Source organism: Shinella yambaruensis (genome assembly GCF_050859155.1).
GTDB classification, from domain to species: Bacteria; Pseudomonadota; Alphaproteobacteria; order Rhizobiales; family Rhizobiaceae; genus Shinella; species Shinella yambaruensis.
Genome location: NZ_CP150638.1, coordinates 3,719,431 through 3,776,462 on the forward strand (window position 1 = coordinate 3,719,431; position 57,032 = coordinate 3,776,462).

Below are 57,032 nucleotides of genomic sequence, written 5' to 3' on the forward strand. Positions count from 1 at the left end.
TCATCACGACATTGCTCCGCGACGGGCGCCAGGCGACGAGGAAGAGGATGGCCGCGCCGAAGACGACGTGCAGCAGGTGGAAGCCGGTGACGAGGAAATAGAGTTCGGCAAGCGTGCCTGCCCCGCCGATGCCGGAGTGGACCTCCATCCCGTATTCGGCGAGTTTCACCGCCGCGAAGGCAAGACCGAGAAGACCGGCAAGGACGAGCGAGCGGCGAACGCCCGAAAGATCCGCCCCGCGGCGGACCGCCAGCGCCGCCTGCCAGCCGCTGAGGACGAGAAGGACCGTGTTGAGCGCGGCAAGTCCGGGATGGAGATGCGCGCGCAGGAAGGATGCATTTCCGACGTCCACCAGCGTCATCACCATGAAGGCGACGAGCAGCGCGCCGAAGGCCAAAAGTTCGCTCCACACCAGGATCCAGAGAAGAAGGCAATCGCCCTCCCCGCTCTCCGCCTTCGCAACCGCCGTGCGCATATCGTCCATCGTCGCCATGGCCCAGCCCTAGCCCATGAAGCCGCGGGCTTCTTTGCGCCGGCGCAAAGAGCGGCGATGCCCAACGCGGCATGATGGCGGCAACGGAAAGGACCTTCCCATGACGGATGCACAGTTCGGTCTCCTCATCGCCGCTCCGGTTATCGCCGGTTTCGCCCTGATGCTCTACCGCATGGGTGTGCTGCAGGGCGCGGGAACGCTGTCCGCCGTCAGCGCCTCGGTGGTCATCGCCGCCGTGCTCTTCTTCGGCCAGTAGGAGGCGGCGATGGACGATGCGAGCCTTAACGCCGCCGATATCGACCGGCTGGAAACGCTTCACCAGGCCCTGCTCGATCTCTGCCTGCGCCTCGAGGAGACGGCGAGCGAGCCGGGCACCGCCGGCGAGCTGCGCGCGCTCGCCGACGCTATTCCGCCCGCCCTCAAGGCGGTGCACGAGCTGGAGGAGCGCCTGCTCTTCCCGGATTTCGACCGGCACGCCGGCTCCTGCTTCGCCGCCCTGGCAATCGAGCGCCTGAAGGCGGAGCACCGCTGCGACCGGCTCGCCGCCGAGGAGCTCTCGCTGACGCTGAAGGCCGTTGCCGACGGTCGCTGCGGGCTTTCGCCCGAGACGGTGTCGCGCATGATAAGCGGCTTCCAGGAAAGCCTGCGCCGTCATGTCTTTTCCGAGCAGATGATCCTGGAGACGCTCATCGCCGCCAAGGCGGAGGCGCGCGACGTCTTCGCCTGATCGCCCTCAGTCCCGTCCCATCGCCGCGTTTCGCCCGCGCGACACCCAGGCCGCGCCCTCCTGCCGGTGCAGGAAACCGTTGGAGAAGCGCACGCCGGGATAGACCTTCACCAGGTCCGCGATCGCCTCCTCGCCGTCGATCCTGCCGTCGAGCACCGCGCGGTAGAGGCTTGCCACCTTCACCATGTCGCAATCCTGCGGCGAGAGCCGCACGCGCGACAGGCCCGCTTCAACGAGCGGCGCAAGGTCATCGACGAGCACGACGCAGCTGTTCGACAGGGTCTGCACACCGTTCAGCACGAGGAAGGACTGGCGGTCGAGCGTGCGCAGCGGCAGGCCGTCGGGCTCCTCGCCGCAGACGAACTGGCAATTGTCCTTCGTCAGCCCCTTGGAGCGCGCATGGGCGCAGCGCGCGGAAATGGCGAGCGGCATGCGGCCGAAGGCGAAGACCTCGAAGGAGAAATCCGGCATGGCCTCCAGCATCTGCCGGATGGAGCCGGCCGGCAGCTCCGGCGGCAGACAGATGTTCTCGGCACCGCGGGCGGCAAGCGTGCGGGCCGTCGCCGCATTGTAGACATTGACCAGCGGGCCGATCGAATGCGGCCGGCCCTTGAGGAGGCCGAGCGCGGAGAGGTCGTTCGCCTCCACCGTATGCAGGCTGCCGGCGATCAGGTCGCGCACATGCCGGCTTTCGCGCGGGAGCGTGACCATGGCGAGCGTGGAGAGCGTCACGCGCTTGCCCGCCGCCTCCAGCCGCTCGACGACCTCGGCGACATGCGGCTCGCTGAAATGCTGGCGCTTGGAACAGACCGTTTCCCCGAGCGTGACATGCTCGACCGCCGCCTCGTCGGCGATGCGGAAATAGAAGTCCCGCCATTTCGGCCCGTCCCAGAGGAAATAGATCGGGCCGAGGCTCAGCGCCGGTTTGCCTGTCGTCGCCATCACCGTCTCCTATCGCCAGCGTTTGTCATAGGCACCCGTCGTCGTGCGCTGACCCTCGCTCATCGCGCGCAGCCGGGCGACGAGTGCCGCGCGCTCGCCGGGCGAGGCGACGAGCGCCTTCTTGAGCGACGACACCACCTCGGCGACATAGGCCTTGCCGCGCTGGCGCCCCTCGATCTTCAGCGCCGAGACGCCGGCCGCGCGCAACGCGTCGATCTCGTCGATGACGTCGAGCGAGACGGGGTCCTCGAAGGCATAAGCCTCGACGTCGCCGATCTCGAAGCGCCCCTTGCAGAGCGTCGGATAGCCGGAGGCCTCGCCGGGGCCGAAGCGGTTGATGGTGTAGGCGCCGAGCTCGGAGACGAGGTCCGCGCCGTCCTGCCGGTAGCGCACATGGCTCGCCGGCGAGCAGACGCCGTTCATGTTGGGCGACTTGCCCGTCGCATAGGAGGAGAGCGAGCAGCGCCCCTCCGCCATGACGCAGAGCCCGCCGAAGGCGAAGACCTCGACCTCGCAGTCGATCTGTCGCGTCAGCCGGGCGATGTCCTGCACCGTCAGCACGCGCGGCAGCACGACGCGTCTTGCCCCGAACGCCTCGACGAGGAAGCGGATCGCCTCCGGGTTCGAGGCGGAGGCCTGGACGGAGACATGCAGCCGCTGCTGCGGGAATTTTTCCGCAACATAGGCCATCAGGCCGAAATCGGCGAGGATCAGCGCATCGGCGCCCATCGCCACCGCGTCGTCGGCGGCCGAATACCACAGCGCCTCGTCGCCCGCCCGCATGAAGGTGTTGAGCGCGACGAAGGTCTGCACCTTCTTGCGGCGGGCAAGCACGATCGACTGGCGCAGTTCCTCACGGCTGAAGTTGAGGCCCGGGAAGTTGCGGGCATTGGTCTCATCGCGAAAGCCGCAGTAGACGGCATCGGCACCGGCCTCCACCGCCTCGCGGAAGGCAGCGGGCGTGCCGGCGGGGCAGATCAGTTCCATGTCGCATCCCTTCCTTCGAGCGCCTTGCCGCGGATGTAGCGCGCCGTGCCGGCGACGAGCGGCGAGAGCGGGCCGGCCAGCGCGCCGAGCTCGCGCGGCAGGTCGATGGCGCTGTCGTCGAGCGCGTTGCGCAGCGCCAGCATCGCCTCCATGTCGCCGGTGACCGAGAGGTCGCGCGAGAAGAACAGCGCATCGGCATCGCAGCGGCCTTCGAGCAGGCCGAGAAGCAGCACCAGCGGCCCCTCGATTCTCGCATCGACCGGCGGCGCCGTGCCGCGCGAGACGCTGAGCGTCTTTATGGCCGGCACGACGGTGAAATGCAGCGGCAGATCGACGGGCGAGAAACCGTAGCGGGTGCGGCGATAATCGCCGAGCCGCTCAAAAAGCTCGGGATGGGCCTTCAGCACGCCGGAAAAGAGGGTGCGCGCCACCCGCTCCACCAGCCAAAGGGGCGCGAGATCGACCGGTTTTGCAAGGAGCGGGGGAAGCATGCGGCTGGCCTTCGGCAGAAACGAATACCCGGACCCTAGGGAGCCTTGCACCGCGGGAATTTGCGCCAGGTCAAAGACCACAACATTTTTCCCCTGCAAGGGTGCCGCATGAAAGCCGATACCCCCGTTCCGCCCCGTTTCGAGAGCCTTCAGGATTTCGTCGCCCTGCTGGAGCGGCGGGAAAGGCTGGTGCGCATCCGCGAGCCAGTCTCGCTCGTCCACGAGGTGACGGAAATCCACCGCCGCGTGCTGGCCGAGGGCGGACCGGCGCTGATCTTCGAACGGCCGGTGGATGCCGCGGGCCGTGTCCAGCCCATCCCGCTTCTCACCAATCTCTTCGGCACGCGCGAGCGCATCGAATGGGGTTTCGGCCTTGAGGCCGGCGGCCTGCCGCGCCTTGCCGCCTTCCTCGCGGACCTGCGCGACCCGCAGCCGCCGCGCTCCCTGCGCGATGCCTGGCAGAAGCTGCCCCACCTGAAGGCCGCCCTGTCGATGAACCCGCGCACGGTCCGCCGCGCCCCCTGCCAGGCGATCGTCTGGCAGGGCGAGGAGGCCGATCTCGACCGCCTGCCGATCCAGACCTGCTGGCCGGGCGAGCCCGCCCCGCTCGTCACCTGGCCGCTCGTCATCACCCGGGCGCCGGACGATCCGGCGGACATCAATGTCGGCATCTACCGCATGCAGAAACTCGGCAAGGACCGGCTCATCATGCGCTGGCTCGCCCATCGCGGCGGGGCGCGCCACCATCGCCTCTGGCAGGCGGCCGGGCGCGACATGCCCGTCGCGGTCGTCATCGGTGCCGATCCCGCGACGATCCTTGCCGCCGTCATGCCGCTGCCCGACGGCATGAGCGAACTCAGCTTTGCCGGCGTGCTGAACGGCCGGCGACAGGAGACGGCCTGTGGCCTCACCGTGCCGCTGCCCATCCCCGCCAGCGCGGAAATCGTGCTGGAAGGCACGGTCTCGGCCAGCGAGACGGCGGACGAAGGCCCCTATGGCGACCACACCGGCTATTACAATGCCGTCGAGCCCTTCCCGGTCATGACACTCTCGGCGATCACCCTGCGCAAGAACCCGCTCTACCTCTCCACCTATACCGGCCGGCCGCCGGACGAGCCGTCGAGGCTGGGCGAGGCGATGAACGAACTCTTCGTGCCGCTGGTGAAGCGCCAGTTCCCGGAGATCCTCGACCTGTGGCTGCCGCCCGAAGCCTGCTCCTACCGTGCCATGGTGGTTTCCATCGACAAGCGCTATCCCGGCCAGGCGCGGCGGGTGATGATGGGCCTCTGGTCCATGCTGCCGCAGTTCAGCTACACCAAGCTGATCATCGCCGTCGATGGCGACATCGATGTGAAAAGCTGGCCGGACGTGATCTGGGCGCTCTCCACCCGCTTCGATGCCAGCCGCGACCTGATGCTCGTGGAAAACACGCCGATCGACTATCTCGACTTCGCTTCCCCGAAATCCGGCCTTGGCGGCAAGCTCGGGCTGGATGCGACACGGAAGATCGGCACGGAGAGCGAGCGGGAATGGGGACGGGTCCTCGCCATGGCACCCGACGTCGTCGCCAAGGTGGATGGCCTCTGGGCCTTTCTCGGCCTTTCGGAGCCGGTCGCATGAGCCCCGAACGGGTGATCGTCGGCATCACGGGCGCTTCCGGCGCGGCGCTGGCCGTGCGTATCGTCGAGCGCCTTGCCGCGCTCGGCGATATCGAGATCCATCTCGTGGTCTCCGATGCCGCGCGCCGCACGCTGGACCTCGAATGCGGCGCGGACGCGCTGGAACGCCTGTTGCCGCTCGTCCATCGCCATCATCCGACAGGCGATATCGGCGCATCGATCGCCAGCGGCTCGTTCCCCGTCCGCGGCATGATTGTCGCCCCCTGCTCCATGCAGACGCTGTCGGCCATCGCCACCGGCCGGACCGACACGCTGATCGGCCGCGCCGCCGATGTGCAACTGAAGGAACGCCGCCGGCTTATCCTTCTGGCGCGCGAGACACCGCTCCATCTCGGCCATCTGCGCAACATGTGTGCCGTGACGGAAATGGGCGCGATCGTCATGCCCCCGGTGCCGGCCTTCTACCATCGCCCGCAATCCGTGGCCGACATCGTCGACCACCTCGCCGCCCGCGCGATAGACCTGCTGGCGATGCCGCACCCGTCCCTTGCCAAGCCCTGGGAGGGGGCCGGATAGCTGGAAAACGAAAACGGGCCGCTCGAAGGAGCGGCCCGGATTTCGAGGATGCCTTAGCCGATGCTCATCAGGCTGGCATTGCCGCCGGCAGCGGCCGTGTTGATGGAGGTTGAGACCTCTTCGAGCAGCCAGTTGAGGCAATAGGCATCCGCCCCCGCCCGGATTTCCGCCGTGCTGGCGGCCTGCGTCAGGACGAGCGGGCCGGGCAGCGCGGCGATGCGGCGGGCGGCCTCGACCACCCTGTCCCCGTCCCCTTCGACGAGCGCCCCCGCATAGGGACCATCCGCCGCCCAGTCGGAGGACCAGGAGACTAGCGCCGCAAGGCTCGCCGGAAGGCCGGCAAGCGCGGGCTGGAGACCGGAGGCGGCGTCGATCACCGCCCTGTTGCCGGTGGCGAACACCGCGCCGAGCTGGGCGAGCAGCCCCTCTTCCGTCGCCGGCGCGAGGAGGATCCGGCCGCGCGGATGGAGCGCATAGAGGTTCTTTTCGCCGACGGGGCCGGGAAGCTCGAGGTCCAGCCCGAGCGCCGAATTGCTGCCGAGATCGCGGACCTGATCAGAAAGCCCGACCTTACCCTTGCCACGCAGCCACTGGGCGAAATCGAGCACCGCCGGCTGAATATGCACGGAGCTGTGCTGCGGGGGAACCGGCGGCACCTGCACGAGGCGGCCGATATAGAGCGGACCGCCGGCCTTGGGCCCGGTGCCCGAGAGCCCCCGGCCGCCGAACGGCTGCACGCCGACGATGGCGCCGATGATGTTGCGATTGACGTAGATATTGCCCGCCTTCACGCGGCTGGTGACATGGGCGATTGTCTCGTCGAGGCGCGTGTGCAGGCCGAAGGTGAGGCCATAGCCCGTCGCATTGATATCGTCGATCAGGCGGTCGACATCCTCGCGCTTGTAGCGGATGACATGCAGGACCGGACCGAACACTTCGCGCTCCAGGTCGGCAAGCGACTGCAGCTCGATGATGGTGGGCGAAACGAAGGTGCCGCGGGCAGCTTCCGCGGGCAGCGCCACCTGCTCGATCTTGCGGCCACGCGCGCGCATCTTCTCGATATGCGCCTCGATCGTCTGCTTCGCCTCCGCGGTGATGACCGGGCCGGTGTCGACATTGAGCTTGTCGGTGCGGCCGATCGTGAGTTCGGCAAGCGCGCCCTTCAGCATGGTGAGCGTGCGGTCGGCGACGTCCTCCTGCAGGCAAAGCACGCGCAGCGCCGAGCAGCGCTGGCCGGCGCTGTCGAAGGCGGACGCGATGACATCGAACACCACCTGTTCGGCAAGCGCCGAGGAATCGACGATCATCGCATTCTGCCCGCCGGTCTCGGCGATCAGCGGGATCGGCTTGCCGGCCGGCGAGAGACGGCCGGAGAGTTCCTTCTGGATGAGGCGTGCGACCTCCGTCGAGCCGGTGAACATGACGCCCGCCGTTTCCGGCGCACCGACAAGGGCAGCGCCGACGCGGCCGTCGCCGGGCAGCAGTTGCAGCGCGCCGGCCGGAATGCCGGCTTCATGCAGGATGCGCACGGCCTCGGCGGCGATCAGCGGCGTTTCCTCCGCCGGCTTTGCCAGCACCGGGTTGCCGGCGACGAGCGCGGCCGCGATCTGGCCGGTGAAGATCGCCAGCGGGAAGTTCCACGGGCTGATGCAGACGATCGGACCGAGCGGCGCATGGCCGGCGCCGAGCGTGCGCCGCGCCTGTTCGGCATAGTAGCGCAGGAAGTCGATCGCCTCGCGCACCTCGGCAATGGCGTTGGCGGCGGATTTGCCCGCCTCGCGGATGGCAAGGCCGATCAGCGTCGCGATCTCGGCCTGCATCAGGTCGGCGGCGCGGTCGAGCCGGTCGCCGCGCTCGCGCGGCGGCACGGCGGCCCAGGCCGGGGCCGCTTCGAGCGCAAGCCTCGCAGCCTTCGCGACGCCCGCATCCGTCGTCTCGACGACGGTGCCGACCATGTCCCTGTGGTCAGCCGGATTGAGCACCGGCCGCCGCTCGCCCTCGCTGGAGCCGTCGGCGATCTTGGGCGCGGCCTGCCATTCGACGGCCGCGGTCTTCGCAAGGTCCTGCGCCAGCTTCGCCAGCACCGCCTCGTTGGAAAGGTCGAGGCCGGCGGAGTTCAGGCGGCCCTTGCCGTAAAGTTCCGCGGGAAGCGCGATCTTGTCATGCTTGCCGCCCGGCACCGGCATGGCGCGCACCACGGCGACCGGATCGGCAATGAGCTCGTCGACCGAGATAGCGGGATCGGCGATGCGGTTGACGAAGGAGGAGTTCGCACCGTTTTCAAGCAGGCGGCGGACGAGATAGGCCAGCAGCGTCTCATGCGTGCCGACCGGCGCATAGATGCGGCACGGGCGGTTCAGCTTCTCTTCTCCGACGACCTCGTCGTAGAGCGGCTCGCCCATGCCGTGCAGGCACTGGAACTCGTAGTCGCCGACGCGGAAATCCGGACCGGCGAGCTGGTAGATCGTGGCAAGCGACTGGGCGTTGTGCGTGGCGAACTGCGGGAAGACCACATCCTTCGCCGCCAGCAGTTTCCGGGCGCAGGCGATGTAGGAGACGTCCGTGTGGATCTTGCGCGTGAAGACCGGGAATTCCTCCAGCCCGTCGAGCTGCGCGCGCTTGATCTCGGCGTCCCAATAGGCGCCCTTGACGAGTCGCACCATGATGCGCCGGTTGGAGCGGCGGGCAAGGTCGATGATGAAATCGAGCACGAACGGGCAGCGCTTGCCATAGGCCTGCACCACGAAGCCGACGCCGTCCCAGCCCGCAAGGGCCGGATCGTGGCAAAGCTCTTCCAGAAGATCGAGCGACAGTTCCAGCCGGTCGGCCTCCTCGGCATCGATGTTGAGGCCGATATTGTAGGACTTCGCGATGGCGGCGAGCGCCTTCACCTTCGGCAGCAGCTCGCCCATCACCCGTTCGGCCTGGGCGCGCACGTAGCGCGGATGCAGCGCGGACAGCTTGATCGAGATGCCGGGACCTTCATAGATGCCGCGGCCGGCCGAGGCCTTGCCGATGGCGTGGATGGCGTTCTCGTAGTCGCGATAATAGCGCTCCGCATCCGCGGCCGTCGTCGCCGCCTCGCCGAGCATGTCGTAGGAATAGCGGAAGCCCTTGCGCTCCAGGGCGCGCGAATTGCGCAGCGCCTCGTCGATCGTCTCGCCGGTGACGAACTGCTCGCCCATCATGCGCATGGCCATGTCGACGCCGCGGCGGATGACCGGCTCGCCGCAGCGGGCGATGAGACGCGTGAGGGCGGCGGAAAGGCCGCGGTCGTTGACGGTGGAGGTCAGCTTGCCCGTGACCACGAGGCCCCAGGTGGCGGCATTGACGAAGAGCGAGCGGCCGCCCCCCATATGCGACTTCCAGTCGCCTTCCGAAATCTTGTCGCGGATCAGCGCGTCGCGCGTGGCATTGTCTGGAATGCGCAGCAGCGCCTCGGCAAGGCACATCAGCGCGACGCCCTCCTGGCTGGAGAGCGAATATTCATGCACCAGCCCCTCGACGCCCGAGCCCTTGTGCTTGGCGCGCAGCGCGACGATCAGCGTGCGTGCCGTCTCGCGGATGCGCGCGGCGACATCGGCCGGCAGTGTGGCCTTTTCGAGCAGCGGCCGGACCGCGTCCTCTTCCGGCGTGCGGTAGGCGGCGGTGATGCGCTGGCGCAATTCGCCCTGCGGCCGGATCGGCGGCGCGAAGTCAGCGAAAGCGGAGATTTGTTGTTCGTTTGCAGACTGGACCATTTCCATCACCATCTCGGGTTCGGCCACTGGATGCGAGGAGAGGATACACCGCTTGCCGATGCATTCCAGCCTCATGGCGCTGGCGCGGAACATAGTCGATTGCCGTGCGACTTTCTCACCATTATATGCGTATAGACAGGAGCTATCTCCATATATTGGCGCTTTAGGTGAGACAAATGTCCAAGGCAAAGCTGTTTCCTGGCGAAATCGACGCTATCGACCGCAAGATCCTTGATCTTCTCGTTGAAAATGCTCGGATTTCCATCACCGAAATGTCCGAAATCGTCGGGCTTTCGAAGACGCCCTGCACGCTGCGCCTGCAGCGCCTGATCAGCGACGGCTATATCGACGGCTTCCGCGCCGTGCTCAACCCGAAGAAGCTCGGGCTCGACCATGTCGCCTTCGCCGAGGTGAAGCTTTCGGACACCAAGGAAGCGGCGCTCAACGCTTTCAACAGCGCGGTGCGCAAGATCAAGGAGGTCGAAGAGTGCCACATGATCGCCGGCCGCTTCGACTACCTGATCAAGATCCGCACCGCCGATATCCGCCGCTACCGGGAGGTTCTGGGCGAGAAGATCTCCAGCCTGCCGAACGTCGCCAGCACCTCGACCTCCGTCGCCATGGAATCCATCAAGGAAGGCGGGCGCTGAGCCCGGTCAGCCGTTGCGGCGGAAGCCTTCGCTGGCGGTGAGCAGGCTGCGCGTATAGTCCTGCGTCACCCGGTGTGCCGCAAGGTCCGTGGAGGCGAGCTGTTCCACCGCCTGCCCGTGCTGCATCACCATCAGCCGGTCGCACATATGGGTGACGACGGCAAGGTCATGGCTGACCATGACGAAGGTGAGCTTGCGCGCCGCGCGCACCTGTTCGAGCAGGTTCAGCACCTCGGCCTGCACCGAGGCATCGAGCGCGGAGGTCGGCTCGTCGAGCAGCAGGATGGAGGGTTCGAGGATCAGCGCCCGGGCGATCGCCACGCGCTGGCGCTGGCCGCCGGAGAGCTGGTGCGAATAGCGGAAGCGGAAGCTCGCGCCGAGCCCCACCTCATCCAGCGCCCGCACGATGCGGCTTTCCGAATCGTCGAAGCCGTGAATGGCGAGCGGTTCCAGCAGCAGCCGGTCGACCGTCTGGCGCGGGTGCAGCGATCCATAGGGATCCTGGAACACCATCTGCACCTGCCGATAGAAGGCCTTGTCGCGCTTGTCGCCGAGCATCTTGCCGTCAACGACAATCGTGCCGGCGGAAACCGGGGCGAGCCCGGCGACCGCCCGCAGCAGCGTCGACTTGCCGGAACCGGATTCCCCGACGAGCCCGAAGGATTCGCCGGGCGCCACCGTGAGGCTGATATCCTGGAGCGCGACGAAATCGTCGAAGACGACGCTGAGGCCGTCGATGGCGAGAGCCGCCGTCATAGCGCCCACTCCGGCTTGCGGTCGAGGACGGGCAGGGGATGCCGGTCGACCCCGATCTTCGGCATGCAGTTGAGCAGGCCCCGCGTATAGGGATGCTCGGCCTCGGAAAGCCGGGAGGCCGGCAGTTCCTCGACGATGCGCCCGGCATACATGACGATGACCCGGTCGCAGAAGGACGACACGAGCCTGAGGTCGTGCGAGATGAAGATCAGCCCCATGCCGCGGTCGGCCACCAGCCGATGGAGGATGCCGAGCACGTCGAGCTGCACGGTCACGTCGAGCGCCGAGGTCGGCTCGTCGGCGATCAACAGTTCCGGGCCGGCCACCAGCATCATGGCGATCATGGCGCGCTGGCCCATGCCGCCCGAGACCTCGTGCGGATAGAGGTCGAAGACGCGCTCCGGGTCGCGGATCTGCACGGCGGCCAGCATGTCGAGCGCCCGCCTGCGCGCCTCCGCCCTGCCGACCGGCTCGTGCGTGCGCAGCGTCTCGATGATCTGGCGGCCGATGCTCATGACCGGGTTGAGCGAATATTTCGGATCCTGCAGGATCATGGCGATGCGCTTGCCGCGCAAGGCGCGCCGCTCGGCCTTCGACGCCCCGGTGAGGTCGATGCCGTTGAACTCCAGCTTTTCCGCCGAGATGCGGCCATGCTCCGGCGTCAGGCCCATGATGGCGCGGCCGGTCTGCGACTTGCCCGAGCCGCTTTCGCCGACGATGCCCAGCCGCTCGCGGCCGAGCGTGAAGGAAACGCCGCGCACCGCCTCCACCATGCCGGTGCGGGTGGGGAAGGAGACGCGCAGGTCCCTGACGTCGAGAAGTGCGCTCATTGGCTGCTCCCGCGCGGATCCAGCGCATCGCGCAGGCCATCGCCCAGAAGGTTGAAGCCGAGGCTGACGACGAGGATGGCGAAACCCGGCATGGCGGCCACCCACCACTGGTCGAGGATGAAGCGGCGGCCGGAGGCGATCATCGCGCCCCATTCCGGCAGTGGCGGCTGCGCGCCGAGGCCGAGGAAGCCAAGGCCGGCCGCTGTCAGGATGATGCCCGCCATGTCGAGCGTCACGCGCACGATGAGCGAGGAGATACAGAGCGGCATGATATGGCGCAGCACGATGCGCCAGGGCGAGGCGCCCATCAGCCGCACGGCCGAGATATAGTCGGAATTGCGCACCGTCAGCGTCTCGGCGCGGGCAATGCGCGCATAGGGCGGCCAGGAGGTGATGGCGATGGCGATGATGGCATTGCCGATGCCGGGCCCGAGCGCCGCGACGAAGGCGAGCGCCAGCACGAGCTTCGGGAAGGCGAGGAAGATGTCGGTGATGCGCATCAGCACCGCATCCACCCAGCCGCCGGCATAACCGGCGACCGTGCCGACCAAAAGGCCGAGCGGCGCGGCGATGATGGCGACCAGCACCACGACCTGGAGCGTCAGGCGCGAGCCGTAGATGAGACGCGAGAGGATGTCGCGGCCCTGGTCGTCCGTGCCGAGCCAATGGGCAGCATCCGGCGGCAGCAGGCGGGATTTGGCGAGATCGCCGACATAGGGCGAGTACGGCGCCAGCAGCGGCGCGAAGATCGCGAGCACGATCAGCCCGAGGATGATCAGCATGCCGATGACGGCGAGCCGGTTGGCGGCAAACCGCCGCCAGGTGACATAGGCGCGGCCGAGCCGGGCCTGCAGGCGCGATTGCGGCCGGTCGGTCAGAAGCCATTCGCGGCGGGTCATGGCGGTTTCGCTCATCGTGTCCTCGTCCGCGGGTCGAGCATGCGGTAAAGCACGTCGGATAACAGGTTGATGGCGATGAAGACGGAACCGATGACGATGGTGCCGCCGAGAACCGCGTTCATGTCGGCATTCTGCAGCGAATTGGTGATGTAGAGGCCAAGGCCCGGCCAGGCGAAGACGGTCTCCGTCAACACCGAACCTTCCAGCAGGCCGGCATAGGAGAGCGCGATCACCGTGACGAGCGGCACGGCCGCATTGCGCAGCGCATGGCCCCAGATGATGCGGGTTTCCGACAGGCCCTTGGCGCGCGCCGCGACGATATATTCCTGGCCGAGCTCGTTCAGCATGAAGGACCGCGTCATACGGCTGATATAGGCGAGCGAGAAATAGCCGAGCAGCGAGCCCGGCAGCACGATGTGCGAGACGATGTCGCGGAAGGCCGCCCAGTCGCGATTGAGGATCGCGTCGAGCAGGAAAAAGCCGGTGATCGGCGTGAAGGTATATTCGAACACCACGTCGATGCGGCCGGGACCGGACGTCCAGCCGAGGCGGGCATAGAACACCAGAAGGGCGAGGAGGCCGAGCCAGAAGATCGGCACCGAATAGCCGACGAGGCCGACGATGCGCACGATCTGGTCGGCAAGGCTGCCGCGCCGGACGGCCGCGAGCACCCCGAGCGGGATGCCGAAGGCGGCGCCGATGACAGTGCCGACGGTGGCAAGCTCCATGGTCGCCGGAAAGACGCGGCGGATATCGGTCATCACCGGATTGGTGGTGAGCACCGATGTGCCGAAATCGCCCTGCAGCACGCCTTTCACATAGAGGAAGAACTGCTGGTAATAGGGCAGGTTGAAGCCCATTTCCTGCCGCACGCGCTCGACGACATGGGACGGCGCGCGGTCGCCGACGATCGCCAGAACCGGATCGATCGGCACGACGCGACCGATGAAGAAGGTCACGGCGAGAAGACCGAGATAGGTGGTGGCGACGACCACGACGAAGCCGGCGATCGCTTTGAGGGTCGCGAAGGCGCGCCTGTTGGCGCGCCTTGCCGGCATCCGTCTTTCAGCAGTGCTCAAGGGACCGGTCCTTCAGACTTAGTCCTTGGTCACGGGCGCAAGGAAGTTCGTATCGAAGTTCGGTCCGAGCTTGTAGTTCTTGACGTTGCCGCGCATGCCCGCCACTTCGGTCTGCTGGAAGATCATGACGAAAGGGCTCGTGTCCAGCGCCTGCTGCTGCAGCTTCTTGTACATCTCGGCGCGCTTGTCGTTGTCACGCTCCAGAAGCGCCGCTTTCACCTCTCCCGTCAGCTCGGGGATGTCCCAGGCATTGCGCCAGGCCAGGGTCTTGACCGAGGCCTCGTCGCCATTGTCGGGGTTCGAGGTGAAGGCTTCCGCGTTCGAGTTCGGATCCCAGTAGTCCATGCCCCACTGTCCGATATACATATCGTGGTTGCGGGCGCGGTACTTGGTCAGCGTCTGCTTACCATCGCCGGGAATGATCTCGACCTTGACGCCGGCCTGGCCGGCGGTCTGCTGGAAGGATTCGGCAATCCCGGTCACGGGCTGCGTGTTGCGCACGTCGAAGGTGACGGAGAAGCCGTCCTTCAGGCCCGCCTTTTCCAGCAGCTCCTTCGCCTTGGCGACGTCGAACGTATAGGGGCTCGCATCGAGCGCGCCGAGCACGCCCTTGGCCTGGTAGGTCTGGCGGATCTCGCCGATGCCCTTGATCAGCGTGGCGCCGATCGCGTCGTAGTCGACGAGATATTTGAGCGCCTCGCGCACTTCCGGCTTGGCAAGGTTCTCGTTCTTCTGGTTGAGGCTGATGTAATAGACCGTGCCCTTCGCCGCGCTGGTGGTGGCGAGATCGGCGTTCTTGGCAACCGCCTCGAAATCACCCGGCTCGAGATTGCGCGCGACGTCGATGTCGCCGGCCTCGAGCATCAGGCGCTGCGTCGCGCTTTCCTTGACATGGCGGTAAATGACGCGGGTGAGCGCCGGCTTCTCGCCGTAATAGTTGTCGTTGCGCTCCATCACGAGGATTTCGTTGGCGCGCCAGTCGCGGATCTTGAACGGGCCGGAGCCGGCATAGTTGGTCTTCATCCACCCATAGCCGAAATCCGTGTCGTACTTGTATTCGTCGCTCGGCGTCCTGGCTTCGGCGTGCTCCATGACGAGCTTCTTGTCGAGCACGGCGCCCACGGTCGCGGTAAGGCAGTTGAGCACGAAGCTCGGCGCATAGGCCTTGTCGACGGTGAAGACGAACGTACCCTCGTCCACGGCCTTGGCCTTTTCGGTGACATTGTCGCCGTTAAGGCCGAACTGGGTGAGGATGAAGGCCGGGCTCTTGTCGAGCTTGACGACGCGCTCGAAGGACCAGGCGACGTCCTCGGCGGTGACGGGGTTGCCGGAAGCGAACTTGATGCCCGGCTTCAGCTTGAACGTATAGGTCAGGCCGTCCTCGGACACTTCCCAGCTCTCGGCGATGCCGCCCTTGACCTTGGTCGTGTCGTCGATATCGAGACGCACCAGCATGTCGTAGCCGTTGCCGAGGAATTCGGCCGGGCTCAGCTCGAAGGATTCGGCCGGGTCGAGCGTGATCGTGTCGTCGATCGCCCAGGCCTGCACCAGCGTGTCGGCCGGCGTCTCGGCAAAGGCCGGCGCCATGCCGCCGGCTGCAAGCAACAAAGAGAAGGCCGCGCCGACCAGCAGCGGACGAACGCGTACGGTGATGGTTTCCCTGTTCATTCCAGTTCCCCGTTTTGCACGATTTTCCTTCGGTATCCGATGCACACGCGTGCACCGAATGCCATTCCTAAAATTCAATCACGATATCGACGGCAAAGACAATCCCCCTTCGGGGCCATACAGCAGAAAACAGCGGCGCCACTCCGGCGGGAGCGGCCGGAACGACGATTGCCGAGCAATATGAAAGCCTTTGCTAACGGACGCGACCTGGCATCGCCGGCATCAAGCTGCCGAGAGGCGCAACCATTCCGCGCATCCCTGAAGCGCCGTGCGATCGTCGAGAAGCAGGTGGACGGGAAAGCTTTCCATGAAATCCGCCTGGCGGCCCTTGGCGCGGAAGGCGTCGAGGAACGTGGGGTCCTTGGAGAGGGAACGCGCAAAGGCGCGCGAGACACCGCCGGAAAGATAGACGCCGGAAAAGGGCAGATAGGCGAGCGCCAGATCGCCGCACACCCGCCCGAGCAGGCGCATGAACATGTGCCCGGCCTGCTCGCAATCCCTGTCCGCCCGCGTGACCGCAAGGCGCGACACGTCCGCAGCCGTCGCAACGCTGGGCGCCCGGCCGGCCTCGGCGCATTGCCATTGATAGATCTCGAAGAGGCCGCGGCCCGACAGGGCGCGTTCCACCGACGCCCGTCCGCGCCCCGCCGAAAGCGCACCCTGCAACGAGAATTCCGTCTCGCCGGCGAGCGGCAGCGTCATGTGCCCGCATTCCGCCGCCATGACATGGGGCGCCCCGCCGAAGCGGGAGGGACACCAGGCCGAGGCGTTGAAGCCCGTGCCCGCGCCGAGCACCAGCCGCGGCCCCGGCCGGCCATGCGCCCTGCCCGGCGTCAGGCACCGCGTCTTGAGCTTTTCTACCTGCCCCATCGCATAGCCGAGCGCCTCGAAATCGTTGATGAAATCGACCCTGCCCGCACCGGAGGCCGTCGCCACGCGGTCGCGGGCGATGGTCCAGTCCCGGTTCGTCAGCGTGGCGCCTTCGGCCGTCGCCACGGCCGCAAGGGCGATGCAGACGCTGTCGACGCGCTGCGTGCCGCGCTCGTGCAGGAACGTCGCGGCCACGGCATAGAAATCCTCGAAATCGTCATTGGAATAGCTGCCCGTGCTCCCGGAGAGCAGGATACCGTCGCGGACAAGGCCGAGGCGGGTATTGGTTCCGCCGATGTCGCAGGCCAGTGCAAGCATGGAAATCCACCTATCGCGCAATCGGCTGGGCGGCACCGGCGGCGGCGGCCCGATAGGCTGCATCGATCATCGCGAACGCCCTTTGGCCGTCCTCCAGGGTAACCGGCATCGGGCCGCCCTTCTTCAGCGCATCGACGAAGGCCCAGGCGACATGTTCGTGAAACACCCCCGTCTTGAACGCGGGCACGACCGGCAGCGCGGACCATCCCCCCTCCTCGCCGCGCCGGAAGACGCGCAAAAAATCCGCCTCGCGCGCCGGGCGCGAGGCAATGTCCACGCCGGAAAGCAGGATCGAACCCTCCGTCCCGTAGATCTCGATCGACGTGTCCGCGCCAGCAAAGCACCAGCTCGTCGTCACCTCGGCGATCATACCGTCCGCGTAGCGGAAGGTGGCGACCGCGGTGTCCTCCACCGGCAGGCCGAGCGTGGAGGAGAGCGTGGCATAGGCGGTTTCCGGCTCGCCGAACATCCAGCGCAGGAAATCGGCGGCGTGCACGCCCTCGTCGAGCAGCGTGCCGCCGCCCGAGCGCGCCGGATCGACGAACCAGGCGGAGCGGAAGTCTTCCGTCAGGCCATGGCTGTGGCCGTGCCGCACGCGGCACAGCGTCACGCGGCCGAGCGCCTTTTCCTTCAGGAGACGCACGATCTCGTGGTTGGCGGGGTCGAAACGCTTCGGGAAGCTCTGCATGAAGCGGATGCCGGTGCGCGCCACCACATCGGCGATGGCATCGCACTGGGCGCGGTCGATACCGAGCGGCTTTTCGCAGAGCACCGGCCGGCCAGCGGCGGCGGCCGCCTCCACCAGCGCCAGATGATCGCTCGTCGCCGAGCAGATGGCGACCGCGTGGCTCTTGCGGATGAGGCCCGAGAGGTCGGGCGCCACATCGACGCCATGGCGGGCGGCAAAATTCGCCGCCACGGCCCCGGACGCATCCCAGACGCCGACGACCTGCACCTCGGGCCGCTCCAGAAAGGCACGGGTCCAGAAATTGGCGTGGTAGTGTTCGACGCCGAGTATCGCGATCTTCAGGCGCATCCGGCCTTCTCCCCTTGCCCGCCGACCGGCATCCGCGTGCCGGCCCGCGCTGCTGCATAAAGCGTTTCGGCCACCTCGACCGAGCGCAGCCCGGCAGCGGCCGTATCGTCGGCCGGCGCTTCGCCGCGCACGACGGACAGCCAGTGACGATGATGGGCCGCGCCGAGCGGCTCCTCCGGCAGGTCGGGCGTCACCCAGCCCGCCGCGCCAGTGACGGACGGCGCGTGGATGGCCGCCGCGCCGCGCTCCGTGCGCAGCCAGACCGTGCCGCGCTCCGCATAAAGTTCCAGGCGGAACCGGTCGCATCCGGCAAGCTCGGTATAGCTCATCTCGTGGCTTACCCGCGCGCCGCCGGCCAGCCGGTAGGTGGCGAGCACATTGTCCTCCAGCTCCGTCCGCACCGTTCGCCCATCGGCAAGGCGGCGCTCCGGCTTGGCCGTCGTCATGTCGGCGGCGACGGTTTCAATCGGGCCGAGGAGGTGCTGCACGAGATCGATGCCGTGCACGCCGAGCTGCATGATGACGCCGCCCGAAACGTTGCCGGGCTTGAAGAACCAGTCGTTCCAGTCCGCCCCGGGCGTCGCGTTGCGAAGGCGCACCGAATGGATCGCCCCGAGCGCGCCGGCCGCGATCTGATTGCGCAGCCAGCGCACCTCCGGGAAATAGCGGTGCATGAAACTGACGGTGAGGCGCCGCCCCGCCCGTTCATCCGCGGCGAGGATGGCGCGGCACTGGGCGCTGTCCAACGCCATTGGCTTTTGCAGCAAAACGGACTTTCCCGCCTCCAGCGCGTCGATGGCGATGCGCTCATGCGTATCGTCGGGCGTTGCGATGACCACGGCGTCGATGGCGCTGTCGTCGAGCACGCGGCGATAGTCGGTCTCGGCCCGGCCGATGCCGAGCGCCGCGGCCCGCGCCCGCGTCGCCTCCGCCCGCCGGCCGACCAGCGCGGCGACATCCGCCCCGCCGGCGGCGCGAAGGCCGTTGATGTGGTAATCGGCGATGAAGCCGGCGCCGATGACGGCGACGGCGATCCGGTCGGCAGCCGAACGGGACATGGTGATCAATCCGCTTTGATGGCAAGGGGGCGCCCGCTGCGGCAGGCGCCCGGTTTTTTCAGGGCGCCCACTGGCCCTCAACCGACACGGCCGCGGCATTCACCGCCTTCAGCGGGGCGGTATAGGTATAGGTGAGCACGTCCTTCGCCTCGCCCGGAATGCGGTTCGTCGCCTTGAGGTAATCGACGATCGCCGCCATGTCCTCGACATAGGACTGGTCGACATCCGGCGTGAACGTGTAATCGCCGAGGAGCGCGGCATTCATCTCCACCGGCTGCTTCTGGAAGTCGGAGAAGATCTTCAGGACCTCGTCCTTGTTGGCGGGATCGGCCACGTAGGCCTGCGCCTTGGCGAGCACATTCACCAGCGCCTCCGTCGCGACGGGATGGGCGCGCACCCAGTCCTGCGAGGCGACCCAGACCGTGCGGTTGTTGGAGACGGCGACGTCCTCGCCATTGTTCTTGGCGAAGAAGCTCTTCGTGCCTGTATGCACGATCTTGGCGCCCTGCTCCTGCACCGCGCGATAGGGGAAGGGCTCCCAGAAGACGATGCCCTGGATCTCGTTGTTGGCCATGGCGGCCATCGCCTCCGGCGGTGCAAGGTTCACCGTCTGGAGCTTCGTGGCGTCGAGGCCGTAGTGTTTCGCGACATTGGCGAGCAGCGCGCCGGAGGTGGAGGAGACCAAGAGGCCGAGCTTCACCTTGGTGAGGTCTTCCGGGGTCTCGACACCGGCATCCTGGCGCACCACGATCTTCTCCAGCCCGTGGCTGACGGCATTCGTGCCGAGGATCACCACGGGCACGCCGTTATGCGCCATCGAGACCGGCGGCAGGTTGCCGGGCGTCCAGAGCTGGATCTCGTCAGCGAGCAGCGCCTCGCCGGCGAGATTGCCGGAGGCGAAGGTCTTGAACTCGACGTTCTTGAAGCCGGCCTCGTCGAACCAGCCCTTCTCCTTGGCGACGATATGGACAAGGAACGGCAGGTCCGGGCCGATACTGATGGACAGCGTGTCGGTCTCCACCTCGGCGGCGGCGGACGGGCCGGCCGCAAGCAGCATGCCGGCCATGGCGGCGGATATCAGGGATTTCAGGACGATGCGCATGTGGTTCTCCCTCTTGTTATCTCTCAGGCGCCGTGCCAGCGCCCGATCCAGCGTTTGATCGCGGCGCCGATGGCCGCGTCGGTGATGAGGTTGAGCGCGCCGATGAGCAGGATGCCGACGACGATGACGCCGACGGAACCGCCGGTGTTGCGCTCGTTGATGATCATGTAGCCGAGCCCCCTGTCGGCCGCGATCAGCTCGGCGGCGACCAGCACGCCGAAGCTCAGCCCCCAGCCGATGCGCACGCCCGTCGCAAGATCGGGCGCGGCGGCCGGCACGGCGACGCGCAGGAGCAGCGGCACGCCGCTGAGCCCGAAGGTCTGCGCCGCCTTCAGCAGCATCGGATCGATGCTGCGCATGCCCTGATAGGCCGCCGTGACGACGGGAAAGAAGGCGCCGAGGAAGATGATGAAGAATTTCGACGGCTCGCCGAGGCCGAACCAGATGATCGCAAGCGGGATCCAGGCGAGTGGCGGGATCGGCCGCAGAAGCTCGATCAGCGGCCGCGCCAGCGCCCCGAAGCCGCGATACCAGCCCGCCGCGATGCCGACCGCCGCGCCCGCGAGCGCCCCCAGCAGGAAGCCGGAAAAGACGCGCAGCAGGCTCCAGAACAGGTTGTCCGCGACGGTCTCGGCCGTCAGGCGCTCGGCCGCCGCGCGGATGGCGAGCGACGGGCTCGGGAAGATCGCCGGATCGACCAGCCCGGTGCGGGCGCTGATTTCCCAGGCGGCGACGGCGAGGATTGCGCCGATGAGGCCGAGGGTGAGGTCGCTGGCGGCGGAAAGGCGGGAAAGCGGCTTCATCGGCGCACCCGGTCGAGATTGCCCGCCCAGGGCAGCATGGCGCGCTCCAGCGCCATCAGACCGGCGGAGATGGTGAAGCCGATGAGGCCGATGACCAGCATGCCGATGATGGTGATCTCGCTGCGGTAGAAGGTGCGCGCCTCCATGATGAGCGCGCCCAGCCCCTCGATGGTGCCGATCATCTCGGCGCCGACGATGACCATGAAGCCGACGCCGAGCGCCATGCGCGCGCCGGCGAAGATGCGCGGCAGGGCGGCCGGCAGCACGACGCTGCGATAGAGCTCCAGCCCCTTCAGGCCGAAGGTGCGCGCGGCCCTGACGAGCGTCGGATCGACATAGCGCACGCCGGCGATCACATTGGACAGCATGACCCAGAAGCAGCCGTAGCCGATGAGGAAGACCTTGGTCAGCTCACCCGCGCCGAACCAGACGATGACGAGCGGCAGGAGGCTGAGCGTGGCGACCGAGCGGCAGAAGACGATGAGCGGCGCGGTCAGCTTGTCCACCACCGGCAGCGCGCCGATGACGAGGCCGAGCGGGATCGCCAGCGCCAGCGCCGCACCATAGCCTTGGAGGACACGCAGGATGGTGGTCAGCGCATGCGACCAGATCGACACGCCCGTCGGAAAACCCGTCGTCGACAGTTCGACGAAGCCGCGCGCGATGCGGCTGACCGGCGGGAACTGGTAGGGCTTGAGAAAGCCGTAGCGCACCTCCGCCTCCCAGAGGAGGAGAAGCACCGTGAAGGCGGCGAGCGGCGGCAGGGCCTGGAGGAACCTGCGCGTCATGTCGAAAGCTCGTTCCAGATGGCTTGGTAGAGCGCATTGAAGCCCGGATCGGTGCGCAGGCGCGGGCGCGGCAGGTCGACCGGGAAGATGCGCTTGATGCGGCCGGGATCAGGCGCCAAGAGCACGATCCGGTCCGACAGCATCAGGGCCTCGCTGATCGAATGGGTGACGAAGACGATCGTCTTGCGGCGCGCCTCCCAGATGCGCAGCAGCTCCTGCTGCAATTCGATGCGCGTCAATTCGTCGAGCGCACCGAAGGGTTCGTCCATCAGGAGGATCTGCGGATCGAGCGCCAGCGCGCGGGCAATGGAGACGCGCTGCTGCATGCCGCCGGACATTTCGCGCGGATAGCGCCCCGCCGCAGCTTCCAGGCCGACGAGCGCCAGGAGATCCAGGGCGCGCCGGCGGCGCTCGGCCTTGGCAAGGCCCGACTTGCGGAAGCCGAAGGCGACGTTGTCCACCGCCGTCAGCCAGGGAAACAGCGCATGCTGCTGGAAGACGACGCCCTGCCCCTGCCCCGGCCCGGTGACGACCTTGCCGGCAATAACGATCCGGCCGGCCGAGACGTCCTCCAGCCCGGCGATCATGTTGAGAAGGGTCGTCTTGCCGCAGCCGCTGCGGCCGATGAACGAGACGAATTCATTCTCCGCAATGGCGAGATCGACATTGTCGAGCACCGGCACGGCACCGCCGCTGCGCTGCGTGAACACCTTGCGCGCACCGTCGATGCGGATGAAGGCCGTTTCGGCAGGCCTGCGGCCTTCCACGCCGGCATCCGGGCTGCGTCGTTCCATGACAGGGCTCTGCGACACGACGGACTCCCCTTCCGATCGCTGCGGTGGATGGCTTTTGCCATTCCGGGATCAAGCGTATACGTGAAAATCAAATTGTAAAGTGCAATTTGTATTCGCTATAATACAATCAGGCGCGAACATGGGGCCCATCTCCCCGGCCAATCGGCCGACGAGGCGGGATTGCCGGGGCGGGATTCAAAATGTATCCGGTTAGAAGCAACAAGAAGCAGACACGAATCGACGATCGGGGCAGACCTTTGCGCGCAGCCTCCTCCCATGCGGTCCTTACATCCCTGCGGGACCAGATTGCCCGGCTCGACGACGGCGCGCGGCTGCCGACGGTGCGCGAGCTGATGCGCAGCCACCAGGTCAGCCAGGCGACCGTGCAGGAGGCGCTGACGCGCCTGCGCGAGGAAGGGCTCCTCACTTCGCAGGTCGGCCGCGGGACCTATGTCGTCAAGGACGGCGATGCCGTCGTAAACGGTGGGACGGACACCGCAAGGCACCTCGACAGCCTGCTGATCCTGTCGAATGCCAGCCTCAACGAACGCTGCATGCTGGTGCAGAACCACATCGTCGGGCACCTGTCGCGCACGGGCAGCAAGGTGGTGCAGATCTCCTATCACAATACCGGCCACCTCTTGGACATCCTGACATCCGTCCCGGATTTCGACGCGGCGATCCTGCAATCCCATTACGAGAACATCCCGATCCGGCTGCTCCATCTCCTCCAGGGCAAGACGCGCGCCCTGGTCGTCGACGGCAATTCCGTCGCGGGCGTCGATATCGACCGGGTCGGCACCGACTGGGAAGAGGCGCTGGATCTCGCGCTGGAGCATCTTTCGGAGCTGGGACACCGCTCGATCGCGCTGGTTTCGCTGGATTCGATGGCCCAGCCGATCCTCTCCGTCCGGCGCGCCTTCGACCGGCTCGGCCGCCGCCACAAGGCAGGCTGGGAGCACACCGAAAGCATCGCGCTCGGCGGCGTGCTGCATCCCACCCAGCGGGTCGGCGACGCCCTGAAGACGGCGCTCGGCGCATTGGTCGACCGGCACGGACGGCTTCCCTTCACGGCGATGGCGACGCTCGGCATTTCCGATAGCCTCGGCATCCGGCAGTGCCTCACCGAAATGGGCATTGCCTGCCCGCGGGACCTCAGCCTCGTCGTGCTCGGCCACCACGACGTTCCGACCGAGCATTTCGGCTTCATGAGCATGGCCGGCAGCTCGTATCTGGCCGCTGCCAGGAGCCTGATCGAGGTCATCCACAAGCGCATCGCGGCGCCGCGCGAGGCGCCGCAGATCGTCTATCTCGATTGCCTCGCCGAGTTCCGCGACAGCACCGGCGCGCCGTCCCGCTGAAGGACATGCGCCGGCCGGACGACGGCACGCACCTCTTCCCAAAAAACACGCTTGCATCGAGGGATGCATCTGCTACGGTACAATACATATTGTATCAGGCGAGTTCGCCCGGGGCATGGCGCTTCCCGGCCATTCGCAGTGGGAGGGGTGCAGTATGTTGGGTGAGCGTCTGCCGGAACGGCTACAGCCCCTTGCCGCACGCTTTGGCGTCCGGCCCTATTACGGCGACATTCACAACCACTGCGACATTTCCTATGGCCATGGCAGCCTCGAACAGGCGCTGCGCCGGGCGCGGCGCCAGCTGGATTTCGTCTCCGTCACCGGGCATGCCTATTGGCCGGACATGCCGGTCGACGACCCGCGCGTCGCCCATATCGTCGATTTCCACGTCAAGGGCTTCGCCAGGCTCGAAAAGCTGTGGGACGCCCATTTCGATACGCTGGCGGCGGCGGACGAGCCGGGCGTCTTCACCGTCTTCCCGGGCTATGAGATCCATTCCTTCGCCCATGGCGACTATACGATCGTCTATCGCGACATCGCCCGCCAGGAGGTGATCAAGGCCGATACGCCGGCGGACCTGCATGCCAGGCTGCGCGCCGCCTATGGCGACGGCGTCTTCGCCTTCCCGCACCATATCGGCTACCGCCTCGGCGCGCGGGGGGTGAACTGGGATACGGTCGTGGAAGACCTCTCGCCGGTGATGGAGATCGTCTCCATGCATGGCTGTTCCGAGACGTCGGTCATGGACCGGCCGTTCCTGCATTCCATGGGCCCGAGCGACGGCCGGTCCACCGCCCGCCACGGCCTCAACCGCGGCATCCGCTTCGGCTTTCTCGGCAATACCGACCATCACAGCGGCTATCCCGGCTCCTATGGCCACGGCCGCTCGGCCGTCTATGCGCCGGAGAATTCCCGCGCAGCGCTCTGGGACGGCATCCACCGGCGCCGCACCAATGCGCTGACCGGAGATGCGAGCCATCTTTTCTTCGCGATCGGCGATACCATGCAGGGCGGCAGCGTGGCCGCCGGCGGACATGACATGCTGGAGCTTGAAGCGGTCGCGGGCGGTGCCATCGACTATATCGACCTCATCCGCAACGGCGACGTGGTCGGCCGGGTGACACCGGACCTGCAAAGAAGCCCTATCGACACCGCCGACGGCAGCATGGAAACGCTGCTCGTGCTGGAGCTCGGCTGGGGCGCGCGCGGAAAATCCCACGACTGGCAGGGCTCGCTGGCGCTTTCCGGCGGCGACATCCTCTCCGTCGAGCCGCGCCTGCGCGGTTCCGAAGTGGTCTCGCCGCTGGAGGGCGGCGGCGACGCGAAGGACGAGAACGACATCCGCCTTTGCGGCAACCGCATCGACTTCACGATCCGCTCCATCGCCAACCCCAACAACACCACCGCCGCCATGCAGGCGATCGCCGCCCGCATCCGCATCACGCCGGATGCGAATATCCGGCTGGTGCTCGACGGCCAGACCTTCGAGGCGAGCGCCGAACGGCTGCTGGAGGGCGCGCTGTCGGGCAATCTCGGCCCGATCGACAGCCCCGCCTTCCGCCTGCATCCGCTGCCGCGCCCGCATCAATGGCAGTGGCGCGGCCGGCTCGCCATCGAGCCGCTGCGCAAGGGCGACTGGATCTATGCCCGCATGCGCCAGGCCAATGGCCAGTGGAACTGGGCAAGCCCGATTTTCTGCGAATAGGAGAACGGGGGCAAAGCGAATGCGGCGTCAAAGCCGCGGCGAGCACCCGTTTTCTTGGATGCCGAGACCAAGCAGTGAACAATCATGAGGCAATGGGAGACTCATCGATGACCTTTACGACCCGCATTCCAAGACGCAACGTCCTCAAGGGCATGGGCATGGCGGCCACCGCCAGCCTCGTTCCCGGCGCATTCCGGCCGCTTTACGCCGCCAGCGTCGCACCGATCACCATCGTGATCAACCAGTCACCCTGGTTCGAAAGCTTCCGCAGGACGGTGGAGGCCTACGAGGCCGAGACCGGCAACAAGGTGGAACTCGACGTCAACCCCTTCGCCGGCTCGCTCGAGAAGCAGCGCAACTCCGTGCGAGCGAGCGCGGGCCAGTACGACATCCTGATCATGAACTCCGGCTGGTTCGCGGAAATGTATGGCGGCGGCTTCGTCGAGGCCATCACCGACATCGACCCCGGCTTCCAGCTCGACCCGGAGATCTACACGCTCGGCGACACGATCTACTACGATGCCGCCAACAAGACGATGACAAAGGCCGGCAAGCTGATGTCGATGCCGGTCTCGCCGCTGATCCCGATGCTCTACTATCGCGGCGACCTCTACCAGGAGGCGGGCCTTTCGGCACCGAAGACCTTCGCGGAACTCGAAGCCAACGCCAAGAAGTTCCACAACCCGCCGGGCATGTACGGCATCGTGCAGCGCGGCGCGCGCGGGCCGCACACCGTCGCCTACGACTTCTATCCCTATCTCTACGGCTTCGGCGGCGGCATCTTCAAGGACCAGTCGACGGGCGACTACTCCGTCACGCTGAACTCCGACCAGGGCCGCGAAGCACTCGACTACTATGTGCGCCTCGCCAAGGAAGCCGGCCATCCGAAGACGGCGGCCTCCGACCAGGCCGAGGTCATCCAGGCGATGGTCACCGGCCATACGGCGCATATCATGATGGTCATCGCTGCCTGGTCGCAGATGGACGATCCGAACAAATCGGCCATCGTCGACAAGGTCGAATGGGCGCCGACGCCCTCCGTGGAGGGCTTGACCACCTCGCCCGGCCTCGGCCACTGGCTGGCCGGCATTTCCAGGAACGTGCCCGACGACCGCAAGCGGGCCGCCGTGGAGTTCCTGCGCTGGTTCCAGACGAAGGCCGCGCAGCTCGAAACGGCCAAGGCCGGCGGCATCCCCGTCAACGCGGCGGTCTACAAGGAACCGATCGCCGACGAGCGCCGCTACCGCTGGATGAAGCCGCTTGCCGAGGCCTTGCCGCATGCGGTGAACATCTACCAGTTCCCGGAGGCGAGCGAGGTTATCTCGGTGCTGGAGCTCGGGCTCAACCGGGCAGTCGCCGGCGAGATCACGACCGTCGACGCGCTGAACGGCATGTCCGACGAGATCGAGAAGATCATGGCCGGCCATTCCTACAAGACCGGCAAGCTCGATCCGCTGAAGTAAGGACCGGACCATGGCCGCCGCGCAAGCACAGACCCTATCGTCCCCGCGGCGACCAGCAAAGGTCTCCGAAGACCGCGGCCAGCGTCTCTGGCGCTGGCTGACCTTCGGTCCGGCCCTCGCCATGATGCTCGCCCTCAGCGTCCTGCCCATCGCCAACCTGTTTCTCACCAGCTTCCAGAACATCACCTGGGCGGACGGGCAGCAGGTGCGCACCTGGGTAGGCTTCACCCATTACCAAGCGCTGTTTTCCGACAGCCTTTTCGGCGCCGGTATTTCCAACACGCTCATCTTCGCCTTCGGCGCCGTCGCCGGCCAGATGGTCCTCGGCTTCGCCATGGCGCTGCTCTGCACCAAGATCGTGCGCGGCCGCGTGCTCTACCGGGCGATCTTCATCCTGCCGATCCTCATTCCCGGCATCGTCATCGGCGCCATCTGGAAGCTGATGCTCAATTTCGACTTCGGCCTCGTCAACAAGGCCCTCGGCCTCGTCGGCATCCTGCCGCACGACTGGCTGGGCAGTCCCGAAACCGCCCTCCTCTCCGTCATCGCCGTCGATATCTGGCACTGGACGCCGTTCTGCTTCCTCCTGTTCCTCGCAGGCCTCGAATCCCTGCCGCAGGATGTCTTCGAGGCCGCCCGGATGGACGGCGCCAGCGCCTGGCAGGAGCTCGTCTACGTGACGCTGCCGCTGATGATCCCGACGATCATCGTCACTTTCGCCTTCCGCCTCGTGCTGGCCTTCAAGGTCTTCGACGAGGTCTATCTCCTCACCAGCGGCGGCCCCGGCACCTCGACCGAGGTGATCAGCTTCACGCTCTACCAACGCTTCTTCACCGAGGACAAGGCGGGCTACGGCTCGGCCATGTCGGTCACCGTCATCTTCCTCGTCTCGCTGCTCCTCGTCCTTGCGCTTTCGGCGCGCCGCCGCACGGGAGCCGCCTCATGAGCCGGCGCACGGGTTCCGTCCTTCCGGTCCATATCACACTGGCGGCCGGCGCCGCGCTCGTCCTCGTGCCGGTCATCTGGACCGTCGCCGCCGGCTTCCGCACGCAGATCTCGCTTCTGATGGGCGACGTACTCTTCACGCCCATCGGCAGCAACTTCGCCGAGGTGCTCTGGTCGAAGACCTCCGACTTCCTGCTCAACTACCGCAACTCGATCATCGTCGGCATCGTCAGCACCGTGCTATGCGTCGTCATCGCGACGCTCGCCGCCTTCTCGCTCAACCGGATGCGCTGGCCCGCCTGGACCGTGCATCTCTTCCTCGCCTGGACGATGATCTTCCACATGATCCCGCCGGTGGCGCTGGCGAGCGCCTGGTTCACCATGGCGCGGGCGGTGGGGCTGGAAAACACCTTCACCGGCCTGATCCTCGCCCATGCGACGCTCAACCTGCCGATGGCGATCTGGCTGATGGCGGTCTTCGTGCGCGACGTACCGAAGGAGCTGGAGGAGGCCGCGATCATGGACGGGGCGGATACGCCGCATATCCTGTGGCATGTCATCCTGCCGCTGATCACGCCGGGTCTTGCCGCGACCTCGATCCTCACCTTCATCTTCTCCTGGAACGAATTTGCCGTCGCCCTGACGCTGACGATGAAGCAGACGGCCACCGTGCCCGTCGCCATCGCCAAATTCGCCCAGGATTTCGAGATCCAGTACACCCAGATGGCCGCCAGCGCCGCGCTGGCAATGGTCCCGGCCATCCTCGTGCTGCTCGTCGCGCAGCGCTACATCGTCAAGGGGCTCACGCAAGGAGCGGTGAAATAGCATGAAGGCGGTTTTTGTTCTTTTCGATTCCCTCAACCGGCACCTGCTCGGGCCCTACGGCGGAACGCGCATCCCGACGCCGAACTTCGACCGGCTCGCCGCCCGCAGCGTGACCTTCGACAAGCACTATGTCGGCAGCCTGCCCTGCATGCCGGCACGGCGCGACATGCTGACCGGCCGCCTCACCTTCCTGCACCGGAGCTGGGGACCGCTGGAGCCCTTCGACAATGCCTTCCCGGAGATCCTGCACCGGGAGCGCGGCACCTACAGCCACCTGGTGACCGACCACTTCCACTATTGGGAGGACGGCGGGGCGACCTATCACAACCGCTACGATTCCTACGAATTCGTGCGCGGCCAGGAGGGCGACCGCTGGAAGGCCATGGTGCAGCCGCACTGGGAGCGCCTGCGCGAGAAATACCATGCCCGCCAGTTCAGCGACCAGCGCCGCTCCTATTTCGGCCAGAACATCATCAACCGCGAATTCATCAAGGAAGAGAAGGACTTCCCCTCCGTGCGATGCTTCGCCGAGGGCTTCGACTTCCTCGATCGCAACCGCGAGGCCGACAACTGGCTGCTGCAGATCGAGACCTTCGACCCGCACGAGCCCTTCACGGCGCCGGAGCGCTTCAAGGCTAAGTTCGACACGGGCTGGGAAGGCCCGATCCGCGACTGGCCGCGCTACGGCCGCGTCGACGAGCTGCCCGAGGAATGCGAGGAGCTGCGCGCCAACTACTATGCCGTGGTGGCGATGTGCGACCACCTGCTCGGCGAGCTCCTCGACTATTTCGACCGGCATGACCTGTGGAAGGACACCGCCCTCGTCGTCACCACCGATCACGGTTTCCTGCTCGGCGAGCACGATTTCTGGGCGAAGAACCGCATGAACCTCTATGAGGAAGTGGCGCATATCCCGCTCTTCCTGCATGACCCGCGCCATGCGGCGCGCGCCGGAAGCCGCTCGGACGCCCTCACCCAGTCGATCGACCTTGCCGCGACCTTCCTCGACCTCTTCGGCGCCACGCCGCCGGCCGAGAACGAGGGCGTTTCGCTCTGCGCCGCGGCCGCCGGCCCGTCGCCGCGCGAGGGGGCCTTGTTCGGCTATTTCGGCGGGGCGGTGAACGTCGCCGACGGCCGCTATACCTATCACCGCTTCCCGGAGGACCTGTCGCAGCAGGAACTTTACCAGTACACGCTGATGCCGACGCATATCTTCTCGCCGTTCACCCCGGAGGAACTTGCCTCGGCCGAACTCTCGCCGCCGCTCGATTTCACCAAGGGCGCAACGTTGCTGAAGGTGCCGGTGATCGAGCGTTCGCCGATGTACAACAACTACGGCCCCGGCGCGCTGCTCGAATCCGAAACGCGGCTCTACGATCTTGCAAGCGATCCCGGCCAGGAAAGGCCGCTCGCCGACCCCGGCGAGGAACGGCGCCTTGCCGACCTGATGACCCGGCTGATGCGGGCGAACGGTGCGCCGCCGGAAGCCTTCTCGCGCCTTGCCTTCGGCACGGCCTCGGGAGGCGACCATGGCTGAGGTCCAGATCCGGGAGGCCCGCAAGTCCTATGGAAGCGTCGAGGTGCTGCGCGGCGTCGACGTCGAGGTCAGGGACGGCGAATTCGTCGCGCTGGTCGGCCCGTCCGGCTGCGGCAAGTCCACCCTCCTGCGCATGATCGCCGGGCTGGAAGGCATTTCCGGCGGCGAGATCCGCATCGGCGCGCGCGTCGTCAACGACATCCCGCCGAAACAGCGCGACGTCGCGATGGTCTTCCAGAACTACGCGCTCTATCCGCACATGACCGTCGCCAGGAACATGGGCTTCTCGCTGAAGCTCGCCGGCAAGCCGAAGGAGGAGATCGACAGGCGCGTTGCGGCCGCCGCCGAAATCCTCGACCTCTCCGCCCTGCTCGACCGCCTGCCGCGCCAGCTTTCGGGCGGGCAACGCCAGCGTGTGGCGATGGGCCGTGCCATCGTACGCGATCCGCGCGTCTTCCTGTTCGACGAGCCGCTGTCCAACCTCGACGCCAAGCTGCGCGTGCAGATGCGCGCGGAAATCAAGGCGCTGCACCAGCGCCTCGGCACCACGACGGTCTATGTCACCCATGACCAGGTCGAGGCGATGACCATGGCGGACAAGATCGTCGTCATGCGGGCCGGCGTGGTGGAGCAGGTGGGCTCTCCGCTCGATCTCTACGACCATCCCGCCAACATGTTCGTCGCCGGTTTCATCGGCTCGCCGGCGATGAATTTCATCGAGGGTCGCGTCGAGAGGGGGCAGTTCATCGCCGGCTGCGGCCTGTCGGTCGCGACGGGGACGATCGCCGACACCGCCCGGACCGTGCTCGGCATCCGACCGGAGCACCTGACGCTCGATCCCGCGGGCACGGCCGCGACCGTCGTGGTCGTCGAGCAGACCGGGTCTGAAACCCTGCTGCTGCTCGACATGGCCGGGCAGAAGCTCACCTATCTCGGTCGCGACCGCCTGCACATCCGGCCCGGCGAAACCGTCCATATCCTTCCCGACGCCGCGCGCCTCCACCTCTTCGACCCGCAAAGCGGCTGCCGGATGGGTGACGGGCCGGGCACCGCCGCACGGATCTGAGCTTTCAGTCATCCGACCTGCACGGGCTTCGACCGTGCACGCCAGCCCGGTTCGCCATTCCGCATGCAACCGCCAGAACGGCGCGCCAAAAGCCTACACCTCCCATATCCCGGGAGGCGTTGCCTTTTGGCGCGGCTCGCTTCGACGTCGGGACGGCTTGGTGGGGAGACCGGATTCAACCGGCCTGGCCGTCACCCCGGCCCGTCGGCCGATGACCTATTCCGGCACGGCGGGTAGCCGATTGTTTACCTTTCGCGGAGTCGAATGGTGCATACAATCAAAAGTAGGTAGGCCCCTGCGAATGGCTGGGTAAACGTGAGCCCGCTCCATGACGGAGCCGATTCGAGGTGCCTTTCATGCCCATGCAGACCCTTCACCGTCTGACCAACGACCCCACACCCGCCCAGCGTCTTGCCCGTGCCATCAAGGACATCGACAGGCGGCTGGACTGGGTCCACCGACACAACCAGCCCGTCCCCCTGAACGCCTACCGTGCCCGACGCATCCTGCACGAGGCGCTTGCCCGTTGCCGCGAGCGCAACACCATTCTCCCGCCGGTTCGCTGACGGGAGACACTGCGCCCGCGGATGCGATGCCCAAGCCGCGCCGCTCGCGCAGGGACCCGGTCGAGCGATACGAGGCGCTCCCGGGTCTTCCTTCTTCAAACGGACCCGACATCCGAAGCGGGGCAGGCAGGAAGCGGGTGGCGCCACCTAATCGCTATGTGCAATATTGACGCCGGTGCTCGATCCGAACTGCGAGAACGAGACCTCCATCGCCCCCTTCTTCCAATAGGCTGTTGCACCGGAACCGGATTTATCAAGGGTGTCGGGAGTCCCCAGGTGCTCGGTCAGGGCGTCCAGGAGCGCGGAGGGGCCGGCAAGGGAATAGGAGCATGCCCTGTGGCTGTTCGCCCCCTTCGCTATCCAGAAAGACAATAGGCCGGCACCCTCGTTTTCTCCCCGCCGCCAGCCTATCACGTCCACCGATCCGCCATTGTAAGCCAGGAAACTCGTGCGCCACGCCGCGGTTTCCTGATCTCTCATCCGGTCCCATCCGAGCGCGCTTCCCTTCGCCGCCGCTTCCGAAACCGTGGACGACAGGCAGATGTCCAGAAGCTGCGCTACAGTCGGGGTCGGTGGCATGGCGACAGCCGCTTCAGAAATCGGAAGGACCATGAGCACTGCCGCCACTGCTATCCGGATCATGCGAAAATCCTTGCTGCCGCCGGAAAAATCCCGGCACGATTCCAGACAATAGCCGGCGGCGGCATCATTTTCCATGGCACGGCCTGCGGGAACAAGATCGCTGAAAATCGACGTGATATGCGGCCGAAAACCAGCTAATACGGCTTGTGCGGCACCCGTCGGGCAGGTGAACGAAACATCCTCATACCCGGCAACGCCGCCCGCAAAAGCAGGACCGATCTAAAATCCATCATCTGCGGGGACTTGGATGCTCCGCTGTGACGTACAGGGAAGCGCAGAAGGAGAGACGGATGGCAAACCCACCCGACATGACGAAACATCGCGGCTTCCCGTCCGGCATGCCAGGCACAGGCGTCCAGTTCACCATCAGGCGCGCCAATCCAAGAGGCGTGACCCCGATCAAGGCCCTGCCGCGCCGGGCCCGCCCGGGCACGGCCGAACACCGTATCGACGCCGCCTTCCTCCACGCCCTCTGGCATCATTTCGGTGCGGAACCATTCGAACGCGGCAACCTCGACGCCGCGCGCCTCAACCTTCTCTTCGGCCGCGAGGTCCTGCCCGCCGGGAAGGACTTCGATCCGCTCTCCTACGAGGCGCTCCTCGTCATCAATGAAAAAACCGCCCGCCAGACGTTTCCCGAATCCTTCGACGAGGTCTTCGAAGTCTGACGGCGCTGCGTCAGGTGAGACATAACTCTTGCGGGAGAGCATCGATGAGGATTGTCGAAGCGTCGATTGGTGAACTGCGCGAAGCGCTTCGAACCGGTCGGGCAACCAGCGTCGGCCTGGTGGCGGCCTATCTGAACCGCATTGCGCGTTACGACCGGCACGGCATTGCCCTCAACGCCGTGCCGGTGCTCAACCCCGATATGTTCGCCGAAGCGCACGCTTCGGACCTCAGGCGCGCGCGCGGCGAAAGCCTCGGCCCGCTCGACGGCATTCCCTACACCGCCAAGGACAGCTACAAGGTGAAGGGGCTGAGCGTCGCCTCCGGTTCGCCCGCCTTCGCCGATCTGATCGCGACCGAGGATGCCTTTGCGATTTCGCGCCTGCGGGCCGCGGGCGCCGTGCTGATCGGGCTGACCAACATGCCGCCGATGGCCAATGGCGGAATGCAGCGCGGCGTCTATGGGCGCGCGGAATCCCCCTACAATGCCGACTGGCTGACGGCCGCCTTCGGCTCGGGCTCCTCGAACGGATCGGGGACCGCGACCGCCGCGAGTTTCGCGGCCTTCGGGCTTGGCGAGGAAACCTGGTCGAGCGGGCGCGCGCCGGCCGCCAACAACGGGCTCTGCGCCTATACGCCGAGCCGGGGCGTCATCTCCGTGCGCGGCAACTGGCCGCTCGTGCCGACCATGGACGTCGTGGTGCCGCACAGCCGTTCGATGGCGGACATGCTGGAGCTGCTCGACGTCATCGTCGCCGACGATCCCGAAAACCGCGGCGATTTCTGGCGTCGCCAGACCTGGGTCGCGATCCCGAAAGCCTCCGATATCCGGCCCCGGTCCTATGTCGGGATCGCCCGAACGGCGAGCCTTTCGGGCAAACGGTTCGGGCTGCCGGCAATGTATATCAATGCCGATCCGGCGGCGGGAACCGGCGAGAAGGTGGGGATCGGCGGCCCGACCGGCCAGCGCATCGAGACGCGCGCCTCGATGATCGCGCTCTGCCTTGCCGCGCGGGCGGCGCTCGAAGCGGCCGGGGCCGAGGTCGTGGTGACGGATTTCCCAGTCGTCAGCAACTACGAGGGAGACCGCCCCGGCGCGCCGACCATCGCGACACGCGGCCTCGTCAGCCCGGATTACCTACGCCGCGAAATCATGGACCTGTCCGCCTGGGCCTGGGATGATTTTCTGGCGGCCAATGCCGACCCCGCCCTGCAGCGGCTTGCCGATGTCGACGGCAGGCGCATCTTCCCCGCGCCGGAAGGCAGCCTGCCCGACCGTTACCACGGCTTCGACGATCGCATCGCCGACTATCCCACCCATCTGCGCGAGCATCCCATCGCCGTATTCGACGATATCCCGGGCCTTGCCGAAGGGCTCCGGGGGCTTGAGGAGACCCGGCGCATCGACCTTGAAGCCTGGATGGACCGGCTGGAACTCGACGCGGTGATCTTCCCGGCCGTTGCCGATATCGGCCCGGCGGATGCCGACGTGAACCCCGCCTCGGCCGATCTTGCCTGGCGGAACGGCACCTGGGTGGCCAACGGCAACCTGGCGATCCGCCATCTGGGCATTCCGACGGTGACCGTTCCGATGGGAATGCTTGCCGACATCGGCATGCCGGCGGGGCTGACCTTCGCCGGCCGGGCCTTCGACGACACGGCGCTGCTCGCCTATGCCTGCGCCTTCGAAAGGACCGGCGCCTATCGCCAAGCGCCGCCGCGGACGCCCGAGCTTCCGGAACTGCCCGGCGTCGCGGAAACGGAACCGCCGGACATGGCCGGACTGCGACTGACCGCCTCGATTACGCCCGACGGTTCGGGACGCCAGCGTCTGTCGATACAGGCGCAAAGCCCGACACCACTGCTCTGGCTGACGGTGAACGGCGAGCCGGTTTCGTTCCGGCAGGACGGCATGCAAATCAGCGCAAGCCTCGTCGTGGACAGGAACACCCATGTCCATAGCGAATGGCGCAATCCCTACGGCCATGTGGTGATCGCCTGCGCGCAGGGTACGGCCGCCTATGCCGTCGTCGGCGGCACCGCCTGAGCCGATAGATCGACCGCATCGGGAACAGACCAAGCCGGCATCTGCGACCCGGTGCATGTACTCCCCGTGGCTTCCCGCCGGACAAGGGCCGCGGCTTGAAATCCTCCCATGGATGCCACCGGCCCGGCGGCAGATCCTTTCCCGAGAAGGAACGCGGGCATTTATTTCAAGCGGCGGCCGAAGAAAGCCGGACCTTGAAACGTAACCCCGGAGCAATATGTTGCCCTTGGCTGCTCTTCCAGGCGGCCAAGGAATTTGATCCCGTTTCGACGCAACCCGCCAGAACAGGACCGTCCCGCCGCATGCCCCACCCGACCGCCGCCGTTCAGCGCCCCCCTGCCGAAATCGCCTATCGAGAAGAACTGGAAGCCCTGCGCCGCAGCGACAGGGACCCCCGGCCGCCTGGCTGGGCACTGTCCCTGAGGGCGGTCAAGGCCTTCGTTCTCGGCGGTGACGGAGCGAGCGCAAAGCTCGTTGTGTCCCCCTCCCTCATCGAGCGCGCCATGGTCACGCTCGCGACGTCCCGCGCGCTGATCCTCATCGGCGAGCCGGGCACGGCCAAGAGCCTGCTTTCCGAATTGCTCGCAGCCGCCATCAGCGGGGATTCGACGCTCACCATCCAGGGCGGTGCGTCGCTGAACGAGGATCAGATCAAGTACGGCTGGAACTATGCGCTGCTCGTCGCGGAAGGGCCGACCCGGCGCGCGCTCGTCCCCGCGCCTCTCCACCACGGCATGTCGGACGGCAAGATCGTGCGTTTCGAGGAAATCACGCGCTGCCCGCTGGAAGTGCAGGATTGCCTGCTGTCGATCCTGTCCGACAGGGTCATGGCCGTGCCGGAACTGCCCGGCGAGGACGGCATGGTCTTCGCCCGCGACGGCTTCAACGTCATTGCCACCGCCAACACCCGCGACCGCGGCGTCAACGAAATGTCGGCGGCGCTCAAGCGGCGCTTCAATTTTGAGACGGTCTTTCCCATCCGCGATGCCGACGAGGAACTGGCGCTGGTCAGGCGCGAGGCGGCGAAGCTGCTGGCCCGTTCCGGCGTGCCGGCCGCACCCGACGACGACGTGCTGGAGGTGCTAGTCACCTGCTTTCGCGACCTGCGCGACGGCCTTTCGGCGGAAGGCGGCGTGGAACGGCTGAGTTCGGTGATGAGCACCGCCGAAGCGGTCAGCGTCGCCCATGCGGTCGGCGTGCGCGGCCACTACATGCGCGGCGACCGGGGACGGCCGGAAGACATCGTCGAATGCCTTGCCGGCACCGCTGCCAAGGACAATGCGGACGATCTGGCAAAGCTCCGTCGCTACCTGGAGCAGAAGGCGGCGAAGCGGTCCGGCGAAGCCTGGAAGGCATTCTATGCGGCTCGGCATCTTCTCACGCCCTGAGCGCCAGCCGGCGGCTGCGGACGAAAGGCTCGTCGTCATCGGCGTACGCCACCATTCGCCGGCCTGCGCCCATCTGGTGCGTCGCACCGTCAAGCGGCACCGTCCGGCTTTCGTGCTGATCGAGGGACCGGCGGATTTCAATCCGCATCTTGGCGACCTGAGGCTCGACCATCAGCTTCCGCTCGCCATCTTCAGCTATCATGCGACGCGGCACCGCAGCTTCGCCTCCTATTCGCCCTTCTGCGCCTATTCGCCGGAATGGCAGGCCCTGCAGGCGGCGTGGGAGGCGGGCGCGACGCCGCTCTTCTGCGACCTTCCGGCATGGCACCCCGATTTTGGCGCGCGGGCAAACCGCTATGCCGATCCGCACGGTCGGCACGCCGCTGCCGCCGAGGCGGCCGTCGCCCGTGCGCTCGGCGAGGATGGCCGCGATGCGGTCTGGGATACGCTGGCCGAACAGGCACCGCCGGACGAACTGGACCATCGCCTCGAGCGCTATTTCGACCTGCTGCGGCCAGGCGGGGACGAGGATCCGCTCGAAAGTGCGCGCGAGCAGTTCATGGCGCGCCATGCCGCCTGGGCCCTGCGGGAGGCCGGAAGCCGCAAGGTCGTCCTGGTTTGCGGCGGCTGGCATGCCGAAGCGATCCGGCGGCTGGCGTGGGCGGCGGACGGGGCGCGGCCCGACGTGCCCGCTCCCGCTAACGACGAGCACGCCGGCAGCTACCTCGTGCCCTACGACTATCGCCGGCTCGACCGCTTCACCGGCTATGCCTCCGGCATGCCCTCCCCGGCCTATTACGAACAGGTTCATGCACGCGGGCTGGAAGCGGCGGCAAACTGGGCTGAAAATGCAATCGCACAGGCGATGCGCGCAGCCGGGCAGGTCGTCTCCACGGCCGACCGTGTTGCATGGCACGCCCATGGACAGGCGCTCGCGCTTACGCGCGGCCACCGCACGGTATTGCGCACGGATCTGCTCGACGCCGCCCTCGCGACGCTGGTGAAGGACGGGCTCGACCAGCCCGCCGCCTGGACCCGCGAGGGTGCCGTCCGGGCCGGCACCCATCCCGCGCTCGTCGCCATGCTGAAGGCGCTGACGGGCGAACGGCAGGGGCGGCTGGCGCCCGGCGCGCGCCGGCCACCGCTGGTCATCGATATCGAGGAGAGGCTTGAGCATGCCGGGCTCACGCCCGGGCACAGCGCGCGGCGGATCGAACTGGACTGGCGCGCGCCGGCCGACAGGGAGCAGGCTCATATCCTCAACGCCTTGCGCGTCCTCGGCATGCCCGGCCTTGAGCGGCTCGAAGGACCGTCGGCGCCGCGCCCTGCCGCACCACAGGAAAGCTTCCGGTTGATACGGCATCGCGATGCGGAGGGCATGCTGATCGAGGCCTCCCGCTGGGGCGGCACGCTGCCTATGGCCGCGACCGCCCTGCTGGCGGACCGGGTGGCGGAGGCGCGAAGCGACCTCAAGGCGCTTTCGGCCTGCCTTGCCGATGCGCTGTTCGCCGGCCTGCTGGCCCTTGAAAACGACCTGACGGCGCAGCTCGCACACGGCATCGGGCTTTCGCACGACATGGGCGCCGTCGGCGCAGCGGGCCGCATGGCCATGGGCCTCTACCGCTTCGGCGAGATTTTCGGTGCGGCGGCGCACCGGGCGCTGGGCGAACTCTGCGAAGCAGCTTTTAGCCGCGTCCTGCAGGCCGCCGAAGCAATCCGGAACGACGAGGAAGGCCTGCGCGCCATCCCGGCATTCGTTGCCTGCCGCGACATGCTGCGCGACGGCCCCGACCTAGCCATCGAACGCGGCGCCTTTCTGGCCATGCTCGGCCGCTGCCTCGCGAATGCGCAGACCGCCCCGGCCGTGGCTGGCGCGGCGCTCGGCACGCTCGTCGCCTGCGGTGAAAGCAGCGGCCACGACATCGCCGGGCACATGCGCCGCTTCAGCCGGCCCGATCAGCTCGGCGACTTCCTCTCCGGGCTTTTCGCGCTGGCGCGGGAAGAGATCGCAGCCGACAACGCGTTGATCGATGCCGTGCGCACGCTCGTCGACGACTGGCCGGACGACGCGTTCCTGATCGCGCTCCCGGCGCTGCGGCAAGCCTTTGCCTTCTTCCCGCCGCGCGAGCGGGAACGGTTGTCGCGCGTCATCCTGCGCGCGGCGGGGATAGGCGAGGCGCAGGCCGAAATCCGGGCGCTCGAATGGATGCGCCAGCCGGCGGATGTCGCCGATCAGGCGGCGGCGCTGGCGCTCGAAGCAATCGTCGCCCGGCGCCTTGCCAATGCCGGGCTGGTTTGATGGAAGATGAGGAAGGACCGCATGGAACGCTATGAACTCGTCGAAGGAAAATCGTCCAAGTTCTGGGAGGCCGCCGTCGAAGGAAACCGGCTGACGGTGCGGTTCGGGCGGATCGGCACACAGGGCCAGACGAAGGAGAAGGATTTCGACAGCGCCGAGGACGCCGAGAAGGAAAAGAAGAAGCTCGTCAAGGAAAAGACCGGCAAGGGCTATGTGCCGGCGATGAATGGCGCAGCCGCTCCTGCCGCATCCGCACCGCCAAAGCCGCAGGAGGCCGGGGTACGGCCGGAAATGGCGCGGGAACCCGCGCCAGCCGCAGCAGAGGACGAAGCATCGGCCGCCATGGTGTCCGACGGTGACGTGCCGCAGGACGCATCCCCCGAATTCCGTCCGGACGAGGCACAGCTCGATGCCCTGATCGGCAAACCCCTCGCCACCCGCTCGCGCCCGCACGGCTCTCTCGACGCGGCGAGCGCCTGGGCGCATCTCCTTGCGGACCTGCGCAGCATCAAGCCGGCCGTAAAGAAGGAAGGCAGCGACGCCTTCGCCTGGCTGGAGGAGAATGTCGGCGAGACCGGCCCGAAGGGGTCCGTCTCCGGCTGGTTGAAAACCACGCTCACCGGCAAGGCACCGGCCGCCCCGGACGCCGCCGAGGCACAGAAATGGATCGCACGCATCCTGCTTGCGAGTGGCGGCCTGGTCATGCACAAGGACGGCGAAGAGGGGCGGCCGGCAGGCATTTACTGCCTGCGCGCCTTCCTGTTCTGGCTGTCCGCGACCGGCGGCGTGGAGCGGGTGATCGAGGCGGCAGCGCCCTTCATCGGCGTCAACCATGACAAGCACCGCGCTTATGATTCCTCGTCCTGGAGCAAACCGTTCGACCTTGCCTTGCGCGATGTGCTGACGAGCCTGCCGCAGGAGGACTACGAGCGGGCGATCGGCCTCCTGACGCCGGCCTACCATGCCGAACAGGACTGGCCACGCAAAGCCGCCTATTCCTTCATCCTGGCCGATGACCGGCCGGTCGAGCACGACCTCAAGCCGCTTGCCGTCATCCACGAGGCGGCCGCCGCCGGCCAGGATATCGGAGCCTCGCTCCCGATGGTGCCGCTGCTCGTCGATGCGCCGGCCGCCACCACGGGAAAGTGGCGCACGCGACGATCCTACTTCATGTATTACGGCTATTTCGACGTCCCGCTCGCCGATATCGCGGCCAGCGTCATCGCCAATGCGCGCCATCATGGCGAGCCCGCCGTTCCCCTCCTCGACTGGCTGCTCCACTACGGCTACGACGCCCAGCGAACGCAGCTCGCCCGCGTCATCCTGGCAACCGGCGAAGACAACGCGCTGGCGCAACTCCTGCCGTACCTGCATGAAAAATGGATCCGCGCCGCCCTCGACGAGGCCATGGCCGCCAATCCGGCGCTCGGCTTGCGCCAGCATCTGGCAGTCCTCGCCGGCGGGCGGAACGAGCCGGTGGTGCGCGCCCGCGTCATGGACCTCGTCAAGCAATATCCCGCCGGAACCCTGCGGGCATGGGCCGGCGAGGGGCGCCCGCTCGCACAGCTCGAAAAGCTGCTCGAAGCCGGCAACGTTCCTCTCGCTCCGCCCGAGAAGGTGCCGATGGTCCTGCGTGACCCGCCCTGGCGCAAGAAGGCCGTCAAGAGCGAGGACAGGGTGCTCGACCTCGCGCCGATCGCCACGCCATTCCGCTATCATCGCGAAGGTCCGCTGCCCGAGGACAACAGGTGGCGCCTGTCCCGCGTCCGTACCGTCAAGACGACCGAAAAGTTGATCGAGGCGATCCGCGAATTCGAATCGAAAGCGCTTCCCGCCTGGTACAACGTCCCGCGCGCGACGAACCTGCCCCAGCGGGGCGACGACGAGGAAAAGGTCCTCGGCTTCGTCTCGCAGCGCGTGAATGAAATCATCCATGCCCGCTCCTACGGGCTCAACGCGAGCGGCTGGAATACGCTGATCGACGGCCTCGAAAGCCAGCCCGACGGGCTCGCGCTGACGCTTTGGGGCTGCCCCGGCGCTGTGGCCAGCTATTTCATGGGCGATATCTATCCGCGCATGATGGAGCGCTTCGGGGAAAGGGCCCTGCCCGGCCTCCTCAGGCAGGTCGAAAACGACCCGGTCGGCATGCTCGACAAGGTGCGGGACACCGATGCGGCGGAGATCGCCCCGCTGGCCGCCCGCGCCCTCCTCAAGCTCAAGAAGGCGCGGCTTCCCGCGATGCAGTGGCTGCGGAACCATCGCCCGACCGCCATCACCCGGCTCATCCCCGACGCGGTCGGCAGGAAGGGTGCGGCGCGCGATGCCGCCGAGCACACGCTGCGCTGGCTGGCCGCCGATGGCACGGAGGCGCGCACCGAGATCGAGACGATAGCCCGGGCCTATGAGGCGCAGTCTCCCGATGTGCACGAGGCGCTCGCGGAAGTGCTCGACCGCGATCCGCTCGGCCGGTATCCGGCACGGATCGGCAAACTGCCTGCCTGGTTCAAGCCCGCCAGCCTGACGCGGCCCGTCCTGAAGGACGGTGGCGCGCTGGCGGACGAGACGATGACGGCACTTGCCGAGATGATCTCCTTTTCGACGCCCGAGGCCATCTATGCCGGCATCGACATCACGAAGGAGGCGGCAACGGCCGACAGCCTTGCCCGCTTCTCGTGGGACCTGTTCTCCGCCTGGCTGGCCGAGGGCGCACCGGGCAAGGACGGCTGGGCGCTCCGCGCCATCGGGTGGCTGGGCGATGACGAATGTGCCCGCCAGCTGACGCGGCTTATCAGGAAATGGCCGGGCGAATCCGCCCACCAGCGCGCGGTGACCGGGCTCGACGTGCTTGCCGATATCGGCACGGACGTCGCGTTGATGAACCTCAACGGCATCGCCGAGAAGCTGAAGTTCAAGGGCCTTCAGGAGCGGGCGCGCGAGAAGATCGCCGCCCTTGCCGAGGCGCGAGACCTGACGCCGGAAGAGCTGGCCGACCGGCTCGCACCCGACCTCGACCTCGATGAGCACGGCGGCCTGGAGCTCGATTTCGGGCCACGCCGTTTCCGCGTCGGCTTCGACGAATTCCTGAAACCCTGGGTGAAGGACGAGACCGGAAAGCGGCTCAAGGACCTGCCGAAACCGCTGAGGTCGGACGATGCCGAACGTTCTGCCGCCGCGGTGAAGAAATGGTCTGCGCTGAAGAAGGATGCGCGCGCCGTGGCCAGCCTGCAGATCGCGCGGCTGGAAAACATGCTCTCCACGTCGCGGCGTGTGGCACCGGCGGTGTTCTGGACCTTCTTCGCCAGCCATCCGCTGATCCGCCACCTTTCTCAGCGCCTCGTCTGGGGCGTTTATGACGACCGTGATCCGCGCACCACGCCGACGACAATCTTCCGTGTCTCGGACGACCTGTCCGTGACGGATGCGGCGGACGACACGCTCGATCTCGATTTTTCCGTCGACGCGCCGGGAGCCATCGGGCTTGTCCACCCGCTGCACCTGCCGGAAGGCGGGCTCGACGCCTGGGGCGCGCTCTTCGGCGACTATGAGATCTCGCAGCCCTTTCCGCAGCTCGGCCGCGAAATCCATATGCTGGACGAGGCCGAGAAGTCCGCCCACGAGATCGGCCGCTTCGAAAACCTCAAGGTGGAATCCGCCCGCATCCGCGGCATGGCGGCCCGCGGCTGGCAGCTCGGCGCACCGCAGGACAGCGGCTGCATCTGGTGGCTGGAGCGGCCCGTGCGCTTCGCCGACGGCACAACGAAGGACGCCATGTTCTATTTCGGCGACGGCCTTTTCGCCGGCGCGGCGGACCTGGAGGACAAGCACCAGACTCTCGGAAAACTTTCGCTGGAATCGCTCTATGGCAAGAAAGGCGCCACGCGCACGTTCGGCGACCTCGATCCTGTAACGGCGAGCGAGATGCTGCGTGGGCTCGCGCTTCTGGCGGAAACGGCGGTGAAATGACACGGCCTGCCCTCGACGCCTTGACGCGCTGGCGCCTCGTCCTCGGCGAGGCGGCGGACGGAGCATGCCGCTCTGCCGGCTGCAGCCTTTCGGGCGAGGCGATCGCCATGGATGCCGCGCTCGACTGGCTTTACGGCCGTGAGGAGGAAGACGGCACCCGCAACATCGCGCGCCAGGGCGGCCGGGGACCGTCCGCGCTCACCACGCCGCAATGGATCAACGACATCCACCGGCTTTTCCCGAAGGAAACCATCGAGCGGCTGGAACGCGACGCCATCGAGCGTTACGACATCGACGACGTCGTGACGAATCCCGAGGTTCTGGCGCGCGCCGAGCCGAACGAGACGCTGCTGAAGGCGGTGCTGCGCACCAAGCACCTGATGTCGCCCGATATCCTCGTGCTCGCCCGCAAGCTGGTGCAGGAGGTCGTGCGCCAGCTGATGGAAAAGCTCAGCCGCGAATTGGCGCTCGCCTTTTCCGGCGTAATCGACCGGCGGCGACACAGCCGCTTCCGCATCGCCAGCGACCTCGATTTCCGGCGCGTGCTGAAGGACAACCTCAAGCACTACGATCCCAAGACGCGCCGGCTGACCGTCGAGAAGCTGCATTTCTTCGCGCGCAACCAGCGGCACATGAAGACATGGCAGATCATTCTGCTTGTCGACCAGAGCGGCTCGATGCTGGATTCCGTCATTCACTCGGCGGTGACGGCCGCCTGCCTCTGGGGCCTGCCGGGCGTGCGCACGCACCTCGTCGCCTTCGACACCAATGTCGTCGACCTGACGCGGGATGTTGACGATCCATGCGAGCTTCTGATGAAGGTGCAGCTCGGCGGCGGCACCGACATCCAGGGCGCCGTCGCCTATGCGGCAAGCCTCATCGAACAGCCCGAACGGGCGATCGTCGTGCTCATCTCGGATTTCTTCGAGGGGGCAAGCGAGGCCATGCTGGAGCAGCGCGTGGCCGCGCTCACCGCCCAGCGCACGCTGGTGCTGGGCCTTGCCGCGCTCGATTCGGACGCGGCGCCCGCCTATGACCGGGACATGGCGCGCCGCCTCCTCGCCGCCGGCGCGGACGTCGGAGCCATGACGCCGGGCGAGCTTGCCGGCTGGCTCGCCGAAAAGATCGGGCGCTAGGCGATGGCGCGGCCTGATCTCATCGCGCTGACCGACGAAGGATTGATCCAGCTTTCCAATGCGGGGCTTGTCAAGCGGGCGGTTCGCGAACTGGCGGCCGGCACCGGCCCCGCGATCGCGGAAACGGCAGAGGGGGTGATCGAAGCCCGTTTTGCCGACGGCACGCTGACCCGTCTTGCCCCCGGCCAGGGCCTTGCCGATGCAAGCTGCACCTGCCCCTCCTCCGGTGTCTGCCGCCACCGCATCATGCTGGCGGTCGCCTATCGGGCGGAAAGGGCAGAGGCGGCAGGCGGCACCACGCCGGACAGGGAGGCCTGGAGCCCGGCGTCGCTCGATCCCGAGATCTTCGAGGCGACGCTCGCACCATCGACGCGGGCGGAACTGACCCGTCTTCTGGCATCGCGCCATACGATCCGCCTCGACTACGGGCAGACCCCCACGGCGCATCTCCCGATGGCAAGCGTGCGCTTCCTCGTGCCCGGCGACCTGTCCTATGCCCGCTGCGACTGCGCCCAGGGACAGCATTGCGCGCATGTCGCCCTGGCCATCCGCGGCTTTCACGCAGCGGCTGGCGGCAGGGAAACGACCCTGGGCGGCGGCGATGCTGCCGCAGACGGCGGGGATCGGGAGGAGCTGCGCGCGGCGTGCGATGCCGTCATCACCCGTCTCGTCGAGGCCGGTATCGTCGCAGGACCCGCCGCCTACGAGCAGCCGCTGGCAGCGGCCCTCCGGCATGCACACGACTGCGGCGCGGCGCAGATCCTCCTCGTCCTCGGCGCGCTTTCCGAACAGGTCGAGGCCTACGAGGCCCGCAGCGCCCGCTACGACGAGCGGGCCGTGCTCAAGCTCGCGGCCGAGCTTTTCGCCCGTACGCGGGCCGGGGACGCGGCCACCGCCCTCGGCATTGGCGAGCCTTTCGAAACCGCCATGGGCAAATCGCGCCTGGTCTCGCTCGGCGCCCGGCTCCGGCAGGAGGGTGCCGATATCCGCGCGTCCGTTTTGCTCGCCGATAGCGACATGGGCGCAACCATGCTCATCGAGAAGCTGTTCTCGCCGCTCCCGGCGGAGAAGCACGCCTTCCATGCCACCGTGCGCCGCCGGCAGATGGCGCCGGGACTGCCGGTCGCCGGTGTCGGCCGCGGGCAGATCCTCACCAGCGTCGCACGGCGCCGGGCCGATGGGCTGCTCAGCCTCGGCAGCGGTTCGGGCGGACGCACGCAGGTCATGCCGCGCGACGCCGCCTTTTCCTTTCCGGCGCCGCTTGCGGCCGCCAGCCTTACGCCGATCGCCACGGCTCTGCGCAGCCGGCCGATCTCGCTGCTGCGCCCGCGCAGGCTGTGCGACACCGTGCATGTCTTCGATATCGACGCGGTTCTCGGCCAATCCTGGGCACCCGGTCGCCAGATATGGGAAGGAGCGGTGCGCCTGTGCAACGATGGCGGCACCCTTCATCTCGAACGCGAATTCGATGCCGCCGCACCCGGTGCTACCGGGATTCTCGCCGCCGCGCTATCGGAAAGCTGGGGACTGGTACGCCATGTCGCAGGACCGGTGAGAATGGAAGGCGGCGCGCTCGTCTGCACGCCGTGGTCGCTTTCTGCCGACCGCTTCATCGTGCCCGACCTCGACGCCGACGACGACAGCACGCATGCGGTCACTCCCGCGCTCCGGGATATGCCGAATGACCTGCTCGAGGAAACGGAAATCCTCCTCGGCGGCGTGCTGCACGGCGGAATGCGCGCGCGGAACGCCGCAGGAGCGACGGGCAACGCGCTGGCAATGCGTCTCGACAATGCCGGCTACCGCACGATGGCCGAAAGGCTCGCAGGCTGGATCAGCACCCCCGCCCCGGACATCATCACCCCGTTCTGCAACGCCGCGATCTGGCTGCTGACCCTGCACGAAAGCCGAGAGGCCGCCGCACCTCTTGCCATGGATGCAGACCGGGACCCTCCTGCCTGACCCAGATCGCCGCCGCAAAGCCCGCCGGCCCGGACGATCGCGACATCAAACTCCACGCTGTTGCGATCGTCGACCCCTCGCAGCCGGGTCGCGGAAAATCGGACCGAATGTAAATACCGGTCAAGCGCCTATGAGAACCTCGACCAGCCGTTCCCGCGTCAGCGGCAGGTCGCGCAGCCTCAGGCCAAGCGCCCGGGACGCGGCGTTTCCGATGGCCGCGGCCACCGGCCCCTGCGCGGCCTCGCCCGCACCGAGGGGCGAGCGCGCCGGATCGACGATGAACCGCGTCTCGATCTCGGGAATTTCCGAGAACGTCAGGATCGGATAGGCACTCCAGTCGAAGGCCGGCACCCGGTCGCCCTCGACCTTCACCTCCTCCTTGAGGGTCCAGCTCGCCGCCTGGATGGCGCCTCCCTCGATCTGGCTTCGCGCGCCTTGCGGGTTGACGACAAGGCCCACATCGGCGCAAAGCCATAGCCGTTCCAGCCTGATCTCCTCGTCCACCGAGACTTCCGCGACGGCGGCAAGCCAGGCACCCTTGTTCTTGTAGCGGGCAGCAGCGATCCCGAGCGCCCGCCCTTCGCCCGCCCGGTGGCTGCCGGGCCAGCCGCTCATCTCCGCCGCCCCTTCGAGAACGGCGCGGCAGCGCTCGTCGCTGAGATGACGCAGCCGGAAGTCGAGCGGATCGGCGCCGGCAAGATCCGCCAGCTCGTCCATCGCGGACTCGATGGCAAAGACATTGAGATGGGCGCCCAGGGAGCGCAGCGAGGAGGTGCGGATGCGGCTGCGCGTATCGAGCCGGACGGTCACTTGCTGGCCCGGGAAATCGTAGATCGCCACGGCATTTCGCGCGGCACCGCCGCCGGCGGCAGCGGGAAGGTCCTCGACCTTTCCCGGCAGACGTGCGCTGTCGAGCGCTTCGGCCGAGCTGAGATTGACATGTCCCCCGAAGCCCGGGCGCTGGGCATGCGGCTCGCTCACGACCGACAGGCGCCACGATGCCACCCTGCCGGCAGCGTCGATCTCCGCCACGACCCCGGCCGACATGGCGGCCCCCAGCGGGCCGCGGCTCAGCTCGTCCTCGCGCGACCACAGTACGCGCACCGGCTGGCCCGGCAGTTCCAGCGCGACAATGGCCGCGTCGAGCGCGGCATCGTCAGCACCGTTGTGGCCGTAGCAGCCGGAACCATGCGCATGGATGACCCGTACCGCCGGCGGCTCCAGCCCGAGGCACCCGGCAATCTGCGCGCGAAGCGGGAAAATACCCTGCGAATGGCTCCACACCGTCAACCGGCCGGCATCGAGCCAGGCCAGTGCGCAGGACGGTCCGATCGATGCGTGCGCCACATGCGCCCGCGAATATCGCACGTCTATGCCTGCCGCCCCGGGAGAAGACGGAACCGTTCCGGGCCGGATGACCGTCTCGCCGGCCGTCTCCGCCGGACGCCAGCGGCCGGGCGCCTCTTCCCATGCGGTGAATTTGTCCGCTTCGGCATGTGCGGCATGGACACCGTATTCATCGGGTCCGACGAGGGCGAGGAAATCGTTCTTCCGCAGGACCATGATACCGGGATGGCGACGCTGTAGCCGCGCGTCATCGACATTGGCCAGACGCGCCAGCCGGAACGGTTGCCGGACGACCCTGGCATGCAGCAGCCCCGGCAGGGAAAGATCGTGGATAAAACCGCTGCCGCCGCGCTTCGGCGCCATGTCGATGCGCGGATGGCTCTCCCCCACGGCGCGATAGGCCCCGACGGGCTGCACGGGCACGTCGCCGCTGACATGCTGTTGCCAATCGACCTCGGGCGCGAGAGACCAGAAATCGAGCCCCGTCGGTGCGCCATCGAGAAAGATGTCCCCGTCCCAACAGGACAGGCCGGCACGATCGGCGCCGAGGCGGGCCGCGGCAACATCGATCAAGGCCGCACGCGCCTGCGCCATGGCGATGCGGATGGATGCCCCCGAGACCTCGACGGACTGGCTGCCGGCGGTGATGCCCTCATCCGGCGACCGATCCGTGTCGCAGGGAACGAGCGCGACCAGTCCTGGATCGAGGAGCAGTTCGTCCGCGGCGATCTGGGCAAGGGCCGTGAGGATGCCTTGGCCGAGTTCGACCTTGCCCGATCGGATGCCGACAATGCCCGGCTCGTCGAAGGAAACCCAGCAGCCCAGCTCGGGATTGTCCTGGAGGCTTTTGGGGAGCGCATTGTCCACCATCATGCTCCCCCGCCGAGACGGGCCGCGGCGCGCTCGACGGCCCGCAGGATGCTGCCATGCGCGCCGCACCGGCACAGATGCCTGTCGAGCGCGGCGACCACCGCCTCGCGGCTCGGCCGGCATTGCGCCTTGAGCAGCGCGTGGACACGCATCAGGATGCCGGAGATGCAATAGCCGCACTGGCCGGCCTGCTCTGCCTCGAACGCTTCGAGCAGCGCCAGCCCGACGGGGTCGCCACCCAGCCCCTCGGGGGTCGTCACATTGGCTCCGGCCAGCGCGGACACCGGCAGCGTGCAGGAGTAGCGCGCCTGCCCGTCGATGCTGACCACGCATGCGCCGCACTGCTCCAGGCCACAGCCGAAATGGGTCGCCTTGAGGTCGAGCCGGTTCCGCAGCACGAAGAGAAGGGGCTCGTCGCCAGCCTCATCCACCCGCACCATTGATCCGTTGAGCTGGAATGAGATGCAAGAGCTCATGGTTTGCGCCTCGCGGCACTCTCGAGAGAGGTCGGGACCGAACGCCGGGTACCCGCCTGCGGCGAGAAGGGTCGCTCGGGCGAGGCGGCGAGGTTTTCCTTGACCCATTTCAGCCGGTAGGCGCTCGGCGTCATTCCCGCCGAACTCTTGAACGCCCGGAGGAAATACTTCTCGTCGTTGTAGCCGACGCGGTAGGCGATCTGGCCGATCGTATCGTCGGTCAGAACCAGGCGCTCCCGCGCGTCCTCGATCCGCATTTCGCGGATCAGCACCTGAAAGCTGGTGCCGGTATACTGGCGGATCAGGGCACATAGCCGGCTCTTGGAAAGGCGCGCCGCCGCAGCCGCTTCATCGAGGCTCGGGCCGCGCGTATAGTTTTCACCAATGAACTCGGCGATGCGGCGCATGTGCCCGCTGTCGCGGCCGACCACCGGCAGGGTCCTCGACAGTTCCGCGAATTCGGCCTCGTAGTCCTGGCACAGGGTGGCCAGCATCAGCGTCAGCTCGGCGCGAACGATCTCCATCGCGCCGATACGCTCGGACCGGTGCTGCTCGATCATCGAAGCGACCGCGCGCTCCGTTCGTTCGCTCTGCGCGGCGTCGAGATCGAAACTCACATGGTTCTGCCAGGCGAAGGGCGTCAGTTCCGGCGCCAGCCGCACCAGCTCCGCCATGGGGTAGGACCGCGTGATGTTGGGGCGAAGGAAGTCGAGATCGAAATAGGCGACGATGCAGTGCGTCGCATAGTCGAACCGGATCTGGTGCGGCACCATCGGTGCAATGAAGTAGATGGAGCCGGCCTTGGGCTTGTGCGAGGTCAGGCCGATCCGCATCGCCGGAGCATCCGAGAGGAAGTAGAGGATCTGGAAATAATCATGCTTGTGGGCTGGGTAGAGCCGCTGGGTGTTCTCCACCAGCCGGATGTGGAAACGCGGGCTGCCGGACCTGTCGAGCGCGTAGGAGCGAAAGGGGACGGCATCGGTCCGATCTTCCGGATTCTCGTCCGGATCCGAATGCGGCGGCACCGTCTTCCTGCCCCTTCCCTTGGCCATGTTCGCTCCTGTCCTGCGGTCGTTTGGCGAGACGTGGTTCCCGATCACCTAGGCTTTTGCGCCTTCGGCAACCGCTGCATGAAATTCCGGCACGGCTTCGAACAGATCGGCGACCAGACCATAGTCGGCGACCTGGAAGATCGGTGCATCGGGATCCTTGTTGATCGCGACGATCACCCTGGAATCCTTCATGCCCGCGAGATGCTGGATCGCACCGGAAATGCCGCAGGCGATGTAGAGGTCGGGCGCAATGATCTTGCCCGTCTGGCCGACCTGGAGATCGTTCGAGACATAACCGGCATCGACGGCCGCGCGGCTCGCGCCGATCGCCGCACCCAGCGTATCGGCCAGCGGTGCCAGCACGGTCTCGAAGTTTTCGGCGGAGGCCAGCGCCCGCCCGCCCGACACGACGATCCGCGCGCCCGCCAGTTCCGGACGCTCGGAACGCGAAAGCTCGCTCCGGACGAACGACGACCGGCCGGGGTTTTCCGGGATGGAAACGGCTTCGACCGGCACTGCCGCCGCCGCGACGGACGCGGCGGGGAAGGAGGATACGCGGACGGTCAGCACCTTTTTCGCGTCCGTGGACCGCACGGTCTGGATCACGTTGCCCGCATAGATCGGGCGCTGGAACAGGTCCGGCCCGTCGATCGCGACGACATCGGATATCTGCATCACGTCGAGCAGCGCGGCGACGCGGGGCAGGATGTTCCTGCCGCTGGTGGTCGAGGGTGCAAGGACGGCGTCGTAGCCGCCCGCAAGGTGGACGACCAGGGCCGCCACCGGCTCCGCGAGCCGGTTCGACAGGGAGGGGTCGTCCGCGAGGAGGACCCGGGCGACGCCCGCAAGGCCCGCCGCCGCTTCGGCCGCCGCCTGGCAGCCGGACCCCGCGACAAGGACGTGGATCGCGCCGCCGATCCGCCCTGCGGCGGAGACCGCCTTGGCGGTGGCGTCGTCAAGCTGCGTATCCTGATGCTCTGCCAGAACGAGAATGGTCATCGGAGAACTCCTGCTTCCATGCGCAACCGCTCTACAAGTTCGCCCACCGAGCCGACCTTGATGCCGGCCTTGCGGGTTGCCGGCTCGTGCACCCGCACGACCGTCAGGCGCGGCTCGACGGCCACGCCGTAGTCGGCGGGCGTCCGTTCATCGATCGGCTTCTTCTTTGCTTTCATGATGTTGGGCAGCGAGGCGTATCGCGGCTCGTTCAGCCTGAGATCGGCGGTGACCAGCGCCGGAAGCGGCAGGCCGACCGTCTGCAGGCCGCCGTCGACCTCGCGGGTGACCTCGATCGCCTTGTCGCCGACGACGAGCTTCGAGGCAAACGTCCCCTGCCCCCACCCCAGCAACGCCGACAGCATCTGGCCGGTCTGGTTGGCGTCGTCGTCGATCGCCTGCTTGCCGGTGATGATGATGTCGGGCCTTTCCGCCTCGGCGACGGCCTTCATGATCTTGGCGACGGCAAGCGGCTCGACAATCGCATCCGTGCGGACCAGCAGGCCGCGATCCGCTCCCATCGCGAGGGCCGTGCGCAGGGTTTCGGCCGATTTTTCCGGGCCGATCGACACGACGACGATCTCATTCGTCCACCCGACCTCCTTCAGGCGGACGGCCTCCTCGACAGCGATCTCGTCGAACGGGTTCATCGTCATCTTGATGTTCGCAAGATCGACGCCCGAACCGTCCGCCAGGGCACGCACCTTGACATTGGGATCGGCAACCCGCTTCACCGCAACCAGTATCTTCATCTGTGTTCCTCCCTTGACCGGGACAGGCGGTAGGGTCCTCCGGCCCTGCCGTCCGCCCGCCCGCTTCGCTTCAGGTTTCCGGGCCGGCATATTTGCCGGCGGTGGCGGGGAACATGTTCTTGATGATCTTCATGCGGCTGACATCGACCGTCGCATCCATGTGCAGGAAGATCGCCGCATCGCGGAACAGCTTCTCGATGCCGAATTCGAGCATCGCACCGTTGCCGCCGTGAAGCTCCAGCGCGTGGGTGGCGACCTTCATGATCTCCTCCGACGCGTAGACCTTGGCCATGTTGCACAGGACGTCTGCGTCGGGATGCGCTTCGTCCACCGCCTTCGACGCCCGCTCGACCAACGAGCGCACGGCCTCGATGCGCGTCGCCATGTCGGCGAGCCGCAGCGCCACGGCCTGGTGCTTGATGAGAATGCGCCCGCCCTGGACATAGTTCTGGACATAGTCGGCGGTGCGCTCGAAACAGGCGACGCCGACACCGAGGTTCTTGGCCGCCTGGATGATCTTGCCGGCGCGGAAATACTGGCCGGCGGAGGCCAGCGCCGTGCTCTTGACGAGCAGGTGGTCGGCCGGGATGCGGCAATCCTCGAAGACCAGCTCGCCGTTGTTCATGAAGCGGCAGCCCATCGTCTCGTTGCACTTGGTGATGGTCAGGCCCGGCGTTTCGCGGGGAACCAGGAAGCTCGACGTGCCCTGCAGCATGCCGACGGAAGGATCGGTATTGGCATAGACGACATAGAGGCTGGCGTCGAAACCGTTCGAGATGAACTGCTTGCGGCCGTTGATGACCCAGTGGTCGCCGTCCGGCACCGCCCTGGTGTGCATGGAGGCTTCCGGGACGTTATAGGGCAGCCAGCGGTCGGAGGCGCCCCTCGGCTCGGTGAGGCAGTGCGCCAGGAGGAACTTCGGGTCCTCCAGCAGGCGCGGGAACCACTTTTCCTGCAGGTGTTTCGCCGCGAACTGGCGGATGACGATCGAGACCTTCCAGTTCTGTACCAGCTTGTCGGCAAGGCCCGAGTCGCCACGGGCGATCTCCTCGGCGATCAGGGCGAAGGTGCGCACCTCGGTCTCCCGCTCGAGATCGATCCCGCCGAATTCCTCCGGCACGCCGAGGGTGCGGATGCCGATCGCCTCGGCGCCTTCGAGGATCGAGCCCGGCAACCGTTCGCCCGGGCTCATGTCCCATTCGCGCTGCCAGTTCGACCGGATGAACGGCGTCACCACATCGTCGACAAACGATCGGCAGCTGTCACGCATCAGGCGTTGTTCCTGGGACAATATCCCGTCATCGGCGTGAATCATCTTCGCTCCCCTTGAGTGCAAAGCAGTCGGCTGCTTGGCCTTCCGCTGTGCCGCAATTGGTATCAGCACCCGGGATATCGGATCAGGCGCCGGCGTCCGCTTGTGGTGGACAATCGTCCAGTTTCGAGTGGACTTTTCCTGTTTCACACCAGCCCGAACGATCTGCCATCCGGCTCCATTGCCCCGCTGCGCTACGCCTTCAACCGTTCCGCCAGCCAGTCGGCGACGAGCGGCCGGTACATCCAGGGAATGTTGTTGCAGACGTGGTTTCCGGTGGGAAAGACATGCAGTTCCGCACCGGCCCTGCACGTATCGGCGCATTTCTGCGCGTCCGACGGCGGAAAGATCCTGTCGCGGCCGCCATGCAGGACGAGCGCCGGCACCGCCGGCCCCTCGATATCCGCCAGGGTGAAACGACGGGCGCTTTCGACGACGTCGTCACCACCCAGCGCGAAGGACATGTTGTCCTGATAGACCTTCGGCAAGATCGGCCAGAGCGCCCCTAGATCGTAAAAGCCGTTGATGGAGACGACGGCGGCGAGCCCTTCCAGCGCCGCCGCCGCCCGGAGCGCCAGGAAACCACCGAATGCCATGCCGACCAGGCCGACGGCGCCCGTAAGGTCGGGCCGGCCCTCGACCGCCTTTATCGCCGCGGCGATGGCCGGCGCGACATCGGCCCGCAGGTGGCCGTGCGACCGGCCCTCGCCCTGTCCCGGACCGTCGAGCGACAGCGTCGCCATGCCGCGCAGGAGAAAATGCCGCTCGAACGCCGGAAACTCCTCCTTGGTGGAATCCGAGCCGGGGATGATGAGCGCCAGCGGATGCGGCCCCTGCCCCGCCGGCCGGCGGAGATAGCCGCGCAGCACGCCGCCTTCGAACGGCACCTCGACCGGTTCGCCGGGCTGCTCCAGCAGCGGCGCGGCCTTGCGGAACGCTGCCACCTTCAGCGCCGCGACGCCCTCCTTCGCGTCAAGGTCGTCGAAAGCCATGAACTGGCCGAAGTGGTAGAACAGGCTGGCACGGGCGAATGCCTCGCCGGCGGTGACCCTGCGGCCGCGCGCAAGGGCCGCCTCACCCATCCCGGCATGGCGGTCGCCTTCGGCGCTCCAGGCCGCAAGCCAGTTCTCCCAGACACCGGCACTGTGGATCACGGCCTTCGCCGTCGCCGAAGGGATGCCGGCGACCTCCATGCGCGGCAGCCAGTGCTCCACCACGCTCAGCAACCTGTTTTCCGTCTCGCTCATTCTCTTGCCCTTCCAGCGGCGCCGGATATGTCCCATCGTCAAGGATCAAACGCCTGGGTTCACGCGGACAGGATTCCGCCTTCGACCGGTGTCTTTCCGCTCCGCACGACAGGTTTTGCCGTTCGTTCGGTTTCAGGTCGGCATCGCAAGCAGGATCGATGCCGGCGCGTTGGTGCGGTTGACCAGCGCGCGCGCCTCGCCCGGCGCCAGCCGGCAACTGTCGAGCACGCCGAGCGTAACGGCGGCATCGACGGTTTCAACTGTGACTTCGCCGGCAACGACGATGTAGATCTTCTCCACCGCCGCCCCCTTGAGCGAGGTGCGCCCGCCCGGCAGGAGATGCGACAGGCCGATCCAGATCGTATCCGTCGCCGTCGCCTCCTTGCCCTGCAGGCGCAGACAGCGCATGTCGTAATGTTCGGGAGCCTCGTAAGGCTTCGCCTCGCTGTAGCGGGTGACCTGCATGATCTCTCCTTACGGCTTGAGCAGCACTCGCTCGGGCGTTCCGCGCAGCACCGAGGCATAGGCCTTCGCAGCGTCCTTGAGGTCGTAGCAGCAGTCGGGGTTGATCGGGAACGGCTTGAGCAGGCCCTCCTCGAACTTCAGCTTCAGCCTGTCGAAGATCCGCGCGCCATCGACGGAGGACAGCGCCAGCGTGTCGATGCCGATATATTTGTGTCGGCCGCGGAAGAAGTTGAAGATGTCGAAGGGCACGGCACGGTCGAAGGTCGAGATGAAGATCTGCCGCGCCTGCTTGGCCATCGCCTTGTTGGCGATCTCGAAATAGGGGCTGCCCACGGTGTTGAAGACGATATCGGCGCCATGGCCGCCCGTCATGTCGCGAACGATGGCAGCGACATCGTCGACGGCGCTGTTCAGCATCGTGACCGGGCCGTTGGCGTGGCCCATCAAGGGCTGCGCGTTGTATTCGACGGCGAAGACCTTCGCCCCGGCCATCGTGGCAAGCTGGATCGCCGCCTGCCCGACCTTGCCGTTTCCGCCGCAGACGAGAACGACGTCGGTCGGTTGGGCGCCGCCCGCCTCGCGCAGGCCCTCATAGGCGGTGATGAACGGCACGCCGACCGAGCCGGCCTCCTCCATCGAGAAATTCTTCGGCTTGGCGCGCACCGCCTTCTGGTCGAGCACCATCCATTTGCCGTGGCTGCCGTCCTGGCTGATGCCGAGTTCGCCGCCGCCGCCCCAGACCTCCATGCCGATCATCTGCGACGGTCCCTCACGCACGATGCCGCCGAAGTCGCGGCCCGGTATGCGCGGCCAGACGGCATGCGGCATGTGGCCGAGCGAGGCCTTGACGTCGCTGGGATTGACCCCCGCCGCCACGATCTCGACCAGCACCTGGCCAGGGCCGGGGCGCGGTACGGCCACCTCGACGACATCGATCAGAAGGTTGTCGAGATCCGGCGACTTCTGGGAAACCCTGAGGGCATTGCCGGCTTTGGCGCTTGCTTGAATGTTCATGTCTTCGTCTCCTTTGCTCCAGCTGCGCCGCTCAGGCCGCAAGCCCCAAGATTTCCCTGGCCTCCGACGGACCGGCAATCTGCCCGCCGAGTTTCTCGATGAGATCGCGGGCGCGCTCCACGAGCTCGCCATTGCCCTTCGCCAGCACGCCCTTGGCGATGTAGGAATTGTCCTCGAGGCCGACGCGGACATGCCCGCCGAGCAGATAGGCCTGCATCGCCATCGGGAACGACATCCGGCCGACGCCGAAGCCCGTCCACACGGCATCACGCGGCAGCATGCGCGCGGCGGTGGCCATGACGTCGGTGGTGGAGGGAAAGCCGTATTTGACGCCGGTGACGATGGTGAACATCGCCGGTGATTTCAGCACGCCCGCCTTCATCAGGTCCTGCGCGAGCACGATATGGCCGGTATCGAAGACCTCGAGCTCCGGCTTGGAGCCGGCCTCGTTGATGAGGTCGGCCATGATCTTCACATTGCCGGGGGTGTTGATCACCACCTCGTTGCCGAAGGTCATGGTGTTGAGGTCGAGGGTGGCGATGTCGGGCTTTAGCGCGGTGATGTGCTCGACGCGCTTTTCCGGCCGCATCAGCGTCGTGCGCGGGCCGGCCACCGCCGGATTCTCGTCGCTCGGGTGATAGCGTCCTCCCGGTCCCGTGGTCACGTTGAGGATCAGGGCACTGTTCTTCGCCCTGATCCTTTCGACCACCTCGCGATAGTGCTTCAGCTCCATGGACGGTTTCGCCGTTTCGGGATCGCGCACGTGGATGTGGGCGATCGCGGCCCCGGCATCCGCCGCCTCGAGGCAGGCATCGGCGATCTCTTCCGGCGTCACCGGCAGGCCGGGATGGTTCTCCCGTGTCGTCAGGTTGCCGGTCACGGCGCAGGTGATGATGACTTTCGGCTGCATTACAGGTGCCTTCCTCCATCGACGACGATCCGGCTGCCGGTCGAGAACTTCAGGTGCGTGGCGCAGGAAACGATCGCCTCGGCGACGTCCAGCGGGCTGGTGATCCGCTTGAGCGGGGTGGTCGCGGCGACCTTGTCGGCAAATTCCTTGCCCCTGCCGGGCACGAATTGCGTGTCGACGGCCCCGGGCGAGACCACCATGACGCGGATCTCGGGGGCGAGCGCCCGGCCGAGCGAATTCGCCATGATGTCGAGGCCCGCCTTGGCGCCGCAATAGGCGACATTCGAGCCGATGCCGGTGAAGGCGGCAATCGACGAGACGTTGACGATCAGGCCGTCGCCACTTGCTTTCAGCGTCGGCGCGAAGGCGCGGATCGTGGCGAAGACGCCGCGCCAGTTGTTGATGAAGATGCGGTCGATCATCGCGTCGGTCAGGGCATCGAGGTCGCCATGCGCCACCGGCTCCGTGACGCCTGCCGTATTAACCAGGATGTCCACGCGGCCGAGCGTTTCCAGCACTCCATCCCGGAACGCCTCGATCGCCGCCGTCTCCTCGATGGAGACCGGCAGCGCGACATGGCCTTCGCCGGCAAGCTCGCCGACGATTTCCGCCGCCTTCTGCCTGCCCGAACGGTAGCCGACGACGACGGTGGCACCGGCGGCGGCAAGCATCCGGCAGGTCTCGCGACCGATACCGCCGGAGCCTCCGACAACGACGGCCACCTTGCCCTCAAGAGAACGATGGGAGTCTTGCGCAGCCATGGCTCAGCTCTTCTTTCCCGAAATCGGCGGGAC

The 57,032-nt window shown here is 67.0% G+C and carries 50 protein-coding genes (2 of these 50 only partly in view); 20 read left to right on the forward strand and 30 right to left on the reverse strand.

Annotated elements, in window-relative coordinates; translation table 11 throughout:
• Window positions 1-484, reverse strand: partial view of a cytochrome c oxidase subunit 3 gene (locus WMC41_RS18185; RefSeq protein WP_432348374.1) — the 5' portion only. It extends 68 nt beyond the left edge of the window; the window shows 484 of its 552 coding nt (coding positions 1-484); its start codon is at window positions 482-484; the stop codon falls past the left edge of the window.
• Between the two features lie 109 nt (window positions 485-593).
• On the opposite strand from WMC41_RS18185, the gene WMC41_RS18190 reads away from it, so the two are divergent.
• Window positions 594-749 carry a hypothetical protein gene (locus WMC41_RS18190; protein ID WP_023514989.1) on the forward strand — a complete coding sequence of 52 codons (156 nt, stop codon included), beginning with the start codon at window positions 594-596 and terminating at the stop codon, window positions 747-749.
• Between the two features lie 9 nt (window positions 750-758).
• On the forward strand, window positions 759-1,220 hold the full coding sequence (locus tag WMC41_RS18195; protein WP_288079622.1) for a hemerythrin domain-containing protein: 462 nt from the start codon (window positions 759-761) through the stop codon (window positions 1,218-1,220).
• 6 nt (window positions 1,221-1,226) lie between these two features.
• Here WMC41_RS18195 and ubiV read toward each other — a convergent pair whose 3' ends face one another.
• From ubiV to ubiT, 3 genes are read right to left on the reverse strand one after another with little or no spacing between them, the layout of a single operon-like run.
• A complete protein-coding gene (ubiV, locus tag WMC41_RS18200) occupies window positions 1,227-2,162 on the reverse strand; it encodes a ubiquinone anaerobic biosynthesis protein UbiV (RefSeq protein WP_432345416.1) in 936 nt (311 codons plus the stop codon).
• 9 nt (window positions 2,163-2,171) lie between these two features.
• On the reverse strand, window positions 2,172-3,149 hold the full coding sequence (ubiU, locus tag WMC41_RS18205; protein WP_432345419.1) for a ubiquinone anaerobic biosynthesis protein UbiU: 978 nt from the start codon (window positions 3,147-3,149) through the stop codon (window positions 2,172-2,174).
• Window positions 3,140-3,640, reverse strand: a complete 501-nt coding sequence (ubiT, locus tag WMC41_RS18210; protein ID WP_432345422.1) for a ubiquinone anaerobic biosynthesis accessory factor UbiT — start codon at window positions 3,638-3,640, stop codon at window positions 3,140-3,142. Before ubiT ends, ubiU begins: the two co-directional genes overlap by 10 nt.
• A 108-nt stretch (window positions 3,641-3,748) precedes the next feature.
• Between ubiT and WMC41_RS18215 the strand changes: the two genes are divergently transcribed.
• Together WMC41_RS18215 and WMC41_RS18220 are read left to right on the forward strand one after the other, a co-directional pair.
• Window positions 3,749-5,260, forward strand: a complete 1,512-nt coding sequence (locus WMC41_RS18215; protein ID WP_432345425.1) for a UbiD family decarboxylase — start codon at window positions 3,749-3,751, stop codon at window positions 5,258-5,260.
• The gene (locus WMC41_RS18220; RefSeq protein WP_432345428.1) at window positions 5,257-5,835 is read left to right on the forward strand and encodes a UbiX family flavin prenyltransferase; all 579 of its coding nucleotides are present in this window, start codon (window positions 5,257-5,259) and stop codon (window positions 5,833-5,835) included. Before WMC41_RS18215 ends, WMC41_RS18220 begins: the two co-directional genes overlap by 4 nt.
• A gap of 53 nt (window positions 5,836-5,888) precedes the next feature.
• On the opposite strand, the gene putA is transcribed toward WMC41_RS18220, so the two are convergent.
• Window positions 5,889-9,575, reverse strand: coding sequence for a trifunctional transcriptional regulator/proline dehydrogenase/L-glutamate gamma-semialdehyde dehydrogenase (gene putA, locus WMC41_RS18225; protein ID WP_432345430.1), 3,687 nt, complete (start codon window positions 9,573-9,575; stop codon window positions 5,889-5,891).
• A 176-nt stretch (window positions 9,576-9,751) separates the two neighbouring features.
• On the opposite strand from putA, the gene WMC41_RS18230 reads away from it, so the two are divergent.
• Window positions 9,752-10,225, forward strand: a complete 474-nt coding sequence (locus WMC41_RS18230) for an Lrp/AsnC family transcriptional regulator (protein WP_432345432.1) — start codon at window positions 9,752-9,754, stop codon at window positions 10,223-10,225.
• Window positions 10,226-10,231: 6 nt separating this feature from the next.
• Here WMC41_RS18230 and WMC41_RS18235 read toward each other — a convergent pair whose 3' ends face one another.
• The 12 genes from WMC41_RS18235 to WMC41_RS18290 form a co-directional block, all read right to left on the reverse strand.
• Window positions 10,232-10,981 carry an ABC transporter ATP-binding protein gene (locus WMC41_RS18235; RefSeq protein ID WP_432345435.1) on the reverse strand — a complete coding sequence of 250 codons (750 nt, stop codon included), beginning with the start codon at window positions 10,979-10,981 and terminating at the stop codon, window positions 10,232-10,234.
• On the reverse strand, window positions 10,978-11,811 hold the full coding sequence (locus WMC41_RS18240) for an ABC transporter ATP-binding protein (RefSeq protein ID WP_432345438.1): 834 nt from the start codon (window positions 11,809-11,811) through the stop codon (window positions 10,978-10,980). The genes WMC41_RS18235 and WMC41_RS18240 overlap by 4 nt, the downstream gene beginning before the upstream one ends.
• Window positions 11,808-12,725: a nickel transporter permease gene (nikC, locus tag WMC41_RS18245; protein WP_244769785.1), complete on the reverse strand. Its 918-nt coding sequence runs from the start codon at window positions 12,723-12,725 to the stop codon at window positions 11,808-11,810. Before nikC ends, WMC41_RS18240 begins: the two co-directional genes overlap by 4 nt.
• The gene (locus tag WMC41_RS18250) at window positions 12,722-13,768 is read right to left on the reverse strand and encodes an ABC transporter permease (RefSeq protein WP_272807525.1); all 1,047 of its coding nucleotides are present in this window, start codon (window positions 13,766-13,768) and stop codon (window positions 12,722-12,724) included. Before WMC41_RS18250 ends, nikC begins: the two co-directional genes overlap by 4 nt.
• A gap of 39 nt (window positions 13,769-13,807) precedes the next feature.
• Window positions 13,808-15,457 carry an ABC transporter substrate-binding protein gene (locus WMC41_RS18255; RefSeq protein WP_432345442.1) on the reverse strand — a complete coding sequence of 550 codons (1,650 nt, stop codon included), beginning with the start codon at window positions 15,455-15,457 and terminating at the stop codon, window positions 13,808-13,810.
• Between the two features lie 222 nt (window positions 15,458-15,679).
• A complete protein-coding gene (locus WMC41_RS18260; RefSeq protein WP_432345444.1) occupies window positions 15,680-16,645 on the reverse strand; it encodes a glucokinase in 966 nt (321 codons plus the stop codon).
• A 10-nt stretch (window positions 16,646-16,655) separates the two neighbouring features.
• Window positions 16,656-17,681, reverse strand: coding sequence for a Gfo/Idh/MocA family protein (locus WMC41_RS18265; RefSeq protein ID WP_432345446.1), 1,026 nt, complete (start codon window positions 17,679-17,681; stop codon window positions 16,656-16,658).
• Window positions 17,672-18,739: a Gfo/Idh/MocA family protein gene (locus WMC41_RS18270; protein ID WP_432345448.1), complete on the reverse strand. Its 1,068-nt coding sequence runs from the start codon at window positions 18,737-18,739 to the stop codon at window positions 17,672-17,674. The genes WMC41_RS18265 and WMC41_RS18270 overlap by 10 nt, the downstream gene beginning before the upstream one ends.
• 58 nt (window positions 18,740-18,797) lie before the next feature.
• Complete coding sequence (locus WMC41_RS18275; protein WP_432345451.1) at window positions 18,798-19,841, reverse strand: ABC transporter substrate-binding protein; 1,044 nt, start codon at window positions 19,839-19,841, stop codon at window positions 18,798-18,800.
• Between the two features lie 23 nt (window positions 19,842-19,864).
• Window positions 19,865-20,644 carry an ABC transporter permease gene (locus tag WMC41_RS18280; protein WP_432345454.1) on the reverse strand — a complete coding sequence of 260 codons (780 nt, stop codon included), beginning with the start codon at window positions 20,642-20,644 and terminating at the stop codon, window positions 19,865-19,867.
• Window positions 20,641-21,432 (reverse strand): ABC transporter permease, encoded by a 792-nt coding sequence (locus WMC41_RS18285; protein ID WP_432345457.1) that lies wholly within the window; start codon window positions 21,430-21,432, stop codon window positions 20,641-20,643. The genes WMC41_RS18280 and WMC41_RS18285 overlap by 4 nt, the downstream gene beginning before the upstream one ends.
• On the reverse strand, window positions 21,429-22,226 hold the full coding sequence (locus tag WMC41_RS18290) for an ABC transporter ATP-binding protein (RefSeq protein WP_288079606.1): 798 nt from the start codon (window positions 22,224-22,226) through the stop codon (window positions 21,429-21,431). The genes WMC41_RS18285 and WMC41_RS18290 overlap by 4 nt, the downstream gene beginning before the upstream one ends.
• Window positions 22,227-22,483: 257 nt before the next feature.
• On the opposite strand from WMC41_RS18290, the gene WMC41_RS18295 reads away from it, so the two are divergent.
• The 8 genes from WMC41_RS18295 (at window position 22,484) to WMC41_RS18330 (ending at window position 31,694) form a co-directional block, all read left to right on the forward strand.
• Complete coding sequence (locus WMC41_RS18295) at window positions 22,484-23,587, forward strand: GntR family transcriptional regulator (protein WP_432345460.1); 1,104 nt, start codon at window positions 22,484-22,486, stop codon at window positions 23,585-23,587.
• Window positions 23,588-23,741: 154 nt separating this feature from the next.
• Window positions 23,742-25,292: a hypothetical protein gene (locus WMC41_RS18300; RefSeq protein ID WP_432345463.1), complete on the forward strand. Its 1,551-nt coding sequence runs from the start codon at window positions 23,742-23,744 to the stop codon at window positions 25,290-25,292.
• Window positions 25,293-25,399: 107 nt separating this feature from the next.
• Window positions 25,400-26,755, forward strand: a complete 1,356-nt coding sequence (locus WMC41_RS18305) for an extracellular solute-binding protein (RefSeq protein WP_432345466.1) — start codon at window positions 25,400-25,402, stop codon at window positions 26,753-26,755.
• Window positions 26,756-26,765: 10 nt separating this feature from the next.
• Window positions 26,766-27,701, forward strand: a complete 936-nt coding sequence (locus WMC41_RS18310; RefSeq protein WP_432345469.1) for a carbohydrate ABC transporter permease — start codon at window positions 26,766-26,768, stop codon at window positions 27,699-27,701.
• The gene (locus WMC41_RS18315; RefSeq protein WP_432345471.1) at window positions 27,698-28,525 is read left to right on the forward strand and encodes a carbohydrate ABC transporter permease; all 828 of its coding nucleotides are present in this window, start codon (window positions 27,698-27,700) and stop codon (window positions 28,523-28,525) included. The genes WMC41_RS18310 and WMC41_RS18315 overlap by 4 nt, the downstream gene beginning before the upstream one ends.
• A gap of 1 nt (window position 28,526) precedes the next feature.
• Entirely contained in the window at window positions 28,527-30,062 is a 1,536-nt protein-coding gene (locus WMC41_RS18320) for a sulfatase (RefSeq protein ID WP_432345473.1), read from the forward strand.
• On the forward strand, window positions 30,055-31,128 hold the full coding sequence (locus tag WMC41_RS18325) for an ABC transporter ATP-binding protein (RefSeq protein WP_432345475.1): 1,074 nt from the start codon (window positions 30,055-30,057) through the stop codon (window positions 31,126-31,128). The genes WMC41_RS18320 and WMC41_RS18325 overlap by 8 nt, the downstream gene beginning before the upstream one ends.
• A 356-nt stretch (window positions 31,129-31,484) precedes the next feature.
• Window positions 31,485-31,694, forward strand: coding sequence for a hypothetical protein (locus tag WMC41_RS18330; protein ID WP_244769768.1), 210 nt, complete (start codon window positions 31,485-31,487; stop codon window positions 31,692-31,694).
• 147 nt (window positions 31,695-31,841) lie between these two features.
• Here WMC41_RS18330 and WMC41_RS18335 read toward each other — a convergent pair whose 3' ends face one another.
• Entirely contained in the window at window positions 31,842-32,411 is a 570-nt protein-coding gene (locus WMC41_RS18335) for a hypothetical protein (protein WP_432345478.1), read from the reverse strand.
• A gap of 215 nt (window positions 32,412-32,626) precedes the next feature.
• On the opposite strand from WMC41_RS18335, the gene WMC41_RS18340 reads away from it, so the two are divergent.
• The 7 genes from WMC41_RS18340 to WMC41_RS18370 all read left to right on the forward strand — a co-directional run bounded on the left by WMC41_RS18340 (window position 32,627) and on the right by WMC41_RS18370 (window position 45,797).
• A complete protein-coding gene (locus WMC41_RS18340; RefSeq protein ID WP_432345481.1) occupies window positions 32,627-33,004 on the forward strand; it encodes a hypothetical protein in 378 nt (125 codons plus the stop codon).
• A 44-nt stretch (window positions 33,005-33,048) separates the two neighbouring features.
• Window positions 33,049-35,049, forward strand: a complete 2,001-nt coding sequence (locus tag WMC41_RS18345) for an amidase (RefSeq protein ID WP_432345484.1) — start codon at window positions 33,049-33,051, stop codon at window positions 35,047-35,049.
• Window positions 35,050-35,351: 302 nt separating this feature from the next.
• Window positions 35,352-36,437 (forward strand): ATP-binding protein, encoded by a 1,086-nt coding sequence (locus WMC41_RS18350; protein WP_244769764.1) that lies wholly within the window; start codon window positions 35,352-35,354, stop codon window positions 36,435-36,437.
• The gene (locus WMC41_RS18355; protein ID WP_432345488.1) at window positions 36,409-38,736 is read left to right on the forward strand and encodes a DUF5682 family protein; all 2,328 of its coding nucleotides are present in this window, start codon (window positions 36,409-36,411) and stop codon (window positions 38,734-38,736) included. The genes WMC41_RS18350 and WMC41_RS18355 overlap by 29 nt, the downstream gene beginning before the upstream one ends.
• 21 nt (window positions 38,737-38,757) lie before the next feature.
• A complete protein-coding gene (locus tag WMC41_RS18360) occupies window positions 38,758-42,699 on the forward strand; it encodes a WGR and DUF4132 domain-containing protein (RefSeq protein ID WP_432345491.1) in 3,942 nt (1,313 codons plus the stop codon).
• Window positions 42,696-43,835, forward strand: coding sequence for a VWA domain-containing protein (locus tag WMC41_RS18365; protein ID WP_244769761.1), 1,140 nt, complete (start codon window positions 42,696-42,698; stop codon window positions 43,833-43,835). Before WMC41_RS18360 ends, WMC41_RS18365 begins: the two co-directional genes overlap by 4 nt.
• Before the next feature lie 3 nt (window positions 43,836-43,838).
• Entirely contained in the window at window positions 43,839-45,797 is a 1,959-nt protein-coding gene (locus tag WMC41_RS18370) for an SWIM zinc finger family protein (RefSeq protein ID WP_432345493.1), read from the forward strand.
• 120 nt (window positions 45,798-45,917) lie between these two features.
• On the opposite strand, the gene WMC41_RS18375 is transcribed toward WMC41_RS18370, so the two are convergent.
• The 12 genes from WMC41_RS18375 to WMC41_RS18430 form a co-directional block, all read right to left on the reverse strand.
• On the reverse strand, window positions 45,918-48,017 hold the full coding sequence (locus tag WMC41_RS18375) for a molybdopterin cofactor-binding domain-containing protein (protein WP_432345495.1): 2,100 nt from the start codon (window positions 48,015-48,017) through the stop codon (window positions 45,918-45,920).
• Complete coding sequence (locus WMC41_RS18380) at window positions 48,014-48,490, reverse strand: (2Fe-2S)-binding protein (RefSeq protein WP_432345497.1); 477 nt, start codon at window positions 48,488-48,490, stop codon at window positions 48,014-48,016. The genes WMC41_RS18375 and WMC41_RS18380 overlap by 4 nt, the downstream gene beginning before the upstream one ends.
• Complete coding sequence (locus WMC41_RS18385; RefSeq protein ID WP_432345500.1) at window positions 48,487-49,542, reverse strand: AraC family transcriptional regulator; 1,056 nt, start codon at window positions 49,540-49,542, stop codon at window positions 48,487-48,489. The genes WMC41_RS18380 and WMC41_RS18385 overlap by 4 nt, the downstream gene beginning before the upstream one ends.
• A 48-nt stretch (window positions 49,543-49,590) precedes the next feature.
• Window positions 49,591-50,541, reverse strand: coding sequence for an electron transfer flavoprotein subunit alpha/FixB family protein (locus WMC41_RS18390; RefSeq protein WP_432345502.1), 951 nt, complete (start codon window positions 50,539-50,541; stop codon window positions 49,591-49,593).
• Entirely contained in the window at window positions 50,538-51,290 is a 753-nt protein-coding gene (locus tag WMC41_RS18395; protein ID WP_432345504.1) for an electron transfer flavoprotein subunit beta/FixA family protein, read from the reverse strand. The genes WMC41_RS18390 and WMC41_RS18395 overlap by 4 nt, the downstream gene beginning before the upstream one ends.
• Window positions 51,291-51,360: 70 nt before the next feature.
• On the reverse strand, window positions 51,361-52,560 hold the full coding sequence (locus tag WMC41_RS18400; RefSeq protein ID WP_432345506.1) for an acyl-CoA dehydrogenase family protein: 1,200 nt from the start codon (window positions 52,558-52,560) through the stop codon (window positions 51,361-51,363).
• A 236-nt stretch (window positions 52,561-52,796) separates the two neighbouring features.
• Window positions 52,797-53,849 carry an alpha/beta hydrolase family protein gene (locus WMC41_RS18405; protein WP_432345509.1) on the reverse strand — a complete coding sequence of 351 codons (1,053 nt, stop codon included), beginning with the start codon at window positions 53,847-53,849 and terminating at the stop codon, window positions 52,797-52,799.
• Window positions 53,850-53,981: 132 nt separating this feature from the next.
• Window positions 53,982-54,314: a cupin domain-containing protein gene (locus WMC41_RS18410; protein ID WP_244769752.1), complete on the reverse strand. Its 333-nt coding sequence runs from the start codon at window positions 54,312-54,314 to the stop codon at window positions 53,982-53,984.
• Window positions 54,315-54,323: 9 nt separating this feature from the next.
• Window positions 54,324-55,328 (reverse strand): quinone oxidoreductase family protein, encoded by a 1,005-nt coding sequence (locus tag WMC41_RS18415; protein ID WP_244769751.1) that lies wholly within the window; start codon window positions 55,326-55,328, stop codon window positions 54,324-54,326.
• A 31-nt stretch (window positions 55,329-55,359) separates the two neighbouring features.
• Entirely contained in the window at window positions 55,360-56,238 is an 879-nt protein-coding gene (locus WMC41_RS18420; protein ID WP_288079579.1) for a 3-keto-5-aminohexanoate cleavage protein, read from the reverse strand.
• Window positions 56,238-56,999 (reverse strand): SDR family NAD(P)-dependent oxidoreductase, encoded by a 762-nt coding sequence (locus tag WMC41_RS18425; RefSeq protein ID WP_432345512.1) that lies wholly within the window; start codon window positions 56,997-56,999, stop codon window positions 56,238-56,240. The genes WMC41_RS18420 and WMC41_RS18425 overlap by 1 nt, the downstream gene beginning before the upstream one ends.
• A gap of 3 nt (window positions 57,000-57,002) precedes the next feature.
• On the reverse strand, window positions 57,003-57,032 hold the 3' end of the coding sequence (locus WMC41_RS18430) for a dioxygenase (protein WP_272806778.1). Its footprint extends 897 nt past the window's final position; only the last 30 of its 927 coding nucleotides appear in the window; its start codon lies off the right edge, out of view; it ends in the stop codon at window positions 57,003-57,005.

Bases quoted from the DNA above. Each gene is read 5' to 3' on its own strand.
- WMC41_RS18190 (WP_023514989.1), top strand. From the start codon at position 594: ATGACGGATGCACAGTTCGGTCTCCTCATCGCCGCTCCGGTTATCGCC.
- WMC41_RS18195 (WP_288079622.1), top strand. From the start codon at position 759: ATGGACGATGCGAGCCTTAACGCCGCCGATATCGACCGGCTGGAAACG.
- ubiV (WP_432345416.1), bottom strand. From the start codon at position 2,162: ATGGCGACGACAGGCAAACCGGCGCTGAGCCTCGGCCCGATCTATTTC.
- ubiU (WP_432345419.1), bottom strand. From the start codon at position 3,149: ATGGAACTGATCTGCCCCGCCGGCACGCCCGCTGCCTTCCGCGAGGCG.
- ubiT (WP_432345422.1), bottom strand. From the start codon at position 3,640: ATGCTTCCCCCGCTCCTTGCAAAACCGGTCGATCTCGCGCCCCTTTGG.
- WMC41_RS18215 (WP_432345425.1), top strand. From the start codon at position 3,749: ATGAAAGCCGATACCCCCGTTCCGCCCCGTTTCGAGAGCCTTCAGGAT.
- WMC41_RS18220 (WP_432345428.1), top strand. From the start codon at position 5,257: ATGAGCCCCGAACGGGTGATCGTCGGCATCACGGGCGCTTCCGGCGCG.
- putA (WP_432345430.1), bottom strand. From the start codon at position 9,575: ATGGTCCAGTCTGCAAACGAACAACAAATCTCCGCTTTCGCTGACTTC.
- WMC41_RS18230 (WP_432345432.1), top strand. From the start codon at position 9,752: ATGTCCAAGGCAAAGCTGTTTCCTGGCGAAATCGACGCTATCGACCGC.
- WMC41_RS18235 (WP_432345435.1), bottom strand. From the start codon at position 10,981: ATGACGGCGGCTCTCGCCATCGACGGCCTCAGCGTCGTCTTCGACGAT.
- WMC41_RS18240 (WP_432345438.1), bottom strand. From the start codon at position 11,811: ATGAGCGCACTTCTCGACGTCAGGGACCTGCGCGTCTCCTTCCCCACC.
- nikC (WP_244769785.1), bottom strand. From the start codon at position 12,725: ATGAGCGAAACCGCCATGACCCGCCGCGAATGGCTTCTGACCGACCGG.
- WMC41_RS18250 (WP_272807525.1), bottom strand. From the start codon at position 13,768: ATGCCGGCAAGGCGCGCCAACAGGCGCGCCTTCGCGACCCTCAAAGCG.
- WMC41_RS18255 (WP_432345442.1), bottom strand. From the start codon at position 15,457: ATGAACAGGGAAACCATCACCGTACGCGTTCGTCCGCTGCTGGTCGGC.
- WMC41_RS18260 (WP_432345444.1), bottom strand. From the start codon at position 16,645: ATGCTTGCACTGGCCTGCGACATCGGCGGAACCAATACCCGCCTCGGC.
- WMC41_RS18265 (WP_432345446.1), bottom strand. From the start codon at position 17,681: ATGCGCCTGAAGATCGCGATACTCGGCGTCGAACACTACCACGCCAAT.
- WMC41_RS18270 (WP_432345448.1), bottom strand. From the start codon at position 18,739: ATGTCCCGTTCGGCTGCCGACCGGATCGCCGTCGCCGTCATCGGCGCC.
- WMC41_RS18275 (WP_432345451.1), bottom strand. From the start codon at position 19,841: ATGCGCATCGTCCTGAAATCCCTGATATCCGCCGCCATGGCCGGCATG.
- WMC41_RS18280 (WP_432345454.1), bottom strand. From the start codon at position 20,644: ATGAAGCCGCTTTCCCGCCTTTCCGCCGCCAGCGACCTCACCCTCGGC.
- WMC41_RS18285 (WP_432345457.1), bottom strand. From the start codon at position 21,432: ATGACGCGCAGGTTCCTCCAGGCCCTGCCGCCGCTCGCCGCCTTCACG.
- WMC41_RS18290 (WP_288079606.1), bottom strand. From the start codon at position 22,226: ATGGAACGACGCAGCCCGGATGCCGGCGTGGAAGGCCGCAGGCCTGCC.
- WMC41_RS18300 (WP_432345463.1), top strand. From the start codon at position 23,742: ATGTTGGGTGAGCGTCTGCCGGAACGGCTACAGCCCCTTGCCGCACGC.
- WMC41_RS18305 (WP_432345466.1), top strand. From the start codon at position 25,400: ATGACCTTTACGACCCGCATTCCAAGACGCAACGTCCTCAAGGGCATG.
- WMC41_RS18310 (WP_432345469.1), top strand. From the start codon at position 26,766: ATGGCCGCCGCGCAAGCACAGACCCTATCGTCCCCGCGGCGACCAGCA.
- WMC41_RS18315 (WP_432345471.1), top strand. From the start codon at position 27,698: ATGAGCCGGCGCACGGGTTCCGTCCTTCCGGTCCATATCACACTGGCG.
- WMC41_RS18320 (WP_432345473.1), top strand. From the start codon at position 28,527: ATGAAGGCGGTTTTTGTTCTTTTCGATTCCCTCAACCGGCACCTGCTC.
- WMC41_RS18325 (WP_432345475.1), top strand. From the start codon at position 30,055: ATGGCTGAGGTCCAGATCCGGGAGGCCCGCAAGTCCTATGGAAGCGTC.
- WMC41_RS18330 (WP_244769768.1), top strand. From the start codon at position 31,485: ATGCCCATGCAGACCCTTCACCGTCTGACCAACGACCCCACACCCGCC.
- WMC41_RS18335 (WP_432345478.1), bottom strand. From the start codon at position 32,411: ATGGAAAATGATGCCGCCGCCGGCTATTGTCTGGAATCGTGCCGGGAT.
- WMC41_RS18340 (WP_432345481.1), top strand. From the start codon at position 32,627: ATGGCAAACCCACCCGACATGACGAAACATCGCGGCTTCCCGTCCGGC.
- WMC41_RS18345 (WP_432345484.1), top strand. From the start codon at position 33,049: ATGAGGATTGTCGAAGCGTCGATTGGTGAACTGCGCGAAGCGCTTCGA.
- WMC41_RS18350 (WP_244769764.1), top strand. From the start codon at position 35,352: ATGCCCCACCCGACCGCCGCCGTTCAGCGCCCCCCTGCCGAAATCGCC.
- WMC41_RS18355 (WP_432345488.1), top strand. From the start codon at position 36,409: ATGCGGCTCGGCATCTTCTCACGCCCTGAGCGCCAGCCGGCGGCTGCG.
- WMC41_RS18360 (WP_432345491.1), top strand. From the start codon at position 38,758: ATGGAACGCTATGAACTCGTCGAAGGAAAATCGTCCAAGTTCTGGGAG.
- WMC41_RS18365 (WP_244769761.1), top strand. From the start codon at position 42,696: ATGACACGGCCTGCCCTCGACGCCTTGACGCGCTGGCGCCTCGTCCTC.
- WMC41_RS18370 (WP_432345493.1), top strand. From the start codon at position 43,839: ATGGCGCGGCCTGATCTCATCGCGCTGACCGACGAAGGATTGATCCAG.
- WMC41_RS18375 (WP_432345495.1), bottom strand. From the start codon at position 48,017: ATGATGGTGGACAATGCGCTCCCCAAAAGCCTCCAGGACAATCCCGAG.
- WMC41_RS18380 (WP_432345497.1), bottom strand. From the start codon at position 48,490: ATGAGCTCTTGCATCTCATTCCAGCTCAACGGATCAATGGTGCGGGTG.
- WMC41_RS18385 (WP_432345500.1), bottom strand. From the start codon at position 49,542: ATGGCCAAGGGAAGGGGCAGGAAGACGGTGCCGCCGCATTCGGATCCG.
- WMC41_RS18390 (WP_432345502.1), bottom strand. From the start codon at position 50,541: ATGACCATTCTCGTTCTGGCAGAGCATCAGGATACGCAGCTTGACGAC.
- WMC41_RS18395 (WP_432345504.1), bottom strand. From the start codon at position 51,290: ATGAAGATACTGGTTGCGGTGAAGCGGGTTGCCGATCCCAATGTCAAG.
- WMC41_RS18400 (WP_432345506.1), bottom strand. From the start codon at position 52,560: ATGCGTGACAGCTGCCGATCGTTTGTCGACGATGTGGTGACGCCGTTC.
- WMC41_RS18405 (WP_432345509.1), bottom strand. From the start codon at position 53,849: ATGAGCGAGACGGAAAACAGGTTGCTGAGCGTGGTGGAGCACTGGCTG.
- WMC41_RS18410 (WP_244769752.1), bottom strand. From the start codon at position 54,314: ATGCAGGTCACCCGCTACAGCGAGGCGAAGCCTTACGAGGCTCCCGAA.
- WMC41_RS18415 (WP_244769751.1), bottom strand. From the start codon at position 55,328: ATGAACATTCAAGCAAGCGCCAAAGCCGGCAATGCCCTCAGGGTTTCC.
- WMC41_RS18420 (WP_288079579.1), bottom strand. From the start codon at position 56,238: ATGCAGCCGAAAGTCATCATCACCTGCGCCGTGACCGGCAACCTGACG.
- WMC41_RS18425 (WP_432345512.1), bottom strand. From the start codon at position 56,999: ATGGCTGCGCAAGACTCCCATCGTTCTCTTGAGGGCAAGGTGGCCGTC.